Origin of the sequence: Streptomyces sp. NPDC058145 (genome assembly GCF_042884245.1) — a bacterium.
Classification (GTDB): Bacteria; Actinomycetota; Actinomycetes; order Streptomycetales; family Streptomycetaceae; genus Streptomyces.
Genome location: NZ_JBHVUH010000015.1, coordinates 57,672 through 115,342, shown reverse-complemented (window position 1 = coordinate 115,342; position 57,671 = coordinate 57,672). Strand labels below are relative to the sequence as shown.

Annotated in this window: 24 protein-coding genes and 1 pseudogene (2 of these 25 cut by a window edge); 12 read left to right on the top strand and 13 right to left on the bottom strand. The window is 74.5% G+C overall.

The genetic code is table 11. The features are described 5' to 3' along the window. Nucleotides 1–1,070, bottom strand: the beginning of a protein-coding gene (locus ACFVVO_RS30515; protein WP_390059205.1) for a SpoIIE family protein phosphatase. The gene continues 1,315 nt to the left of window position 1, outside the view; the window shows 1,070 of its 2,385 coding nt (coding positions 1–1,070); its start codon is at nt 1,068–1,070; the stop codon falls past the left edge of the window. Nucleotides 1,071–1,334: 264 nt separating this feature from the next. Between ACFVVO_RS30515 and ACFVVO_RS30510 the strand changes: the two genes are divergently transcribed. Both ACFVVO_RS30510 and ACFVVO_RS30505 read left to right on the top strand, forming a co-directional pair. Next, nucleotides 1,335–4,424, top strand: coding sequence for a glycoside hydrolase family 2 TIM barrel-domain containing protein (locus tag ACFVVO_RS30510; RefSeq protein WP_390059203.1), 3,090 nt, complete (start codon nt 1,335–1,337; stop codon nt 4,422–4,424). A 406-nt stretch (nt 4,425–4,830) separates the two neighbouring features. Continuing rightward, nucleotides 4,831–5,631 (top strand): annotated as a pseudogene (locus ACFVVO_RS30505) (glycoside hydrolase family 9 protein); the annotation flags it as partial. A gap of 22 nt (nt 5,632–5,653) precedes the next feature. Here the strand turns inward: ACFVVO_RS30505 and ACFVVO_RS30500 are convergent. Further along, on the bottom strand, nt 5,654–7,279 hold the full coding sequence (locus ACFVVO_RS30500) for a multicopper oxidase family protein (RefSeq protein ID WP_390059201.1): 1,626 nt from the start codon (nt 7,277–7,279) through the stop codon (nt 5,654–5,656). Between the two features lie 310 nt (nt 7,280–7,589). Here ACFVVO_RS30500 and ACFVVO_RS30495 point away from each other — a divergent pair, with 310 nt between their 5' ends. The 3 genes from ACFVVO_RS30495 to ACFVVO_RS30485 all read left to right on the top strand — a co-directional run bounded on the left by ACFVVO_RS30495 (nt 7,590) and on the right by ACFVVO_RS30485 (nt 10,435). Beyond that, a complete protein-coding gene (locus ACFVVO_RS30495; RefSeq protein ID WP_390059200.1) occupies nt 7,590–7,829 on the top strand; it encodes a hypothetical protein in 240 nt (79 codons plus the stop codon). A gap of 3 nt (nt 7,830–7,832) precedes the next feature. Beyond that, a complete protein-coding gene (locus ACFVVO_RS30490) occupies nt 7,833–8,210 on the top strand; it encodes a toxin Doc (RefSeq protein WP_390059198.1) in 378 nt (125 codons plus the stop codon). Between the two features lie 494 nt (nt 8,211–8,704). Then, the gene (locus ACFVVO_RS30485) at nt 8,705–10,435 is read left to right on the top strand and encodes an RICIN domain-containing protein (RefSeq protein ID WP_390059197.1); all 1,731 of its coding nucleotides are present in this window, start codon (nt 8,705–8,707) and stop codon (nt 10,433–10,435) included. A 45-nt stretch (nt 10,436–10,480) separates the two neighbouring features. Here ACFVVO_RS30485 and ACFVVO_RS30480 read toward each other — a convergent pair whose 3' ends face one another. After that, entirely contained in the window at nt 10,481–11,650 is a 1,170-nt protein-coding gene (locus tag ACFVVO_RS30480) for a lactate 2-monooxygenase (protein ID WP_390059195.1), read from the bottom strand. Between the two features lie 428 nt (nt 11,651–12,078). On the opposite strand from ACFVVO_RS30480, the gene ACFVVO_RS30475 reads away from it, so the two are divergent. Continuing rightward, complete coding sequence (locus ACFVVO_RS30475; protein ID WP_390059194.1) at nt 12,079–12,510, top strand: protease inhibitor; 432 nt, start codon at nt 12,079–12,081, stop codon at nt 12,508–12,510. Between the two features lie 232 nt (nt 12,511–12,742). Here ACFVVO_RS30475 and ACFVVO_RS30470 read toward each other — a convergent pair whose 3' ends face one another. The 4 genes from ACFVVO_RS30470 to ACFVVO_RS30455 all read right to left on the bottom strand — a co-directional run bounded on the left by ACFVVO_RS30470 (nt 12,743) and on the right by ACFVVO_RS30455 (nt 14,981). After that, nucleotides 12,743–12,940 carry a CDGSH iron-sulfur domain-containing protein gene (locus tag ACFVVO_RS30470; RefSeq protein WP_390059192.1) on the bottom strand — a complete coding sequence of 66 codons (198 nt, stop codon included), beginning with the start codon at nt 12,938–12,940 and terminating at the stop codon, nt 12,743–12,745. Then, on the bottom strand, nt 12,921–13,574 hold the full coding sequence (locus tag ACFVVO_RS30465) for a HemK2/MTQ2 family protein methyltransferase (RefSeq protein WP_390059190.1): 654 nt from the start codon (nt 13,572–13,574) through the stop codon (nt 12,921–12,923). The genes ACFVVO_RS30470 and ACFVVO_RS30465 overlap by 20 nt, the downstream gene beginning before the upstream one ends. Before the next feature lie 22 nt (nt 13,575–13,596). Then, nucleotides 13,597–14,610 (bottom strand): iron-containing redox enzyme family protein, encoded by a 1,014-nt coding sequence (locus tag ACFVVO_RS30460; protein ID WP_390059188.1) that lies wholly within the window; start codon nt 14,608–14,610, stop codon nt 13,597–13,599. Nucleotides 14,611–14,813: 203 nt separating this feature from the next. After that, a complete protein-coding gene (locus ACFVVO_RS30455; protein ID WP_390059187.1) occupies nt 14,814–14,981 on the bottom strand; it encodes a hypothetical protein in 168 nt (55 codons plus the stop codon). 178 nt (nt 14,982–15,159) lie between these two features. Here ACFVVO_RS30455 and ACFVVO_RS30450 point away from each other — a divergent pair, with 178 nt between their 5' ends. After that, entirely contained in the window at nt 15,160–15,687 is a 528-nt protein-coding gene (locus ACFVVO_RS30450) for an SRPBCC family protein (protein ID WP_390059186.1), read from the top strand. 26 nt (nt 15,688–15,713) lie between these two features. On the opposite strand, the gene ACFVVO_RS30445 is transcribed toward ACFVVO_RS30450, so the two are convergent. From ACFVVO_RS30445 to ACFVVO_RS30425, 5 genes are all read right to left on the bottom strand, one after another. After that, nucleotides 15,714–18,530, bottom strand: a complete 2,817-nt coding sequence (locus ACFVVO_RS30445) for an NHLP bacteriocin export ABC transporter permease/ATPase subunit (protein WP_390059184.1) — start codon at nt 18,528–18,530, stop codon at nt 15,714–15,716. A 1-nt stretch (nt 18,531) separates the two neighbouring features. Beyond that, nucleotides 18,532–20,754: an NHLP family bacteriocin export ABC transporter peptidase/permease/ATPase subunit gene (locus ACFVVO_RS30440; protein WP_390059183.1), complete on the bottom strand. Its 2,223-nt coding sequence runs from the start codon at nt 20,752–20,754 to the stop codon at nt 18,532–18,534. Next, nucleotides 20,751–21,557 (bottom strand): HlyD family efflux transporter periplasmic adaptor subunit, encoded by an 807-nt coding sequence (locus ACFVVO_RS30435; protein WP_390059181.1) that lies wholly within the window; start codon nt 21,555–21,557, stop codon nt 20,751–20,753. The genes ACFVVO_RS30440 and ACFVVO_RS30435 overlap by 4 nt, the downstream gene beginning before the upstream one ends. Before the next feature lie 134 nt (nt 21,558–21,691). Then, a complete protein-coding gene (locus ACFVVO_RS30430; protein ID WP_390059180.1) occupies nt 21,692–21,907 on the bottom strand; it encodes a type A2 lantipeptide in 216 nt (71 codons plus the stop codon). A 499-nt stretch (nt 21,908–22,406) separates the two neighbouring features. Continuing rightward, nucleotides 22,407–22,820, bottom strand: coding sequence for a PaaI family thioesterase (locus tag ACFVVO_RS30425; RefSeq protein WP_390059179.1), 414 nt, complete (start codon nt 22,818–22,820; stop codon nt 22,407–22,409). A gap of 197 nt (nt 22,821–23,017) precedes the next feature. Here ACFVVO_RS30425 and ACFVVO_RS30420 point away from each other — a divergent pair, with 197 nt between their 5' ends. Further along, the gene (locus ACFVVO_RS30420; RefSeq protein WP_390059356.1) at nt 23,018–24,481 is read left to right on the top strand and encodes a S1 family peptidase; all 1,464 of its coding nucleotides are present in this window, start codon (nt 23,018–23,020) and stop codon (nt 24,479–24,481) included. A 169-nt stretch (nt 24,482–24,650) separates the two neighbouring features. Here ACFVVO_RS30420 and ACFVVO_RS30415 read toward each other — a convergent pair whose 3' ends face one another. Next, nucleotides 24,651–26,726, bottom strand: coding sequence for a SpoIIE family protein phosphatase (locus ACFVVO_RS30415; protein ID WP_390059355.1), 2,076 nt, complete (start codon nt 26,724–26,726; stop codon nt 24,651–24,653). A gap of 1,503 nt (nt 26,727–28,229) precedes the next feature. On the opposite strand from ACFVVO_RS30415, the gene ACFVVO_RS30410 reads away from it, so the two are divergent. From ACFVVO_RS30410 to ACFVVO_RS30395, 4 genes are all read left to right on the top strand, one after another. After that, complete coding sequence (locus ACFVVO_RS30410) at nt 28,230–29,438, top strand: cytochrome P450 (RefSeq protein WP_390059177.1); 1,209 nt, start codon at nt 28,230–28,232, stop codon at nt 29,436–29,438. Between the two features lie 101 nt (nt 29,439–29,539). Beyond that, entirely contained in the window at nt 29,540–30,892 is a 1,353-nt protein-coding gene (locus ACFVVO_RS30405; RefSeq protein WP_390059175.1) for a serine hydrolase domain-containing protein, read from the top strand. Nucleotides 30,893–31,695: 803 nt separating this feature from the next. Beyond that, on the top strand, nt 31,696–50,637 hold the full coding sequence (locus ACFVVO_RS30400; RefSeq protein ID WP_390059174.1) for a non-ribosomal peptide synthase/polyketide synthase: 18,942 nt from the start codon (nt 31,696–31,698) through the stop codon (nt 50,635–50,637). Between the two features lie 13 nt (nt 50,638–50,650). Further along, nucleotides 50,651–57,671, top strand: the 5' end (the start) of a protein-coding gene (locus ACFVVO_RS30395) for a non-ribosomal peptide synthase/polyketide synthase (protein ID WP_390059172.1). Its footprint extends 13,010 nt past the window's final position; 7,021 of the gene's 20,031 nt are visible here — the first part of the coding sequence; the start codon lies at nt 50,651–50,653; the stop codon falls past the right edge of the window.

Here is a 57,671-nt window from a genome sequence, read left to right as displayed (position 1 = left end):
TCGCGCGCGGTGTGCCAGGTGTGCCACTTGCGCATGTTCCCGGCGGCCACGGAGGCGATGATCGTGCGTCCCGCGGTCAGTGCGTCGGCCTGCGGGGAGAAGTCCGGGTACAGCTCCGCCCGCCCCGGCCGGACCACCGCCTCCGGTACGCCGTTGAGCACGGACTGATGGGCGGTGCGGCGCAGCCGCAGGGGCGCCGTGACGCGCGCGGGGGGCTCGCCGTCGTACTGCTGCGGGTCCAGCAGATCGATGGTCACGAAGTCGGCGAGTACGGGTACGCACATGTCCGCCAGTTCCTGGGCCGTACGCGTGATGTTCAGCGTGGTGCCGATCCGCGCGCTCGCCTCGTTGACCAGTTGCAGTCGCTGGCGGGCCCGGTGGTTGTCGGTGACGTCGTGCGCGGCCAGGCACACGCCGACCACCCTGCCCCCCGCGTCGGTGATCGGCGCCATCCGGGTGAGCCAGGCCGTGATCCGGATGTCACCGCCGATGTGCCCCGTGTTCTCCATGTCCAGCGGCAGGCCGCTGGACAGCACCTGGAGCATGCCCCGTTCCAGGTCCTCCGTCGGCTGCTGCCCGCCGAGCTCCGTGATGCGCAGGCCCTTGACGTGCTCCTCGGGCAGCCCGATGAACTCGGACATGGCCTGATTGATGCGCCGCAGACGGAGCTGGTCGTCGTAGAGCGCGACCGCGCAGGGTGACTGGATGAGGCTCGCCCCGGCCAGCGTGTCGTCGTCCAGGGCGTGCGGCCGGTCGCCGGTCAGCGGGGAGACCACCAGCCAGTCGGCGTCGTGGCCGTCACCGGACGGCCGGCGGTGGGCGAGCAGCCACACGGGGACGGTGCGGCCGTCCCGGTGGCGCAGTTCCACCGTCCCGGTCCAGCGGGTCCCGAAGGGCGCCTCGGGCAGGCCCTTCCCGGCCAGCAGGCGGGCCGCGGGGCGGCCCACGACGGACTCCGGCGGGTGGCCGAGCAGGCGCCGCGCGCCCTCGTTCCACTCGACCAGTGTTCCGTCGTCGTCGATGACGGCCCGGGCCGTGGCCGCATCGTCGAACGGATAGACCCGGCTCATCGTCGCCGCTCCCAGCGCACACTCACAGTGAACAGGTGGTACCACGCGCGTTCCAGCGTAGTGCGTGGCGCACCTCCCGCGGGGACCGTGACTCCCGGCGGCCGGGTCGATCCGTCGAACAAGGTCAAGGGGGATTTTCGGCCGATGTGCCGGCTGGATCGGATGTGCGGTTCCCGGCCCTTGACGGCGGCATGCGCGGCGCCGTCAGAATCTGTTTGAACGCGATCGGTTGTGAGTACTTCTGGGTTTGAATGAGGGAGAGCGATGACGGTCACGCGCAGATCGGTTCTCGTGGCGGCCACCGCGGCGCCCACGGCCGGAGCGCTCTTGGGCGCCCGTACGGCACTGGCCGCCGACGCCTCCGGCGCGGCGGGGGGACGCCACACCGTTCCGCTCCGGGACGGCTGGCGTTTCGCGCCGGCCGACCCCGACGGCGGCGCCGAGGGGAGCGGGGCCTACGCCGGTGCGGCGGAGCCCGGCTACGACGATTCCGGCTGGCGCCAGGTCGCCGTACCGCACGACTGGAGCATCGAGCAGACACCCACCACGGAGCACGGCACCACCAGCGGCACCGGCTTCTTCCCGGGCGGTCTCGGCTGGTACAGGCTGGCCTTCACCCTGCCGCCCGCCTACGCCGGCCGGCGGATCTCGGTGGAGTTCGACGGCGTCTACATGGACTCGTACGTCTACTGCAACGGCACCGAGGCGGGCCGTCACCCGTACGGCTACACCGGCTTCGCCGTCGACCTCACCGACCTCGTGCACACCGACGGCAGGACCGGGAACGTCCTCGCGGTGAAGGTGCGCAACCAACTGCCCAGCAGTCGCTGGTACTCCGGCAGCGGCATCTACCGCGAGGCCCGGCTGGTGGTCACCGAGCCGGTGCACGTGGCCCGCTGGGGCACCCACGTCACCACCCCGGAGGTCACCGCGGGGCGGGCGCTGGTCCGGGTGGCGACGACGGTGGTGAACGAGTCCGGCACCGGCGCGGACGTCCAGGTGCTGTCCCGCGTCACCGGTCCCGACGGCCGCACGGTCGCCCGTACGTCGAGCACGGCCGCCGTCTCCGGCGAGGCCACCGAGACCCATGAACTGAGCGTCCCGAAGCCCCTGTTGTGGGACTTCGGCACCCCGCACCACCGCTACACCCTGCACACCGAACTCCGTGTCGGCGGCCGCACCACCGACACCCACCGCACCTCCTTCGGCATCCGCACCCACCGCTTCGACCCCGACGAGGGCTTCTCCCTCAACGGTGTCCACACCAAGATCAAGGGTGTCGACCTCCACCACGACCAGGGCGCCCTCGGCGCGGCGATCAGCATCGACGCGGTGCGCCGGCAGATGACCATCATGAAGTCGATGGGCGTCAACGCCTTCCGCACCTCGCACAACCCGCCCTCGCCGCAGATGATCCAGGTCTGCGAGGAACTGGGCATCGTGATGATGGTGGAGGCCTTCGACTGCTGGCGCACCGGCAAGACCAAGTACGACTACGGACGGTTCTTCGACGAGTGGTGCGAGAAGGACGCCACCGAGATGGTGCGCGCCGCCCGCAACTCGCCCGCCGTCGTGCTGTGGTCCATCGGCAACGAGATCCCCGACTCCACGTCCACCGCCGGACTCGCCATGGCCGACCGGATCATCGGCGCCATCAGGGCGGCCGACGACACCCGCCCGCTCGTCATCGGCTCGGACAAATACCGCCGGGTGCCGGCCAAGGGCTCGGCGGCCGACCTCATGCTCGCCAAGCTCGACGGACTGGGCCTGAACTACAACACCGCCCAGTCGGTGGACGCGCTGCACGCCGCCTATCCGCACCTGTTCCTCTTCGAGTCCGAGTCGTCCTCGGAGACCTCGACCAGGGGTACGTACCAGGAGCCGGAACACCTCAACACCGGTGAGAACCACACCCCGGGCAGGCGGGAGGTCTCCTCCTACGACAACAACCTCGCCTCCTGGACGATGAGCGGCGAGTACGGCCACAAGAAGGACCGGGACCGGAAGTGGTTCACGGGGCAGTTCCTGTGGTCCGGCATCGACTACATCGGCGAGCCGACGCCGTACGACGTCTTCCCGGTGAAGGCGTCCTTCTTCGGCGCGGTGGACACGGCCGGGTTCCCGAAGGACATGTACCACCTGTTCCGCAGCCAGTGGACGGACGAGCCGATGGTCCATCTGCTGCCGATGAGCTGGAACCACGAGGAGGGGGAGACGGTCGAGGTCTGGGCGTACGCGAACGTGCCCTTCGTGGAGCTGTTCCTCGACGGGAAGTCGCTCGGGACGCGGGAGTTCGACGTCAAGCGGACCACCGACGGCCGCGCCTACCTGGAGACGACGGAGGCCACCGGCGACGACAAGACCTTCACCGGCGGCCCCTGTCCCGGCAGCTACACCAGCCCCAACGGCAGCGCGGGCAAGCTCCACCTGACCTGGAAGGTGCCCTTCCGGCCGGGCGAGCTGAAGGCGGTGGCCCGCCGGGACGGCAGGATCGTCGCCACCGACGTGCTGCGCACCGCCGGTGATCCGCACGCCGTCCGCCTGACCGCCGACCGGAAGTCCATCGCCGCCGACGGCCGGTCGCTGGCCTTCGTGACCGCGGAGATCGTGGACGCGCACGGCGTGGTGGTGCCCGACGCCGGCCACCTCATCGCCTTCTCCGTCACCGGGGGCTCCCTGGCCGGTGTCGACAACGGCCGTGAGGAGAGCGCCGAGCGCTACCAGGCGAGCACCCGCACCGCCTTCCACGGCAAGGCCCTCGCCATCGTCCGCTCCGGCGGTGCGCCGGGCACGCTCGAGGTGACGGCGCGAGTGACCGGCCTGCGCGAGGGCGTGGTGAGCGTGCGCACCACCCCGGCCCGCTCGGCGGCCACCACACCGGTCACCCCCTTCGAGCCCGGCCATCCGGCGCCCGTCGACCTCCCGCACGCGGACGCCGGCTACTCCGGCCGCCCGGACACCCTGCCCGCCGCGATGCTGGACGGGGACCCGGCCACCGGCTGGTCCAACGCCTTCGCCAAGTCGGCCACGGCGCTGCTGCCCGCGTTCGGCGGGGCACGCCCCGCGGACTGGGTGTCGGTCGACTTCGGACGCCCCCGGAACCTCGACCGGGTGGCGGTCTCCTTCACGGTCGACGGCACGCACGCCCGGCCCGCCGAGGCGGGGGTGGAGGTGTGGGACGGCCGCGCGTACGTCCCGGTCACCGGGGCGACGACGGACTGGGCCACCGCCTCGGACACTCCGACGGTGATCACCTTCGACGCGGTGCGCGGATCGCGGCTGCGTCTCCGGCTCACCAGCGCGTATCCGGGCGAGGCCGGGGGAGCGGTGCGCATCAGCCGGCTCGACGTCTGAGAGGCCGGGGCGGTCCGGAGGGGGAGCCACGAAACGGCTTCCCCGTCCGGACCGTTGACGCGGTGTCATGTCGGGAACAAGCATGGTCGGCGTCCGCATCTGGGAGCGCTCCCATGAGAGGGGAGCGCGCCCCGCACCTCCCCCCGAGGAGCCCAGACGTGAAACGACCGAGAACCGCGACGCTGTCCCTCACCGCCCTGCTGGCGGCCATGCTCACCGCGTTACCGGCCGCCCCCGCCGGTGCCGACGAGACCGAACAGGTCAGGAACGGCGGCTTCGACACCACCAGCGAGCCGTGGTGGACGACGAGCAACACGAGCGCGGCCCTGTCCGACGGGCGGCTGTGCGCCGATGTCCCGGGCGGCACCGTCAACCGTTGGGACGCCGCCGTCGGGCAGAACGACATCGCGCCGCCTGGCGGGCCGCCCTCGCGCACCCGGGGACGTACCCGGACCCGAACGACGGAACCGGCGGCGGGGCCTACCCCGACGACGACGCGTCCGACGAGTTCTACTGGGCGGCCGCGGAGCTGTATCTCACCACCGGCGAGAAGGAGTTCGCGGACCATGTGCTGAAGTCGCCGGTCCACACCGCGGACGTCTTCGGCCCGCTCGGGTTCGACTGGGGCCGCACGGCCGCGGCCGGCCGGCTCGACCTGGCCACCGTGCCGAACCGGCTGCCCGGCCGGGACCGGGTGCGCCGGTCGGTGATCAGGGCCGCCGACACCTATCTGGCGACCGCCGCGTCCCAGCCCTACGGCCTGCCGTACGCCCCGGAAGGCAACGTCTACGACTGGGGCTCCAACGCCCAGGTACTGAACAACGCGCACGTCATCGCCACGGCCTACGACCTCACCGGCGCGGCGAAGTACCGGGACGGCGCGCTGGAGAGCATGGACTACCTGCTCGGCCGCAACGCGCTGAACATCTCCTACGTCACCGGCTACGGCGAAGTCGCCTCCCATCACCAGCACAGCCGCTGGTACGCCTGGGAACTCGACCCGAGGCTCCCGGACCCGCCGCACGGCACCCTCGCCGGCGGCCCCAACTCCGGCATCCAGGACCCCTACGCGCAGGACAGACTGACGGGCTGCACCGGTCAGTTCTGCTACATCGACGACATCCAGTCCTGGTCCACCAACGAGACGGCCGTCAACTGGAACGCGGCGCTGGCCTGGATGGCCTCGTTCACGGCGGACCAGGGGTAGGGAAGGGCACCCGGGCCCCGGGTCAGGTGTGGTAGCCGAGGATGGTCATCATGCCGCTCTCCGAGTGGTACTGGTTGTGGCAGTGCAGCATCCACAGCCCGGGGTTGTCCGCGTCGAAGTCCACGACCAGCTTGCGGTGCGGCAGCACGATGGCCGTGTCCTTGCGCGCCCCCGCGCCGTCGAGGCCGGCGACGGAGAAGGTGTGGCCGTGCAGATGCATGGGGTGCCACATGTCGGTGGCGTTGATGAGGGTGAGCCGCACCCGCTCACCGGCGCGCACCGGGTGGCGCTGACGGACGGAGTACGGCCGGTGGTCGAAGCCCCAGTCGTACTTCTCCATCGTGCCGGTGATCCTGATGCGCATCTCGCGGTCGGGATCGCGGTCGTCCAGGGCCACGGAGTCGTCCGGCCGCAGGCGCCGCGCCGGGACCACCTTCCGGTCGAGCCCGTCCGGGCGGACGGAGGCCGGGGGAACGGTCCGGCCCTTGTCGGTGCGCAGGACGGCGAGGGCCTGGCCCTTCTTGCCCTCGGCCAGGGCGACGAACGGGAAGACGCCGTCCTTGGCGGTGACGAGGACGTCGTAGCGCTCGGCCATGCCGAGGAGGAGCGCGTCGGTCTCGGTGTGCCGCACCGGGTAGCCGTCGGTGTGTGTGATGGTCATCGGGTGCCCGTCCAGCGCCACCCGGAAGGCGGTCTCGGAACCGGCGTTGATGATGCGCAGCCGGACGCGGTCGCCGGGCCGGCACCGGAACACCGAGGGGTGGCCGGCGGTGCGGCCGTTGACGAGGTAGAGGGGGTAGTCGACGCTGCCGGCGTCCCCGTGCAGCATGGGGCTGCGCGCGTGGTGCAGCATCCGGCTGGGCCCGCCGGCGGCCCGGGAGTGCGAGGCGTGCGGGGCCGCCGTCCCGCCGGAACGGGTCCGGGCCGGCTCGGGGCCCATGGCCATGCTCTCCATCCTCATGCCCTTGGGCATGAGCTGTTCGAGCACCCGGTCGGGGGTGGAGCCCTCGACGCCGTCGAGCCAGTCGTCCAGGACGATGACCCACTCCTTGTCGTAGGCGAGGGGCTCCCGGGGGTCGTCGACGATGAAGGGGGCGTACAGACCGCGGTCGGGCTGCATGCCGACGTGGGAGTGGAGCAGGAACGTGCCCGGATGGGAGACGGTGAAGCGGTAGGTGAAGTCGGTCCCGGGCGCGATGGCGTTCTGGGTCAGGCCCGGGACGCCGTCCATGTCACAGCGCATGCGCACGCCGTGCGAGTGCAGGGTGGTGGTGTCCGGCAGCCGGTTGGCGAGGGTGAGGCTGAGGACGTCACCGGCGGTGACGCGTACCAGCGGGCCGGGCACCTGCTCGTGGTACGCCCAGGTGCGCACCTGCCGCCCGCCCAGGTCCAGGGTGTTCTCGGCGGCCGTGAACCTGAGCATGCGCACCGGGCCGGAGCCGCGTCTGCGCTCGGCGGCACGCACCTCGGGACCCGACGGCTCGACATATCCCTTCGGCCCGGGCGGAACGAAGTCCCCCTGGACGGTCGCCGCGGCCGCGGGGCCGGAACGGGGGTGGGAGCCGGAGTCGGTGCAGGCAGCCAGCAGTCCCGCGCCGGCGGCAGCGAACGGGGCTTGGAGCAGGGTACGCCGCGAAGGTGTGTGCATAAATGAAATAAGACACGTTTTGATGTGATATGTGCGGGATCCCGGGCGGCGCGTCCGATGGAGTCGGTGCCCGTGGCCGCGAGTGCCCCCGCCCGTTTCCGCGCGCGCACGGCGGGCGCGCCGTGTTGCCCCGCCGGGGACGGCGGGCGAGAGTGGGGCCACCGGACTGCTTGGGGGTGTGGACCGTGTGCGTGGGCGTCGCGTCACCGGCGGAGAACGGACATGGCCCCGGAGTTCAGCAGGTACCGGGAGGAAGTCGCTCCGACCTGCTGATATTTACGGGTGAGTACCCGAGCGGTACCTTTGGTGCATGCCAGCTCTCAACGTGGAGTTCACTGACCGTGAACTGGAGGACCTGCGCCAGATCGCCAAGGAGCGCGGTACGTCGATGAAGGCGCTGGTGCGCGAGGCCGCCGCCGCCGACATCGCCCGCCACCGGGCGCTGCAGGAGGGCGCGGAGGCGTTCCGGAGCTTCTTCACCGCTCACGCCGAGGAGTTCGCGGCCGCGTTCCCCGATGACGAACCCCAGGCCAAGGGCGAGGCCGCCTGAGCGATGCCGCCCCTCATCCACATCGACGTCCCGTGGCTGCTCCAGCGGCACGAGGAGGTCCTGCCGGACCAGCCCACGGTCGACGACTTCTCCGCCCTGGTCGCCGCCGTCGCCCGGCACCGCGTCGACCCGCCCCGGCTCGGCGTGGACTCCGACCCCGCCTGGCGGGCCGCCGCCCTGCTGCACACCCTCGCCGTGCTCAAGCCGCTGCCCTCGGCCAACGCCCGCTTCGCCTGTGCGACCGCGGTGGCCTACATGTTCGTCAGCGGCGCCGGCATCGACGCGCCCTACGGCGCCCTCGTCGACCTCGCCCGCGACCTGATCTCCGGCAAGACGGACGTGTACGGGGCCGCGGACCGGCTGCGTTCCTGGCAGATCTGAGACGGCCCCGGCCGGCGGGGGAAGCCGCCGGGGCCGCCGGCCGGGGATGCCCGCACGGAACGGGGCCGCCGGCCGAGGGCAGGAGGAACGGGGCCGGCGGCCGCTTTCGCGGCGGAGAGCCGCCGTTCCGCCGCGCGGCCTTCCGAGGGGGCCGGACCCAGTCCACTACCCGGCCGTGCACCCCGGGAGGGTGCGTGGCCGGCCGGCGCGTGCACGGCGTTCACACGGGGCGCACGGAAAACGGAAAGGGGCGGGGGAGACCCGTCCCGGCGACACCCGAACGGCTTCGTTCCAAAGGCTGCCGATGTCGCACGAATGCCTTGTTCCGTGTGTGGAGGTTGTGCAAGGGTTGAAACACGGTGCGGGGGGTAACCGCCTGCATTCTCAAGGTAGTTGGGAACCGGGCCGGTCCGGCACCGGTGAATTCCCGCTCCCCGCGCGCGTATCCGGCGATCGGCAATCGACGCACCACACCCATCAAAGGATTCCGCTCAGTGTCCACCCCCCACCCCCCTCGCCCTCCCTATCCGCCGCCGGGCGGCGACCCCGGAGAATCCGACGAGTTCCTCGCCGCCCCGCTGCGAGCCGGTTCAGACGCGGAGGCCTCACGGTCCACCGCGCTGCTGATGGCCCGTCACTGGCCGGCCGCACACGACTACGCGGTCGTCTGTCTGGCCACGTCGGGCCCGCTCGCCCACATGGTCACCGGCGCCGCCTTCCACCGGACACTCGCCCGGCTCGCGCTGGGCGAGCCCGCCGAGGCCGTCCGGCCCCGCCTGCTCGTGGCGGTCCGGGACACGGTCCTGAACTGGGCCGGCACGGACCTGACGGCCGCCGTGCTGCCGGCCTTGCGAAAACCCGCCGGGGGCCGCGGTATGCGAACCGCGAAGACCCTGATACCGGAAAACCGGGCCCTGTCCGAACAGTCTTTCCAGAGCCTTCCGCGACTCGAACAGGCGTTGCTGTGGCACATCGAGGTCGAGGCCGAACCGATAAACGTCCCCGCCGCCCTGCTCGGTCTGGACACCGACAGCGCGGCGGCGGCACTCGAACAGGCCCGCGAGAAATTCCGGGAAGGCTGTGTCCGGGCCCACCGGGAACTCGCGCCGAGCACCGACTGCTGTCACTACAACCGCCTTCTGGACGTACCGATCCGCCGGGGCGGCGCCCTGCTGCCGGACGTCCAGCAGCACCTCACCGGCTGCCCGTACTGCCGGCACGCCGCCGAGCAACTGGGCCGGATCGAGGGCGGCCTCGGCGTACTGCTGGCCGAGGCGGTGCTCGGCTGGGGCGCCCGGCGGTACCTGGAGTCGCGCCCCGGCCGGTCCGGACCCGCCCGCGCCCGCGGCGCCTCCCCGGGCCCCGGCGGACGGAGACGCGGCGGTGGACAGCGCGGGCCGCTGGACGGGGTGCCGGCGCGGGCATCCGGCGGGCGCCGCAGACGCGGCAGGGCGTCCGGGCCGTTCGGCGCGCTCCTGATGCCCGCTGCCGGATGGCCGGCCAGGACGCTGCTGGTGGGGGTCGGGGTCGCCTCGGCCGTGCTGCTCGCGACCGTCGTCGCCCTCAGCGCCTGGCCCGACGGCGGCGACCACACCGACCCGGTCGCCTCCGACGCGGCCCCCAGCACCGGCGTCCGGCCCCCGACCGGGCCCGCCTCCTCACCCGGCACGGCGGGCCTGCCCGCGGCCGGCCGGCCCGCCCGGCTGCGCAACGCCGCCACCGACCTGTGCCTGGACGTCAGGGGCGAGGTCCGGGTGGGCGCGAGCGCGGTGCTCGCCGCCTGCTCCGCGGCGCCGGCACAGCAGTGGACGTACGAGGCCGACGGGCTGCTGCGCAGCGCGGCCGACTCCCGTCTGTGCCTGGACTCGCACGCCGACGCGGGCGTCGTGATCCTCGGCCGTTGCGCCGGCGCGGGGGAGTCGCGGGGCGACGACGTGCGCTACGACCTCACCGTGCGGGGCGAGTTGCTGCCCCGCTGGGACCGGACCCTCGCCCTCGCCCCGGCCGGGGACCGGGCGGGCGCCGATGTCGTCGTCAAGGTCCGTGACGACTCCACCGCCCAGCGCTGGCGTACCGACGCGCCGTCCGCGAGCCCGGGCTCCCTGTCGATCGCCGGCGGCGACGGGTCCCCGGGGCCCGGCGCGGTGCCGTCCGACGGGCGGACGACGGGGCTCGCGCGGCAGGCTCCGGCCCGGCCGGTCGCGCTGCGGGGGACGGGTACGTAGCGGAGCCGGCCTGTCCCGCCGCCGGCCGGCGGCGGGACAGGCCGGTCAGACGGCCGCCTCGACGAGGTCGTCCGGTGTGACCGTCGCGGGCGTGGCGTGGCCGGACAGGGCGAGGGTGAGGTCCAGTTCCGCCAGGACGCAGCGGATGACGTGCTCGACGCCCGCCTGCCCGTCCAGACCGAGGCCGTAGACGTACGGCCGGCCGAGCAGCACCGCCCGCGCGCCCAGGGCGAGCGCCTTGAACACGTCGTCGCCGGTGCGCACCCCGCTGTCGAACAGCACGCTCAGCCGGTCGCCCACCGCGTCCGCGATCCCGGGCAGCGCGTCGGCCGCCGCGATCGAACCCGCCACCTGCCGGCCGCCGTGGTTGGAGACCACCACGCCGTCCATCCCGGCGTCCGCGGCGAGCCGGGCGTCGTCCGGGTGCAGGACGCCCTTGAGGACGATCGGCCCGTCCCAGTGCTCGCGCAGGAAACCGAGGTCGGGCCAGGTGTGGCCCGCGTCCCCGAACAGACCGAGGAAGTGCAGCACCGCGGCGTTCGGGTCCTCGTGGACGGGCTTGGCCAGGCCCGCCTGGAAGGCCGGGTCGGTGAAGTAGTTGGCGGTGCCCACCCCGTGCAGGAACGGCAGGTACGCCTGGTCCAGATCGCGCGGGCGCCAGGCCAGCAGCGGGGTGTCCAGGGTGACGACGAGCACCGAGAACCCGGCGGCCTTGGCGCGGGTGAGGAAACTCCGCGTCACCTCACGGTCCTTGCCCCAGTACAGCTGGAACCAGCGCTCGGCGTCCCCCATGGCCTCCGCCACCCGCTCGAGGGGCGTACTGGACGCCGAGGACAGGACGAACGGCACGCCCTGCGCGGCGGCGGCCCGGGCGGCGGCAGACTCGGCGTCCGGGTGCATGATCGACAGCACGCCGACCGGGGCGAGGGCCAGCGGGGCCGGCAGGGTGCGGCCCAGCACCTCGGTCGTCAGGTCCCGCTCCTGGACGTCGCGCAGCATGCGCGGCACGATCCGGCGCCGGGCCAGGGCCGCCCGGTTGGCGCGGGCGGTGCCGCCGTCACCCGCGCTGCCCGCCACATACCCCACCGGACCCGGCCCGAGCCGGTGTTCGGCCAGCTCCTCCAGCCGGGTCAGATCGGTGGGCAGCCGCGGCACGGCACCCGTCATCCCGTTCAGGTAGATCTCGTACTGGAAGTCCGCCCAGTGCTTGGCCATCCGTCCCTCCCACCACTCGCCGCCACGTCAGCGCGTGCCGACGATACTCGCGGGTAGGCCAGGACGGCTCCACCGGGAACCCCTTGGCCGCGGCGGGGGCACGCGCGTCCCTGGACGCTCCATGAACGCGAGAAGCCGTGAAGAGGTCGTGAAGGGCCCGCCGTGGGGTGGGGGCGTTATGTTTCAGGCCGATTAACAAGAGGGTGCCTTTCGGCCATTCGGCCGGTCACCGCGATCAAGAACCGCTCAGTTGTGCGGTCGATGCGTTCAGTTTCCGTGACTTCACGCCACTGTTTCAACACGCAATGTTACCGAAAGCTGTGGGTGGGATGTGTGTTTCGCCGGCGGACTCGGCAGAGTGGCGCTCGCCGCTCCGGCGCCGACCGGGCCGGAGGGCACCCGTCTATTCGAGCGGAAGGATGCACACAATGCGGAACACCGCGCGCTGGGCAGCGATCCTCGGCCTCACGGCCGCCGTATGCGGACCCCTGACCGGGGCCGCCCTCGCTGCACCGGGCGCCGCCCCGTCGTCGCTCTACGCCCCCTCGGCGCTGGTGCTGACCACCGGCCACGGCGAGACCGCGGCCGCGGCCACCCCCGAGCGCGCCGTCACCCTGAACTGCGCCCCGACGGCTTCCGGCACCCACCCGGCGGCGATCGACGCCTGCGCCGAACTGCGCGGCGTCGGCGGCGACCTCTCGGCCCTGAAGAGCCGCGACGACGTGCGGTGCACCAAGCTCTACGACCCCGTCGTGGTCACGGTCCAGGGTGTCTGGCAGGGCAAGCGCGTCTCGTACGAGCGCACCTTCGGCAACTCCTGCGTGAAGGACGCCATGAGCAACAGCGTCTTCGCGTTCTAGGACCGGGATCGTACGGTCTCCGCGACGCCGGATCAGGCTCGCAACTGGGGAGTGCGGCCCCTGGAGCGGGGACCTGCGATCTCGCACCGGGACCGACGGGCGGAGTGGGGCCGCCCGCCGGATTCCCGGGCACACAGCCGCTCCCCGGAACAGGCCCGTGGGGGGCCTCTCCGGGGAGCGGCGAAAAACAACCGGTATCGAAAAGCAACCGGTTTCAACTGAAGATTGGACGTCAGGTCTTGCGCCGGTGACTCGTGTCGCACCAGGGGTAGCGGCGACTGCGCCGGCAGGTGCACAGGGCGACCCGGAAGCGGTCGGAGGAGACCGTGGTGCCGTCCTCCAGCTCGATCTCCACCGGGCCCTCCATCAGGAGCGGCCCGCTTCGCTGCATCCGGATGCGGCGGGGTCGTTCAGCAGGCTCGTTCGGCACGGATCACCACCAGCTCCTCCTTGTCGTCGGCGGCCGTGAGCAGACCGCTCCGGCGCAGCCAGGCCTCCCGGGAGCGCAGCACCGGACCGAACTCGATCCAGCGGCGCCGGACGACGGCGGCCTTCAGGTCCGCAGCGCGCAGCAGTTCCAGGGTGCGCTCGGGGCCGCTCAGCGCCGAGTGGACCAGCAGCAGTACCCCGCCGGGCCGCAGCAGCGCCGGCGCGTCCCGGCAGATCCGGTCCAGCAGCAGCCGCCCGTCGTGGCCCGCGTCCCAGGCCCGCGACCGGCCGTGCGGCTCGCGTCCGGTGCCGGGCGCCGGCACGTACGGCGGGTTGGCCAGGATGAGGTCGTACGTTCCGTCCGCGACCGGGCCGAAGAGGTTGCCGCGCCGTATCCGCACCGGCAGCCGGGTCAGCCACGCGTTCAGCCGCGCCGTCCACACCGCCCGCCGGGACACGTCCACGGCGGTCACCTCGGCGCCGCGCCGGGCGGCGGCCAGGGCCAGGGCACCGCTCCCGGTGCCCACGTCCAGCACTCGCGCACCCGGCGCGGGCGCCTCTTCGTCCAGTGCCTCGGCCAGCAAGGCCGTGTCGTCCTGTGGGGCGTACACGCCCGGGAGTACCCATGCTGTCACGTCGCCCCGGGTACCCCCGTCATCAGGATGTATGGGCCATTTCCTGGGCAAACGGAACACGGAGCGACGACCGTCCCGCACGCCACTCGCCGAGCAGCCGCCGCGCCAGCCGCCCCTCCAGGTACTCGGTGGCGTCGACGCCGAAGGCGATGTCACCGGCCAGCTCGGGCTCCTCCGCCAGCAGCCCGCCGATCACGTCGTGGCGGACGACCTGCTCGTGCACCGCGTCCGCCTCGACGTGCTCGTCGTAGAAGAACTCGGCGGCCGGCCCGGCACCCGTACGGCGCATCGCCTCGGCCAGCCGGCGGGAACCGGGCGAGGAGGTGATCTCCACGTCCGCGAAGTGGCCCACCAGGGCCCCGCGCAGCCGGCGGTGCAGCCCGAACAGCGACATCAGGTTGACGACGGCGAGCATCTCGGCGCAGGCCGCGTCCAGGTGGCGCCCGTACGCGGTGTCCAGGCCGAGGTCCGTCATCAGGTCGGCGAACAGCCGGGCGTGCACACGCTCGGCCCGGCCGCCGCCGAACTCGTCGAACTCCACCGCCGCCATCGCCGCCTTGGCCCGGCCCCACAGCCGGGGCAGCACCCAGGCGTGCGGGTCGGCCTCCTTCAGGTGGTACAGGGAACGCTGGGCCGCGTACTCGCGCAGGTGCCACAGCTCGCCCTCGTCGCACAGGAAGTGTGTGACGCCGGTGCCCTCGGCCGGTTCGACCAGGAGGGCGGCCAGCGCCTCGTCGAGGCTGTCGTGCACCGGCGTGTCGGCGCGCAGCGCGGACAGGAACCGGTCCTCGAGCGGGCCTCGCAGCGCGAGCAGCCCGGGATCCCACTCGAGCTCCGGGCGGACCCCGGCGAAGCCGCGGTAGTGCAGTTCGTAGCACAGGTACAGGGCGAGCTGGAGATCGTCGCCGTAGGGATCGGCGGCCGCGGCGCCGGAGGCACCGGGCACCGGTCCGGTGCCGCGCAGGTACGCGGTGACGGCGGCGGACAGGGGCCCGCGCGGCGCGGGCAGCTCGGGTCCTCGCAGGTGGTGGTTCATGGCAGTCGGGTACCCGGCCGTCATGAAAGCACCAGTGATCAACCGCACGCTCGAACGCTCGCCCGACGCCTCCCGCACCGGCCCGTGTCCGGGAGCGGCGCCTGGCGGCAGCTCGACGACAGACCGGCGACGAACCCGCACGCGGTCGCCCGCGCGCCGGCGGAGCACCCCGTGGGCGCTCCGCCGGGACGACGCGGCCCCGCTCAGTCCCCCTGCGACTGCTCCTGCGCCCCGGTGTTCGGGGTGATGGCGTCCGCCGCCTCGCCCCGGCTCTTCTTGTCCTCGCCGTGCTTCTCGGCCTCCTCGGTCTCGCGGAGCACCTCCTCCAGGGCCGTCTCGGGCCGCTTCCCCTGGTCGTTCCCGCCCGGCATGGCGTCTCCTTCCGTCGCTTCGTGCTGATCCACTACGGGTTACCCGCCGGTGCCGTCCCAAGCGCTCCGGCGCGAGCCCGGGGGAGCGGCGCTCGCGCACGGCGTCCGGACGCGCATGGAGGCGGGCGGGTAGCCTCGACGAGCCGAGGGGGGCCCGCACCGTGGAGGACCGATCACCATGCCCGTCGACCTCACCGGCACCTTCCTGACCCTGGACGACGGTCGCCCGGCCGTCCGGTTCCGCCGCACCTACGACCAGCCGGCGGACCGGGTCTGGCGGCTGGTGACCGACCCCGGCGAGCTCGCCGGCTGGTTCCCCTCGCGCGCCGAGATGGACCTGCGCCCCGGCGGCGCCATCCGGTTCAGCGGCGACCCGAACATGCCGGAGTCCACCGGCACGGTGCTCGCCGCCGAACCGCCCCGCCATCTCCGCTTCGAGTGGGGCGGCGACGAACTCCGCTTCGACCTCGAAGCGGAGGGCGGCCGGCGCACCCGGCTGACGCTCACCGACGTGCTCGCCGCCGAGAACGCCGCCGCGCGCAACGGCGCCGGCTGGGAGGTGTGCCTGGCCGCCCTGGACGCCAAGGCGCACGGCGAGCGCACCGCGGGGCCGCATACCGGGGCGGGCGCGGCCTGGCGGGAGTTCTACGACGGCTACGTCGCGGCCGAAGTGCCCTCGGGCGCGCCGGTGCCGGGCCTGGACTGACCGCTCGGCGCGGGTCGGTCCCGGGCCTACGCCAGCTGCCTGCGCACCAGTTCGTGCAGCCTGCCCCCGGTGTCGGCGAGCAGCTCGGCGGGCGGGCCCTGCTGAATCACCCGGCCGTCCTCCATCACGATCACCCGGTCCGCGTCCAGCACCGTCGACAGGCGGTGCGCGATGACGATGCGGGTCGCGTTCAGCTTGCGGGTGCTGTCGATGACCGTGCGCTGGGTGTCGTTGTCCAGGGCGCTGGTCGCCTCGTCGAAGAAGAGGATGCGCGGACGCCGGATCAGCGCCTGGGCGATCATCAGCCGCTGCCGCTGGCCACCGGAGATCGCGCCGTTGCCGGCCACGATCGTGTGCAGGCCCATCGGCATCCGCTGGATGTCCTCCGCGAGGCCCGCCAGCTCGGCGGCGGCCATCGCCTCCTCCGGCGTGTACGGCTCGGTGCCGCAGATGACGTCCAGGATGGAACCGGTGAACGGCTGCGCGTGCTGGAGGACCACACCGCACTGGCGGCGCACCGCCGACTGGTCCAGGGCCGCCAGGTCCTGGCCGTCGTACAGAACGCTGCCCGAGACCGGCCGGTCGAAGCCGATGAGCATCCGCAGCAGCGTGGACTTGCCGCAGCCGCTCGGGCCGACGATCGCCACGAACTCGCCCGGGCGGACGGCGAAGGACACGTCGTCGAGGACGAGCGGGCCGTCGTCGGCGTACCGGAACGACAGCCGGCGGGCCTCGACGGCGCCCGACAGCGGGCCCGGGCGGGTGCTCGCGGTGCGGACCTCGGGCGTGGCGTCCAGCACCGGCCTGATCTCCTCGAACAGCGGCAGCGCGGCCACCGCCGAGACGAAGGAACCGGTGAGCTGGGTGACCGAGGTGAGCACCATCGTCACCGAGGTGTTGAAGGTGAGGAACGCCGCCGCCGACATGGCGCCCCTCGCCGGTCCCGCCAGCAGCATGAACATCAGCAGGGTGCACACCGGCAGGTAGACCGCGCCCAGCACCGAGGTGAGGTTCTTGATCCGGCCCACCTTCTGCTGGAGCTCCCGGCTGTGCGCGAACTGGCGCGCCCAGGCGGCGTACGCGTAGTTCTCCGCCGCCGCCACCCGCAGCTTGGGTAGGCCGCGCAGGGTCTGGAAGGCCTGGTTGTTCAGCTTGTTGCCGACCACCACCAGGCGCCGCTGCCAGCGCACCTGCCACAGGCCGAGCCCCAGGAACACCACCGCGATGACGACGAGCATGCCGATCGCCGCCATGGCCATCGGCGCGCTGTACCAGAACAGCAGCCCCAGGTTCATCGCGCCGACCGTCACCGACTGCGCCACCACCGGGCCGGTCCCGGCCAGCAGTCGGCGGATCGCGCTGATGCCCATGGCGGCACTGGCGAGTTCGCCCGTGGAGCGCTGGGTGAAGAACCGGGTGGGCAGCCGCAGCAGCCGGTCCCAGACGGCCGGCTGCAGCGCCGACTCGATACGGCCCTCCATGCGCAGGATGGTCAGGTTCTCCAGCAGCGTGAACGCGGCCGACACCACCCCGCTCACCATCACGGCCAGGCACACCCGCACGATCAGGCCGGTCTGGGCCTTCGGCACGTACTCGCCGAGCACCTTGCCGGTGGCGATCGGCACCAGCGCGCCGATGGCGACCGTCACCAGCCCCGCCAGCATCAGATTGCCCAGGTCGCCGCGCGTGCCGCGCAGGCTGAACCGCAGCAGCCCGAGCGGACCGAGCCGCCGATCGGGCAGCGGCCGGTAGAACATCACCGCGCGCTGCTCGAACTCCTCGGCGTTCGCCCTCTCCACCGGCGTCTCGCGCCCGGTGCCCGGATGCACGGCCACATAGCCGCCGCGCCGCCACAGCAGTGCCACCGGCGCCCCGGACAGCGCCCGGTGCCCCACCAGCGGGCCCACGTTCTCCCGCCACCAGCGGCCGTCCAGACGGACCGCGCGGGTGCGCACCCGGGAGGCGAGCGCCACCCGCTCGACCGGGTCGAGGCGTTCGCTCTCGGTGCCGCTCTGCGCGGGTGCGGCCAGTTCGATACCGGCCGCCTCGGCGACCAGCTTGCAGGCCGCGTAGCTCGCGTCGGCGTCGGCGGCCGTCGCGGGACGGGCCGAGCGCCTGCCGATGGAGGCCAGCAGCGTCTGGTCGGCCTGGGCGCGGACCGCCTCACCGGCCTTGATGCCGGCCGCCGTACGTGTCTCGTGGGTGCGCTCGAGCTGCTCGATCCACCGGTCCAGCGCGGTCAGCAGCCGGTACTGCTGATCGACCATGCTCTGCCACAGGGCGGGGTCCATCAGCAGATCGGCAGCGGCCTCGGCGCCGTAGAGCGAGCCGTACTGCACGCTGCCCGGCGGCACCTGCATCCAGAACACGTCGTCGTCCGCGGGCGCGGCCGACCGCTCCTCGGCCATCGGCGCCTGGAAGAGGACGGACAGGCCACGGCCGACACCGAGGGCGAGGGCGTACTCCAGCGGGCTGGTCGTGGGCGGCACGTACTGCGGGTTGCCGTACTCGTCGTACGACCAGGTCTGGGTGTGGGCGGGCTGGTACAGCTCGCGCAGGTTGACGCGGTGCAGTACGCAGTCGCGCACCGGGCGGGCCACGAGCGTGTGCTGGGCCCCGGCGACCGGGCCGAGCAGCAGCGCGCCCGCCTCAAGACGGCCGAGATGATGCCAGTGGCCCTGCTGATCGGCGTCCACCGCGAACAGGTCGAGCGCGCCGGCCGCGACCAGCCACAGCACCTGCGGCCCTTCGAGGTCCACGCGGCTGAAACCGGCGCAGTCGACCCGCGTGCCCAGCGAACCGAGCGCCTCGAGGACGAGGTCGCCTTCGTGCACGGACGTCATCTCACCGCTCCCTGACCAGCGCGGCGTACGCGCCGCCGCGCGCCACCAGCTCCTCGTGCCGCCCGCGTTCCACGACGGTTCCGTGCTCCAGCACGACGATCTCGTCGCTGTCGCGGACCGTGCTCAGCCGGTGGGCGATCACCACGCAGGCGCAGCCGCGCCGGCGCAGGTTGTCCATCACGACCAGCTCGGTCTCCGCGTCCAGCGCGCTGGTCACCTCGTCCAGCACCAGAATGCTCGGCCGGCGCACCAGCGCCCGGGCGATCTCCAGGCGTTGCCGCTGCCCGCCGGAGAAGTTCCGGCCGTCCTGCTCGACCATGCTGTGGATCCCGCCGGGCCGGCGCGTCACCACGTCGTGGAGGGCCGCGTCCTTCAGCGCCTCGATCACCGCCTCGTCGGGGATCGACGGGTCCCACAGGGCCACGTTGTCGCGGATCGAGCCCTCGAACAGGAACACGTCCTGGTCGACGAAGGACACCGAGGCGGCGAGCGCGCCGCGCGGGATGTCCTCCAGCCGGCGGCCGTCGATGCGGATCACCCCGTCCCACGGTGTGTACAGGCCCGAGATCAGCCGTGACACCGTCGACTTGCCGCTGCCCGAGCCGCCGACCAGCGCCACCTGCCGGCCGGGGCCCACGGTCAGGTCGAACCCGGTCAGCAGCGGCTGGTCCAGCGGGCTGTAGCCGAAGGTGACGTTCTCCAGCTCGATGTGCCCGTGCAGCCGGCGGGTGGAGTCGCCCGAGCCGGGCCGCGCGTAGAGCGGGTCGGCCTGGAAGTTCTCCACGTCCTTCAGCCGGGCCACGTCGGCGGCGAAGTCCTGGATGCGGCCCGCCACGCCGTTGAGCCGGGTCAGCGGCGCGGTGAACCGGGTGACCAGCGCCTGGAAGGCGACCAGCAGACCGACCGAGATGTGCCCCTCGACGGCCCGCATCCCGCCGATCCAGAGGATCAGCGCGCTGTTGAGCGTGGCGAGCGTCGGCGCGACCACACCCAGCCAGGCGCTCGGCACGCCGAGCCGCTGCTGCTCCTCCAGCGTGGTGGCGTGCTGCCCGGCCCACTTGCGGAAGTAGCCGTCCTCGCCGCCGGTCGCCTTCATCGTCTCGATCAGCTGCAGCCCGGAGTACGAGGTGTTGGTGAGCCGGGCGGTGTCCGCGCGCAGTTTCGCCGTCCGGGTCGCCCGCAGCCGTACCACCAGCCGCATGGCCACCACGTTCAGCAGGGCCACGCCGATGCCGACGAACGTCAGTTGCGGGTCGTAGGTGTACAGCAGCACGGCGTACAGCACGACCACGATGGCGTCCACGCCCGCCGCCGCGAGGTCGCGGGCGAGGGTCTCGGCCACCTGGTCGTTGGACTGCAGCCGCTGCACCAGGTCGGCGGGGGAGCGCTGGGAGAAGAAGGTGACCGGCAGCCGCAGCAGATGGCGCAGGAAACGGGCGCTGGAGAGGGTGGAGGAGATGATCCGGCCGTGCAGCAGGTTGGCCTGCTGGAGCCAGGTCAGCACCAGTGTGAGCGCGACGCAGGTGGCCATCGAGGCGAACAGCACGCCGAGCAGCGAGGTCTGTCCGCCGATGAGGAACATGTCGATGTAGGTACGGCTGAGCGCGGGCACCGCCGCACCCACCGCCACCAGCAGCAGGCTGGCCAGCACGGCGGCCGGCAGGGTGCCCGCGGTGCCGCGCAGCCGGGCCGGCATCGCGCCGAGCACGCCCGGCCGGCGGCCGCCCCTGGTGAAGTCCTCGCCCGGCTCCATCACCAGCACGACACCGGTGAAGCTGCCGTCGAACTCCTCCATCGGCACGAACCGGCGGCCCTTGGCGGGGTCGTTGACGTACACCCCGCGGCGGCCGAAGCGGCGGCCCATGCCGTCGTAGACGACGTAGTGGTTGAACTCCCAGAAGAGGACGGCCGGCGCCTTCACCTCGGCGAGCGCGGCCAGGTCCATCTGCATGCCCTTGGCGGTCAGCCCGTAACCGCGGGCTGCCTTCAGCAGGTTGCTGGCGCGCGAGCCGTCGCGGGAGACACCGCAGGCGATGCGCAGCTCCTCCAGCGGGACGTGCCGGCCGTAGTGGCCGAGCACCATCGCGAGGGAGGCGGCGCCGCACTCGACGGCCTCCATCTGGAGCACGGTGGGCGTACGGACCGTGCCACCACGGGACTTGGGGACCGGCCTGCGGGCCGGGGCGGCCCGTCTGCGGCCGCGGGTTTCCTGGGCGGTGGTCACGGGAGCAGCCAATCGACGGGACGCTGGTCGGCCAGCTTGATCGAACCGGAGGCGAGGGTCATGGAGTCGAGCCGGTACGGCGGCCCCTCGGTGGACGACCAGCGGTAACCGCTCCTCGTCGACGCCGACTTGTCCAGTGCGACCAGCACCGCCACCGGGCGGCCCTTCCGGGTGAACTGCTCGCCGAGCTGGCTGTCGCCGAGGAACGCGGCGATCGACTGCGGGGACTGCGCGGCCCGGTCCACCGACTTCACATGTCCGCGCAGCACGCCGTACCGCTGTGTCGGTACGGAGGACACGGTCAGGTCGACCGGGGCGTGCGCCGGGATGGCGGCCGCGTTCTCGGCCGGCACGTACACGGTCGCGTACAGCGGGTCCGAGGCGTGGGCGATCTTCTCCACGGAGGCCACGTTGGCGCCGGTCTGCACGATCTGCCCGATGGTGGCGGCGAGCGCGGTGATCCGGCCCGCGGCGACGGTGCGCACCACCGTGTCGCCCTTGCCGGTGCGGACCTTGAGGACGGGCGCGCCGGCCGGCAGCCGCTCGCCCTGCTTGGCGAGCACGGCCGTGACCTGGCCGGCCACGGGGCTCTGCAGCAGGTAACTGCCCTGCCCGTGGGTCAGGACGGCCTGAGCGCCGACGGTGGAGGCGACCGAACCGGTCACCGCCCATACGGAGGCCGCCGCCATGACGACGACGGTGACGCCGAGCGCGAGCCAGCCCTGGGGGCGGGCCAGCCGCACCGGAAGGTCCAGCTCCTCCGGCGACTGGAGCTTGGCGAGGGCCTGTTGGCGGAACTGCACGGAACTTCCCTCACCCGAGGAGAGACATCGTTACGACAAGCGGGTGCCGCGGGAGGACCGTCGGTCCTGTGCGGGCACCCGAGAGTCCCGGAGCCGGGGGGCGGCTCCGGGACTTCGGTGACACCTAGGTGCGGTCAGAGACCGGCGACCAGGCCGGTGACCGGCGCGGTGTTCAGGCCGGTGACACCCTCGACGGTGCCGACGGCCGTGTCCGCCAGGCCGGCGACCGGGGCAACGCCGTTCACGGCACCGGTCACGGTGTTGAGGGCGTTCAGGGACAGACCGCCGGAGACGTTGTCCAGCTCGGCGTCCGAGATCTCGACGGTCGCAACCTGGGGGGTGGAGTTCATGGTGGAACTTCCCTTCGTATGGATATTCATAAGGGGGGAAGCGGCCCCCTCTGGGGACAGACGGACGGCCGCGACCGCGGGCTCCGGGCCTCCGTCTCCGGAAGCCCGGGCAATGCCCGCGGTGCGATGGATCAAAGCACGCCCGCAGGCCTGGCTTCCAATCAAACAGGCCTCTCACCTGGGCACTTGGCGCGCCAAGGGGCTCAACGGTGCAGGTGTGCGCACGCCATGTCGGCTACTCCTTCACATGCCGCAGGGCTTCGGCGCGGCCATGTCCCTGCCTGCCGGGTGGCGAATCCGGCACTCCGCGCCAAAGGCGTACCGCGGGGGCGCGCGGATGTGCAGAAACGAGGGCGGCGGTGACGTGCTTGGGCATTCCATGTGCAGATTCCCTGAAGCAGGGATTCCGGTACGTGAGCGGAACTGACCGTTACCGGTCGGTAGCCGAACGTGTCGGTCTCGAGGCGTGCGGGCCGTCGGCCCGGGAGCGCGCGGGCCCTCAGCCCAGAAGCGCGTAGACCGTGCTCGCGCGCGCCGCGAGCGCGCCCGACTCCGCGTCGCCCAGGGTGATGTCGGCGAACGCCATCCGCCGGCCCAGCTTGGTGAGCACCGCCTCGATCAGGACGTCCGAACCGGTCACCGCGCGCTGGAAGGACGTCGACTGCTGCACGGTCGTCATCGGCACGAAGCCGCCCCGCGCGGCCGACACCGCGATCACCGTGGCCGTGTCGGCCGCCGCCATCAACGCCTGCCCCGACAGCCCGCCGCCCTCCCGGGCCAGCCGCTCCGACCAGGGCAACCGCAGCACCGCGCGGTCCTCGCCCAAGGACTCCACCGCCAGCCCCAGTTCGAGGACCCAGGGGGCGAAGCGGGTGGCGAGGATCTTGTCGGCTTCGGCGATGGTCAGCGTCATACGGGCGATTGTTCCCGGGCCGGCACCGCGACACGCACGACGTGGCCGATTCACCGCCGTGGCACGGGAGTCGGCAAGCGGAATTGAACGCACCACGAGACCCGCCCGTACCTGTAGCCATCCAGGCGCCCCGAACGACTGCCCGACAGTGGCAGAACCCCCGTCCCAGGAGGTCGAGAAGTTTGAGTCACAAGCGAATGCCCAAGCGCAAGGCCGCGATAGCGGTGGGCGGTGTCGCGGCCCTCGGCGCGGCGGCCCTCCTGCTGCCCAACGCCAACGCGTCGCAGGACAAGGCCTCGGGCGCCGCCGGCACCGCCAGGACCCTGAAGGCCGCGGACGCCTCGGATCTCGCCGCGCGGCTGCAGAAGGCGCTCGGCGACGCCCTCGCCGGGTCCTACTACGACAGCTCCAAGCAGCAACTCGTCGTCAACGTGGTCGGCGGCGACAAGAACGTGATCGTCCAGGCGGAGAAGGCCGGCGCGGCCGTGCGCCAGGTCGACAACAGCACCGCCGAACTGGCGTCCGCCGCACGGACCCTGAAGAGCAGGGCCACCGTCCCGGGCACCGCCTGGGCCGTCGACCCGCGCACCAACAAGGTCGTGGTCACCGCCGACTCCACCGTCACCGGCGCCAAGTGGGACCGGGTCCAGTCGACCGTGAGCGGTCTCGGTTCCGGCATGGCCACCCTGAAGAGGTCCGCCGGCACCCTCAAAACCTTCGTCTCGGGCGGCGACGCCATCTTCTCCCAGGTGCAGGGCGGCAACGTGCGCTGTTCCCTCGGGTTCAACGTCACCGCCTCCGACGGCAGCCCCGCCTTCCTGACGGCCGGTCACTGCGGGGTGGCGGCCAAGCAGTGGTCCGACTCCCAGAACGGGCAGCCCATCGCCACCGTGGACCAGGCCACCTTCCCCGGGGAGGGCGACTTCTCGCTCGTCAAGTACGACGATCCGAACACCCAGGCGCCCAGCGAGGTCAACGCGGGCAACGGCCAGACCGTGCAGATCAACCAGGCGGCGGACGCCACGGTCGGCCAGACCGTGTTCCGGATGGGCTCCACCACCGGGCTGCACAACGGCCAGGTGACCGGACTCGACGCCACCGTCAACTTCCAGAGCGAGACCGACCCGAACGGCGTCGACACCGTCACCGGCCTCATCCAGACCAACGTCTGCGCCGAGGCGGGCGACAGCGGTGGCTCCCTGTTCACCCAGGACGGCGGCGCCGTCGGCCTCACCTCCGGCGGCAGCGGCGACTGCACCAGCGGCGGCGAGACCTTCTTCCAGCCGGTCACCGCGGCCCTGCAGGCCACCGGAGCCACCCTCGGCGACGGCGGCAACGGCGCGGGCGGCCAGGCGGGCGCGGGGGACCAGTCGGGCGCGGGCGCGGGCGACCAGGCCGGTGCCGGTGACCAGGCGGGTGCCGGCGACCAGGCGGGCGCGGGCGACCAGGCGGGTGCCGGTGACCAGGCGGGCGCGGGCGACCAGGCGGGTGCCGGTGACCAGGCGGGTGCCGGTGACCAGGCGGGCGGCGACCAGATCGGCGGCGGCGCGGACCCGTCGGCCACGGCGGGCGGCGGCCAGAGCGGCGCGGGCGAGGGCACCGGCGCCGGTGACCAGTCGGGCGCGGGCGACGGGTCGTCCTCCGTCACCGGGTCCCACTGACCCTCACCGGGTCCCATCGAGCCGTACCGGGACCACCGAGCCGCACCACGACTCCCTGACCGGCCCCCAGCGGCTCGGCCGGCCGGGGAGGGTCCGGCCCTCCGGCGGGAGGGCCGGACCGCGGCCGTCACAGCACCTGGGACTCGGCCGCCGGCACAGCGACCGCGGCTCAGCCGCGGTCGTGGGCCCTGAGCAGCAGCACCGCCACGTCGTCCACCCGTTCCTGCGCCGCCGCGCTGTGCCGCACCAGTTCGTCGGCCAGCTCCTCCAGCGGCCGGCCGCCCACCTCGCCGAGCAGTGCGCCCAGGTCGACCAGGGAGTCCTCGATGTCCACGCCGGGCGACTCCACCAGGCCGTCCGTGTACAGCGCGAGGACCGAGCCGGGCATCAGGGACACCTCGGTCGTCGGGTACGTGGCGGAGGCGTCGATGCCCAGCAGCGGGCCGCCGGCCAGGTCCAGCACCCGCACCCGGCCGTCCGGGCGCCTGAGCAGGGGCGGCGGATGCCCGGCACGGGCCATCACGGCCCGGCCCCGGGCCGGATCCAGGCGCAGGTACAGGCAGCTCGCGAACAGTTCGGCGCCGAGGTCGATGAGCAGCCGGTTGGTGCTGCTCATCACCTCCTCGGGCGGCTGCCCCACGGTGGTGTAGGCGCGTACCCCGGTGCGGATCTGCCCCATCAGCGCGGCCGCCGTCACGTTGTGGCCCTGTACGTCCCCGATCACCGCCGCCGCCTGCGGACCGGTCGGCACCAGGTCGTAGAAGTCGCCGCCGATCTCCATGCCCTGAGTGGCCGGCAGATACCGGGCGGCCGCCTCGATGCCGGGCAGCCTCGCCAGCGAGTGCGGCAGCAGGGACTCCTGGAGCCCCTGAGCCAGCCGGTGCTTGGCGTCGTACAGCATGGCGCGCTCCAGCGCCTGCGCGATGAGACCGCCGAGGCTCGTCAGGACGGCCCGCTCGTCGGCGGGGAAGACCCGCGGTTCCGCGTACGCCAGCACACAGGTGCCCACCGGCCGCCCGGACGCGATCAGCGGCAGGAAGGCCCAGGCCGCGTAACCGTCCGGGGTCCGCCGCCGGCTGGGATACAGCCGCTCCAACTGCTCCTGGGTCTCGAAGAACGCCGGCACGCCGTTGTTCAGGACCTGGGTGCCCGGGGTGCGCTCGCTCAGCGGCAGCCCGTCGAACCTCTCCACGACATGCGGGTCCGTGTACCCGCGGTGCCCCAGCACGTGCAGCCGCCCGCCCTGGGAGCCGAGGATCACCAGCGCCTGGCTGCCGACCGCCGGGGCCACCTCGTCGGCGACCATCTGCACCACGTCGTGCACCCCGACCGCCTCGGTCAGCGCCCCGGCCAGGCTGAGCACCTGAGAGATCGTCACCAGCCGGGACGGTCCCGGTCCCGGCTGCGGCGCCCCCCGGGTGATCTCCGCCACCGCCCGGGCCCGGGTGATCCGCACGCTCAGCCCGGTCGTGCTCGGGTACAGCCGGAACGACAGCCACTCGCCCGGCGGGCGCAGCGCCACGAACGACGCCACCTGCTGGCTGATCAGCGCGGCCCGGTAGCGGTCCTCGTACACCGGGTCGTTCAGCCACGGCACCGACACCCACGGCAGGGTGCCCAGCAGTTCGCTCGCGGGCCTGCCGAGCAGCTCGGCGGCCGCCGCGTTGACGAAGCCGACCCGGCCGTGCAGGTCCAGCGACACCAGCCCGTACGGCAGCCGGGCCACCATCCGCGCCGCCTCCATCGAGCCCAGCGTGCCCGCCACCCCCGACACCGGCGCCGCCAGCAGATCGGCCTCGGGGAGCAGCGTCGTGTTCTCCTCCGCGGCCCGGGCCAGCCGCAGCGCCAGCCGTTCGCAGCCCGCGGTCAGACGCTTCCGCTCCGGGTCGGACAGCTCCCGCTGATGCGTCCCGGGCCAGGTCACGAACACGGCGCCGAACACGGTGTCGGCCGTCGCCACCGGCGCCGCGGCCAGCGCGAAGGGGTACGGCAGCACCACCGAGATGCGCGGATAGCGGCGCGCCATCTCCTCCTCGCCGCTCACCCACACCAGCCTGCGCTCGCGCACCGCGTCCGCCACCGGGATCGGCGCGTGCAGCCCGACCCGCTCCCACGGCGCCGCGAACGCGCGGGGCATGCCCGCCATGACCGCCATCTCCAGCACCGGCTCGGAGCGACGCAGCAGGTAGACCGCGCCGGAGTGCGCGCGCAGGTCCTCCAGCATCGCGGCCAGCACGAGCGACATCAGCGGCCGGCCGGCCGCCGGCGCCGGCTCCGGGCCCTCGGACACGCCGACCACCTCCTCCTACGGCCGCGCGTCGCGCTTTCGGGGACAAGACTCCCTCGGGGCGGCGCCCCGCGCACGGCGAACGTTCATGAGGCCTCCGCTTCCTCCGGCACGGCGGATGCCTACGCATACCCCGTTCAGCCGTTTCCATGCGCCGGCGCGGACCGGGGCATGAGCCGGAACGGCGGGTCGTCGGGCCGTCGCGCCGGCCGCGTCGGCGGCGCCTCGGGGGCCGCTCCGGCCACCGCGCGCGCGAGCCGTGCGCCGGCCGCGGGCGCCGCGGTGCTTCCCGCCGTGCTGCCGTGTCCCGGTCGGCCCTTCGCTCGGTGTCCACGTGTCCGGTGGGGCCTTCTCGTCCCCCGGACCAGAACTCGTGCGACCGGTCGGTCCCTCCGACCGGGACCGGCCGGCTGTGTTCCGGCGTGTCGCGGTCGTCGGCCGGGACGCGCGGCTCGCCGGGAGAAGCACAGGCGATGTACCAGTGCGCCAAGTGCGCCCCCGTCGCGCCATGATGGCCGAATTTGTACGCAGGGCACGCTTTTCCGCCTCCTGAGCGGTCGAACGGGTGACGGCGGTGCGACGGAAGGCCGTGGGGCGTGCCGGCCCCCGGCGGCGGTCGGCACGGCGTGTCGCGATACCGCCGCGCCGACGGGCCCTGACGCGTTCGTCGGTCGTATCATCATCCCAGTTCAGGAAGGGTGTCGACCGGTCCGTCGGACGGCCGGGCGAGCGCCGTCCGGGCGTGGCCGACAGGCGGTCGGCGTGTCCGCCGGCACACCGGCGGCGTCCTTTTCCGACGCGTGCGGTTTACAGGTGCGGCGCCGGGGCACACGCGGTGCGACGTTCGACGGGCCCTGGTGCCCGGGGGGCGGCGCGAAGTGGCCGAGCAGTGACGCAAAAGCACCGGCAGAGTACGCTCCGTTCAACTTCAGGGGGTTGCTTGCTCGTGACTCGCCGTGAAGACTGTGGCCGAGTTTCATCGAAACGAAGGTGTCGCGCCGCGCGCATCATGCCAATCATCGGATGGCATGGGCTGCGACTGCGTATATTCACACCTCGTTTCGGACTGCCGGGGGTAGGAGCCTCGCTGTCCGTTCAGGAGCCGGGAGGGTCCCGCGTGATCGTTGCGCGGGAGGTATCGCCGAGGGGGATGGGTGATGTCGGGTTGGCGCGCCACACGACGAGGCTCGCTGCGCAGCCGGGGCCGGCCGTGCGGCCGCCGCGTCCTGCACCGCATGTGTCGAAGGCCATGAGCCGACCCCACGGGACCGACGCCGGCTGACCGTCCCGCCGCGTACGAAGAGGGGCGCGCGGCCACGCGCTGCTCTCGTCCGATGTCCGCACAACGGTGGCACAGCCGTGCCCCCGAACGCCTGAGGCCCCGGCCGCCCAGGTGCACCACGCCCCTGCGCGCGTGACTCCTCCATGCCCGCACGCGCCACCCGCAAGCAAGGAGACAAGGTGACCAGTAAGCAAGTGACGGGGGAACGCCTTCTCTTGGAGGAGTTACCCGACCGCTGGCGCGGCTTACGCGAGGCCGGACCCGTGCGGTACGACGAGACGCAGCGAGTCTGGCAGGTGCTGGACCACGAGAACGTAGCCGCCGTGCTCGCCGACCCGGCGACGTACTCCTCCGACCTCTCCGCCCTGGCCCCCACCCAGTCCGACTTCGAGACCTTCACCCGGGGCAACTTCGTCGGCATGGACCCGCCGGAGCACCGCAAGCTCCGCACCCTGGTGAGCCAGGCGTTCACCCCGCGGGTCGTGCAGGGCCTCGGCCCCCGCATCGAGGCCGTCTGCGACCGGCTGCTGGACGCCGTCGCCGACCGCGACCGGTTCGACCTGGTCGACGCGCTGGCCTATCCGCTGCCCATCATCGTGATCGCCGAACTGCTCGGCATCCCGGCCGAGGAACACCGGCTCTTCCAGGAGTGGGCGAGCATTCTGTTCGGCGGCGACCAGCTCGGCGAGGCGCCCGACATGGCCGACCTCGAGCGGGCGCTGGAAGCCATCGCCCCCACCGTGCGCGAGATGAACGGCTACATGCTGGAGCACATCCGCGCCCGCCGCGCCGACCCCGGTGACGACCTCACCAGCAGACTCATCGCCGCCGAGGTGGACGGTGTCCGTCTCGCCGACCAGGAGATGGTCGGCTTCGTGGCCCTGCTGCTGGTGGCCGGGCACATCACCACGACCGCGCTGCTGGGCAACGCGATCGTCACTTTCGACAGGCACCCCGGTACGGACGCCGCGCTGCGCGCCGACCCGGCCGGCGTCCCGGCCGCCGTCGAGGAGGTCCTGCGCTGGCTGCCGCCCTTCCCGGAGCTGGGCCGCCTGGTCACCCGGCCGGTGGTCCTCGGCGGTAACGAGATCCCGGCCGGCACGCTGCTGATGGCGCATCTGGGCGCCGCCAACCGGGACCCCGCCCGTTTCGCCGCACCCGACGTCTTCGACGTGACCCGGAGCCCGAATCCGCATCTGACCTTCGGGCACGGCATCCACTTCTGCTTCGGCGCGCCGCTGGCCCGGCTCGAGGCGCGGATCGCTCTTCACAAGTTGCATGAACGATTCCGCGCCCTGGTGATCCCCTCCTACGAGGACGTCGCCCACCAGAACCCGGCCGTCATCGTCGGCGTACGGCATCTGCCCGTCGAGGTCGGCAGACCGTAACCCCCGGCGCACGAGGCGCCCCCGGCCGGCCCCCACACCGCTCGTTCGGGCCGTACCGGCACACCAGCACATGAGACCCACTCAACGGGAGTCCCCTTCTCATGCCGTACACCATCCCCGCCGCTCCGACCGCTTCCCGGCCGTCGTCCCTGCTGCACCGGGAGTTACAGGCCCGCCTCGACGCCCTCGCCCGGATCCACCGGGTGCCCGGCGCCCAACTCGCCCTGGACACGGGCGGCGACGTCGTCACCGTGCACACCGGTACGGCCGACGTCACGACCGGCAGTCCCTTCACCGCGGACACCGCGGTCCCCCTGGGATCGCTCACCAAGCCCTACACCGCCGCGCTCGTCATGCTCCTGGCCGACGACGGCGACCTCGACCTGGACGCGCCCGCGGCCGAGTACCTCCCGGAACTGTGCGGCACACCCCAGGTGACGACCCGCCACCTGCTCAGCCACACCGCCGGGCTGCCCACCGGTCCCGACTCCGACACCGCCGCCGCGACCACCGCCGCGCGCTACCTCACGGCCGTCTGCACCGAGCGCGATCTGCTGTTCGTGCCGGGGACCGACTTCTCCTACTCCAACGCCGGCTACGTCGCCGCCGGACGGCTGGTGGAGACGGTGACCGGCATGCCGTGGCCCGAGGCCGTGCGGGCGCTGCTCCTCGAAGCCCTCGATGTCCTGCCCGCGTTCGTCGGCGACGCCGCGCCCGTCCGTCCGGTGGCCGCGGGACACGCCGTCAACACCGCCACCGGGCAGGCCGTCCCAGCCCGTCAAACCCTGGCACCGCTGGAGGCACCGGCCGGCGCGCTGCTCGCGAGCGCCCGGGATCTGGTCGCGTTCGGCAACGCGCTGACCGGCCGCTCCGACCTGCTGCCCCCCGCCGTAGTCAAGGAGATGCGCCGGCCCGAGACCGCCGCCCGTCCGGGCACGCTCGCCGACGGCTGGGGCACCGGGCTCGCCCTGTACCAGCGGGACGGCCGTGTCTGGTGCGGCCACGACGGAAACGCCCAGGGCACTTCCTGCCATCTGCGGGCCGACCCGGAGAGCGGCGTGGTGGTCGCCTTCACGGGCAACGCCGGGAGCGCCACCGCGCTCTGGCGCGACCTCGCCGAGGAACTGGGCCGGCTCGCCGGCATCCGGGTGCCCGCCGGAACGGACGTCGTGGACCGGGGCGGGGCCGTCGGCCTGCCCGACTGCGCGGGCACCTACCGCAACGGCACCACGACCTACCGAATAGAGCCCGGACCGGACGGCACGCCGGCCCTGTCGGTGGACGGGGACCTGCCCCTTCCGCTGGTCTGCTACGCCGACCTGTCCTGCGATCTGCGCGATCCGGCCACCGGGCGCCTCGAACCCGGAGGCCGGTTCCACCGGAATCCGGCCACCGGCCGGGTCGACCGGGTCCAGATCTCCGGACGCGCGGCACGCCGTACCGACGACGGCTGAGCCACGGTCGCCACCGGCACCCGGTTCCGGCGCGGCGGGTCCGGCCGTCGCGGACCGGCGCCGGTCGCGGGTCCGCCGGGCTTCGGCGGCCGCCGCCAGTGGTGCCGACACCGGCGGGCGGACGCGGCCGACGCCATCCGGCCGGACACCACCGCCGATCCGGCCGGTACTCCGTGGTCCTGTGGTGCCCCACCGGACAACGGAGGGGGCGCACCTGCCCGCTGGAGCGGCCGTGCTCGGCCCTTCCGGTGACGGGCCTGCCGCCCGAGCCCTGCGGGCGGGTCCGGGCGATACCGGCCGGCGGAGCCGGTGGCCGGTCGCCGGGCAGGTGGTTCGGCCGGTGGCCCGAGCGGTTCCGGTCGGGCCGGCGGTGGATGCGCCACCGGGCCCGGAGGATCGGCTGCCGGAGCCGGCGGGTCGGCCATCGGCGCGCGTGCGCCGGCCACCGGCTCGGCGGATTCGGTCGCCAGGCCGATGGTTCCGGGCGCCGGGCCCTCCGGTCCTCCCGCCGGACTCGGTGGTGGGCCGCTCGCCGGGTGGCCTGCTCACCGGATCCGGTGAGCCGGTCGCCGGCCCGGTCACTTGGACGCGCACCGGCGCCCCGCCCAATCCCTTGCCGTATCAGGTCGCCCACCTGCCCGCCCGCCCGTCCGCTCCCGCACCAGGTCACCGCACCGCAGTACCGCCCCACCGTCGCGCACACCGGCGTGTCACCTCCGATCCGGCGTACCGCCCCCGAGGCGGGGCCGGGGTTGTCCGTGTGGCCCGCGCCGCATCGTCCCGCTCCCCAAAGGACTTCACCCATGACGGACCTGCACGACAAGCCCGCACCGGCGTCCTCCCTGCCGCAGGCCGCTCCCGCCGCCGGCGCGCCGGTGAGCGCGGCGGATCCGGCGCATCCGACGCTCGGCGAGCTGTTCACCGCCTGGGTGGGCCGCACCCCGGACGCGCCGGCCCTCACCGACGGCCGGCGCACCTGGACCTACCGCGAACTGGCCACGCGCGCCGACCGGCTGGCCACACACCTCTTACAGCGGGGCGCGGGGCCCGACCAGGTCGTGGCCCTCGTCCTGCCGCGCTCCATGGAGCTGATCGCGGCCGAGCTGGCCGTCGCCCGGGCGGGCGGCGCCTTCCTGCCCGTGGACCCCGCCTACCCCGCCGAGCGCCGAGCCCTGATGCTCGCCGACGCCGGCCCCACGGTCACCCTGGACGATCCGCGCCGGGTCGCCGAGTTGCTCGGCACCGGTGAGCTGCCGGACACCGGGGACCCGGGACACGTCTGCGCGGACCACGCGGCCTACGTCATCTACACGTCCGGCTCCACCGGCACCCCCAAGGGCGTGACCGTCACCCACCGCGGCATCGGCGGCTTCGCCTCGGCCGCCGCAGAACGGTACGCGGTGGGTCCCGGCGACCGGGTGCTCCAGTTCTCCTCGCCGAGCTTCGACGCCTCCGTGCTGGAACTGTTCGTCTCCGTCCTGTCCGGTGCCACGCTCGTCGTACCGCCGCAGGGGCCCTGGCTGGGCGACGAACTCGCCGCGGTCCTGGACGAGCACCGCATCACCCACGCCCTCATCCCGCCCGCCGCGCTGGCCACCCTGCCCGACCCCGCCCAGGGCACCGCGCGCCACCTGCGCACGCTGATCGTGGGCGCCGAGGCCTGCTCGGCCGGGCTCGTCGACCGCTGGGCACCCGGCCGCCGCATGATCAACAGCTATGGTCCGACCGAGACCACGATCGTCGCCACCTGGACCGGGCCGCTCAGCGCCGGCCGTGGCACGCCGACGATCGGCGGGGCCCTGCCGCACACCCGGGTGTACGTGCTCGACGCCGCGATGCGGCCCGTACCGTCCGGCGCGGACGGCGAGTTGTTCGTGGGCGGCGACGCCGTGGCCCGCGGCTACCTGGGTCGCCCGGGCCTGACAGCCGCGCGCTTCGTCGCCGACCCGTTCGGCCCCTCCGGTGCCCGCCTGTACCGCACCGGGGACCGCGTCCGCCGGACCGCCGAGGGGGAGCTGGAGTTCCTGGGCCGGCTGGACCGGCAGGTGAAGATCCGCGGCTTCCGGATCGAGCCGGGCGAGATCGAGGCGGCGCTGCGCCGGGCCGGCGCCGACGCGGTCGGCGAGGTCGTGGTCGTGGTACGCGAGGACGAGCCGGGCCACCAGCGCCTCGTCGGCTACGTCACCCCGTCCGAACAGCCACCTGCCGCCGACCCGGCCGCCTCCGCCGACCCGACCGCCTCCACCGACCCCACACCCTTCGCCGACCCGGCCGCTCCCGCCCCGCTCCCGGCCCGCCCTCTCGATCCGGTCGCGCTGCGCGCCGCCGTGGCCGCGGTGCTGCCCGCGCACATGGTGCCCTCCGCCGTCGTGGTGCTGGACCGGATGCCGCTCACCCCGCAGCACAAGATCGACCGGCGGGCGCTGCCGGCTCCGGAGCGGGCGGTCCCGGCGGGACGGGTGGAGCCGCGGTCGGCCGAGGAGCGGGCGCTCGCCGCGATATGGGCGGATGTGCTGGGCGTTCACGAGGTCGGGGTCACCGACGACTTCTTCGACCTGGGCGGTGAGTCGATCCTCGCCGCCCGTGTCCTCGCCCGCGTCCGGGACGAACTGGGCGTCCGGCTGACCGTACGGGACGTCTTCACCGCGCGGACCGTCGCCGCTCTCTCCCCGCTGCTCGCCGACCCGTCGGCCGCCGTGGCGCCGGAGCCGATCCCGCCGGCCCCGCGCGAGGGCGGCCTGCCGCTGTCCAGCGCGCAGCGCCGGCTGTGGTACCTGGACGACCTCACCGCGGGCGGTACCGAGTACAACACCGGTGTGGTCCTGAGGCTGCGCGGCGCGCTGGACCCGGACGCGCTGCACCGCTCACTGCTCCGTCTCGCGGCCCGGCACGCCTCCCTGCGCACCACCTTCCCGACGGTCGACGGCCAGGCCGTCCAGCGCGTCGCGGCGGAGCCGGAGCTGCCCCTGCGGACCGCCGACGTCGCCGACGTACCGGACGCGCGCCGCGCCGAGGCCGCCGAGGCCCTGCTCACCGAGGAGCTGAGCCGCCCCTACGACCTGGCGGCCGGCCCGCTCACCCGGGCCCTGCTCGTCCGGCTCGCCACCGATGACCACCTGCTGCTCCTTGCCCAGCACCACATCGTCACCGACGGCTGGTCGGTGGGCATTCTCACCCGTGAACTCGCCGCCCTCCACCACGCGGAGACGACCGGCGAGCCCGACGCACTGCCGCTCCCCGCCCTGCAGTACCCGGACTACGCGGTGTGGGAACGGGCGCGGCGGGCCGGTGACTCGGACGCCGGCGACCTGGCCTACTGGAAGCGCCACCTGGCGGGCATCCAGCAACTGGAACTGCCCACGGACCGGCCGCGTCCCGCCGTACGCACCACCGCCGGCGCCGCCCACCGGCACACCCTGCCCGCGGAGTTGACGGACCGGCTGCGGCAGCTCGCCGCGGGCCGCGGCACCACGCTGTTCACCCTGTTCGCGGGCGCCGCGGCCCTGCTGTTCTCCCGCTACTCGGGGCAGCGGGACATCGCGTTCGGCACCGTCACCAACGGTCGCGGGCGGCGGGACCTGGAGGATGTTCCGGGCTTCTTCGCCAACACGGTCGTGCTCCGCGGCGAGGTGGACGAGCGGGCGACCGTGGACCGGTTCGTGGAGACCATGCGGACGACGGTGCTGGACGCCTTCGCCCACGACGGGGTGTCGTTCGACCGGGTGGTGGAGGAGCTGGCCCCGCCCCGCGACCCGAGCCGCACCCCGCTGGTCCAGGCGCTCGTCGTGCAGCAGACCGGGCTGCCCGTGCCGCCGCTGACCGGCGGTCTGCGTGTCGGCGAACATCCGCTGCCCCGCCCGGCCGCCCGCTTCGACCTGGTGCTGGAGTTCACGCCGGACGCGGACGGCGGCTGCGTGCTGACCGCCGAGTTCAACACGGACCTGTTCGACGCGGCGACCGTGGCCCGGATGACCGCCCATCTGCACCGGCTGCTGGAGGGCATGGCGGACGCCCCCGGCCGCACCCTGGCCGAACTGCCCATGCTCGCGGCCCAGGAACGGCGCACGCTGGTGGACAGCTGGAATCCGCCCGCCCGCCCGGCACGGGAGACCGGGTACGGCACGCTCCCCGGACTGCTGCACGCCCGGGCGGCCGACACCCCGGACCGTACCGCCGTCGTCTGCGGCCCGGTCCGGCTGGACTACGCCGAGGTCGCCCGGCGCGCCAACCGGCTGGCCCGGCTGCTCGTCACGCGTGGTGCCGGCCCGGAGACCCTGGTCGCGCTGTGCCTGCCGCGCTCCGCCGACCTCGTGCCCGTGCTGTGGGCGGTCCTCACCTCCGGCGCCGGTTATCTCCCCGTCGACCCGGCCTACCCCGCCGAGCGCGTCCGCCTCATGCTCGACGACGCCCGGCCCGCCCTCGTGATCGCCACCCGCGAGACCGCCGCCGCCCTGCCGCCGGAGTGCGCACCGCTGCTCCTGGAGGACTGCGCGGCACCGGACGCGGCCGACACCGGGCTGACCGACGCCGACCGGCTCCGGCCGCTGCTGCCGGACCATCCCGCGTACGTCATCTACACCTCGGGTTCCACCGGCCGCCCCAAGGGCGTGGTGGTCACCCACCGCACCGTCGCCGCGCTGGCGGAGTGGGCGCGGGAGCGGTTCGGCGCCGAGGGGCTGGCCCATGTGATCGCCTCCACCTCCCTCAACTTCGACGTCTCGGTCTTCGAACTGCTCTGCCCCCTGGTGGCCGGCGGCATCGTCGAGGTGGTCGCCGACCTGCCGGCCCTCGCCGACGGAGCCGGGCCCCGGCGGGCCGGCCTGCTCAGCGGGGTGCCGTCCGTCGTCTCCCGGCTGACCGCGGGCGGCACCGCACCCGTGACCGCCGACACCGTCGTCCTCGCCGGTGAGGCCCTGCCCCTGCAGACGGTCCACGATCTGCGGGCCGCCATGCCCGGTTGCCGCGTCGCCAACATCTACGGCCCTACCGAGGCCACCGTGTACGCCACCGCCTGGTTCGCCGGCGACCGGCTGCCGGAGCAGGCCCCGCCCATCGGCGGTCCGGTGGCGCTCACCCGCTGCTACGTCCTCGACGGCCGCCTGCGGCCCCAACCGGTGGGCGTCACCGGCGAGTTGTACCTCGGCGGCGGCGGCCTGGCGCGCGGCTACCTGAACCGCGCCGGACTCACCGCCGCCCGGTTCGTCGCCGACCCGTTCGGCGTGCCGGGGGAGCGCATGTACCGCACCGGCGACCTGGTGCGCCGGCGCCCCGACGGCGGGCTGGAGTACGTGGGCCGGATCGACCAGCAGGTCAAGGTCCGAGGCTTCCGTATCGAACTGGGCGAGGTGGAGGAGGCGCTGCGCGGCTGCGCGGGCGTCGCCGAGGCGGCGGCCGTCGCCGCCACCGACGCCGAAGGCCACCGGCGCCTCGTCGGCTACGTCGTCCCGGCCGCCGGCGAGCGGGCGGAACCCGAGGCCGTACGCCGGGAACTGGCCCGTACGCTGCCCGACTACATGGTCCCGTCGACCGTCGTCGTGCTGGACACCCTGCCGCTCAACCCCAACGGCAAGCTCGACCGCGGCCGGCTCCCCGATCCCGGCCCCGCCGTGCGCGCGGTACGGCACGTCGCGCCCCGCACGCCCACCGAGCGGACCCTCGCGGCGATCCTGGTCCAGGTGCTGCGCGTGGAGCGGGTCGGCGTCGACGACAACTTCTTCGAACTGGGCGGCGACTCGATCCTCAGCATCCAGGTGGTGGCGCGCGCCCGGCAGGAGGGTCTGCCGCTCACCTCGCGGGACGTCTACCGGCACCAGACGGTGGCCGCCCTCGCGCACTGCGCGGACGCCGCCGCGGGCCCGCGCGAGGCCGCCCCCGCACCGGAGGCGGCCAGCGGCACGGCACCACTCACGCCCATCCAGCGCTGGCTGTTCGGCACCGCCGGCGAACGCGCCGGCCACTTCTCGCAGGCGCTGTCCGTCCGGACGCCCGAGGACCTGGACCCGGCGGCGCTGGAAGAGGCCCTGAACGACCTGGTCGCCCACCACGACGCCCTGCGCTCCCGCTTCACCCCCGGCGACGCGGCCGACACGGCCGGCTGGTGCGTCGACGAGCGGGCGCCCCGCCTCCGCCTGGGCCGCCACACCGGCCCGGAGACGGACACCCCGCACTTCGGCCCGTTCGACCTCGCAAGGGGACCGCTGCTGCGGGCCGTGCTGCACGACTCCGGCTCCGGCCTGCCCGCCCTGCTCCACCTCGCCGTCCACCACCTCGTGGTCGACGGCGTCTCCTGGCGGGTGCTGCTGGAGGACCTGGACCGCGCCTACCGGGCCCGGCGCGCCGGCGAGGACGGCGCCGCGGCACTGCCCGCCAAGTCCTCGCCGCTGCGGCAGTGGGCCCGCAGGCTGAACGCCCACGCGGCGGACGGCGGCTTCGACGACGAGCGCGGCTACTGGGCCGAGGCGGTCCCCGGCCATGAGCCCGCCCTGCCCGCCGAGCCGACCGGCGGCCCCGGCACCTACGCCGCGCAGCGCTCGCTCTCCGTGCGCCTGAACCCAGAGGCGACCTCGGCCCTGCTGCGCACGCTGCCCGACACCTACCGCACCCAGGCCAACGACGTCCTGCTCAGCGCCCTCGGACGGGCGCTGTGCGGCTGGAGCGGCCGGGACCGGGTGGTGGTCGACGTCGAGGGACACGGCCGCGAGGAACTCTTCCCCGAGCTGGACATCAGCCGCACGGTCGGCTGGTTCACCACCCGGTACCCCGTCGCGCTCACCGTCCCCGAGGACGCCGGCTGGGACGCCGTACTGAAGCGGGTCAAGGAGCAGTTGCGCGCCGTACCGCGGCACGGCCTGGGCCACGACGCGCTGCGCCGGCTGGCCGCCCCCGGGTCGGCACCGCGCACCGCGGAGGCGCAGATCAGCTTCAACTACCTGGGCCGCATGGACACGTCGGAGGACCCCGACGGCCTCTACCGGGGCACCGTGCGCCCGCTGGAGCTGGACGCCGACCCCGCGGCCGAGCGTCCGCACGCCCTCGAGGTCGTCGGGCAACTCGTGGGCGACAGCCTGGAGTTCACCTGGTTCTACGCGGACCGGCCGGGCCAGGAGCACACGGTCGCGGACCTCGCCGGGCGCTTCGCCGACGCGCTCGCCGACCTGGCCCGGCACGCCGCCCGGCCCGGATCCGCCGGCCGTACCCCGTCCGACTTCCCGCTGGCCCGGCTCGACCAGGCCGCCGTGGACCGGATCACGGGCGCGGACCCGGCCGCGGTGGCCGACGTCCTGCCGCTCACGCCCACCCAGGCGGGCATGCTCTTCCACGGCCTGTCCCAGGACGACCGCGGTGTCTACGTCCAGCAGCTGACGTTCGTCCTGGACGGCGTGCCGGACCCGGCGGCCCTCGCCACCGCCTGGCAGCACGTGACCGACCGCGCCGAGGTGCTGCGCGGCCGGGTCGTCTGGCAGGACGTACCCGAACCGCTGCTGGTGGTGGAGCGCCACGCGGCCGTGCCCGTCACCCACCTGGACTGGCGCGACCTGACCGAGGACGAGCGCCGCGCCCGGCTGGACGACCTGCTGGCCCGGGACCGCGCCGAGGGCATCGACCTCGGGCGGGCCCCGCTGCAGCGGCTGCTGCTCGCCCGCGTCTCCGGCACCGCGGTGCGCGTGGTGTGGTCCTTCCACCACCTGCTGCTGGACGGCTGGAGCATGTTCCAGGTGCTCTCGGACGTCTTCGCCCACCACGCCGGGGCGGGCCCCGACGCCCTCCAGCACCGCCCGCCCTACCGGGACTACGTGGCCTGGTTGCGTCGGCGCGACCAGGAAGCGGCCGAACAGCACTGGCGGCGCCGCCTGTCCGGCCTGGCCGAGGCCACCGCGCTGCCCTACGACCGTGAGCCGCGCGAGGCCCACCGCGCCGAGTCCACGCACGCGGTCAACAGCACGCTGCCCGCCGCCACCACCCGGGCGCTGGAAGAGCTGGCCCGCACCTCCGGCCTCACCCTCAACACGCTGGTGCAGGGCGCCTGGGCGCTGCTGCTGGCCCGCCAGGCGGGCCGGGACGAGGTGGTGTTCGGCACCACCGTGTCCGGCCGGCCGCCCGAGCTGCCCGGCGCCGAGGCCATGACCGGCCTGTTCATCACCACCCTGCCCACCCGGGTCACCGTCCCCGGCGACGGCACCCTGACCGACTGGCTGCGTGCGCTCCAGCAGGACCAGAGCGAGGACCGGCGCTTCGACCACCTGCCGCTCACCCGTATGAAGACGTACACGCAACTCCCGGACCGGATCGGGCTGTTCGACAGCATCGTCGTCTTCGAGAACTACCCGGTGGACGACGACCTCGCCGCCGCCAACGGGCTGCGCCTTACCGGCCTGGAAGGCGTCGAGACCACCAACTACCCGCTGAGTCTGGTCGTTTACCCGGGGACGGAGCTGGCCCTGCGTCTCGGCTACGACCCCGAGCTGTTCGACGCCGGCTCCGCCGCCCGCATGGCCGAGTACCTGACCGTCCTGCTCACCCAGATGACCACCGGCTCCCGACGGCCGCCCACCCGGCTGCCGCTGCTCGGTCCGGACCGCAGCGAGCAGGTGCTGCACGCCTGGAACGACACGGCCACCGAGCTGCCCGGCACCACCGTCGCCGGCCTCTTCGCCGCACAGGTGGACCGCACTCCCGACGCCGTGGCCCTGGAAGCCGGGGACGAGCACCTCACCTACCGCGAACTGGACGCCCGCGCCGACCGGTTGGCCGCCCGGCTGGCCGGCCTCGGGGTACGGCCGGAACACCCGGTCGGTGTCCTCATGGACCGCTCCGCCGAGCTGATCGTCACCCAGCTGGCGCTCGTGCGCACCGGTGGCGTGTACGTGCCGCTGGACGGCAGGGCACCGGCGGAGCGGCTGCGGCGGATGCTGGCCGACGCCGGCGCCGGCCTGCTGCTGACCGACGCCGCCTGGGAGGGGACGGCCCGGGAGGTGCTGCCCGGCGACGGCGTCCTGCGCGTCGACGCCGGCTCCGGTGCCGACGGTCCGGCCCCCGCCCGCGCCGTCCACCCGGACAACGTCCAGTACCTGATGTTCACTTCGGGCTCCACCGGCATCCCCAAGGGTGTCGCGGTGCGCCAGCGCGACGTCGTCGCGCTCGCCCTGGACCGGGCCTTCGCCGGGCACGACCGGGTCCTCGTGCACTCGCCGCACGCCTTCGACGCCGCCACCTACGAGGTGTGGGTGCCGCTGCTGCGCGGCGGCACGGCCGTCCTCACCCCGCCCACCGACCTGGACGCCGTCCAGGTCCGGCGCGCGGTCACCGAGCAGCGGGTGAGCTGCCTGTTTCTGACCGCGGGCCTGTTCCGCCTGCTCGCGCAGGAGGACCCCGGCTGTCTGCGCGGCGCCCGCGAGGTGTGGACGGGCGGGGAGGCCGTGCCGGGCGCGGTCGTGCGCCGGGTCCTGGACGCCTGCCCCGGCCTGACCGTCGTGGACGTCTACGGCCCCACCGAGACCACCACCTTCGCCACCCGCCGGGTCTTCCGCTCCGGCGACCCGCTGCCCGCCGTGCTGCCCATCGGCCGCCCGCTCGACAACACCCGGGTGTACGTCCTGGACACCGCCCTCCAGCCCCAGCCTCCCGGCATCCTCGGCGAGTTGTACATCGCCGGCGCCGGCCTGGCCCGGGGTTACGCGGGCCGGCCCGGGGCCACCGCCGCCCGCTACCTCGCCGACCCCTACGGCCCGCCCGGCACCCGCATGTACCGCACCGGCGACCTCGTGCGCTGGAGCGACGACGGCGAGCTGCACTTCGTCGGCCGCGCGGACGACCAGATCAAGATCCGGGGCTTCCGCGTGGAACCCGCCGAGATCGAGGCCCGGCTCACCGACCACCCGGCCGTCGCCGAGGCCGTCGTCTCCCTGTACGAGCACGGCGGACGCAAGCGGCTGGCCGCCCACCTCGTGCCGGCCGGCGCCGCCACCGTGCCCTCCGCCGCCGCCACCGTGCCCTCCGCCGCCGAACTGCGCGCCCACCTGGCGGCCGGACTGCCCGACTACATGCTGCCCGCCGCGTTCGTCACCGTGCCGGAGCTGCCGCTGACGGCCAACGGCAAGGTCGACCGGCGCCGGCTGCCCGCCCCCGACTGGTCGGCGGGCGTCGAGCAGGCCCACCGCTCCCCGCGCACCGACACCGAGCGGATCCTCGCCGGGATCTGGGCCGAGCTGCTCGGCGTGGCCCGGGTCGGCGTGGACGACAACTTCTTCATGCTGGGCGGCGACTCCATCCTCAGCATCCAGGTGGTCTCCCGGGCCCGGGCCGCGGGACTCGCGCTCAGCCCCCGCGACCTCTTCCGGCACCCCACCGTGGCCGAACTGGCCGCCGCCACCGCCGGTGCCGCGCCCGCCGTCGCCGGCACCGAACCGGTCGGCGGAGCGACGGATCTCCTGCCGATCCAGCACTGGTTCCTGGACCCGCGCCCGGCACACCCCGCGTTCTTCAACCAGTCCGTCGTCATCGAGGCGGCCGGCGCCGTCGACCAGGACGCCCTGCGCGCCGCCCTCACCGCCCTGTGGACGCACCACGACGCCCTGCGCGCCCGGTTCGCCCTCGACGGCGACGGCACCTGGCGGCAGGACGTCGCCGCTGCCGACGCCCCGGTCCCCGAGCTGCTCCAGGTCCACGACCGGGCCGACGAGGAACGCGTCACCACGGCCGCGCACACCGGACTCCGGCTGGACACGGGCCCGTTGCTCGCCGCCCGCCTGTTCACCGCCGACGGCACCCGGCCCGCCCGGCTGCTGCTGGCCGCCCACCACCTGGTGGTCGACGGCGTGTCCTGGCGGATCCTGCTGGAGGACCTCGAGACCGCCTACCGGCAGGCCGCGTCCGGCGAACCCGTGACGCTGCCCGCCCGCACCACCTCCGTACGGGAGTGGGCCGGCCGGCTGCGCGACCACGACCGCTTCGCCGCCCAGCTCGCCCACTGGGAGCGCGCCGCCCGCGCCTGCGCCGGCCCGCTGCCCGTGGACTCCGACGGCGGCAACACCATGGCCGACGTCCGCGAGGTCACCGTCCGGCTGGACCGCGAACACACCGACGGCCTCCTGCGCCGCGTCCCCGGCGTCTACCGCACCCGGATCGACGACGTCCTGCTCACCGCGCTCGGCCGGGTCCTCGCCGACTGGGCCGGACGCGACACCGTCGCCGTCGGCCTGGAGGGGCACGGCCGCGAGGACCAGCTCTTCGAGGACGTCGACCTGTCCCGCACGGTCGGCTGGTTCACCTCCCTCCACCCGGTCGCCCTGACCGTCCCGGCGGGGGACTGGGGCACCGCCCTGAAGGCGGTCAAGGAGCAGTTGCGGGCCGTACCCGACCGCGGACTCGGCTACGGCGTGCTGCGCCACCTCGCCCGCGAGGAGCGGCTCACCGGCGCACCCGGGCCCGGCATCAGCTTCAACTACCTGGGCCGCTTCGACTGGTCCGCCGGCACCGGCGCCCTGATCGGGTCCGTGCCCGGCGGCCTGGGCGGCGCCGAGGCACCGGGCACCGAACGGCCGCACCTGCTGGACGTCGTGGCCCGCGTCGAGGACGACCGGCTGGAGATCACCTGGTACTACAGCGCCGGACGGCACCGCGCGGAGACCGTCACCGCGCTGGCCGACGGCATGCTGCGGGCGCTCGGCGACATCGTCGCGCACTGCGCCCTGCCGGACGCGGGCGGCCGTACCCCGTCCGACTTCCCGCTGGCCCGGCTGGACCAGGCCGCCGTGGACCGGATCGCCGGGGACGGCCGGGACGTCGCGGACGTCCACCCGCTGACCCCCATGCAGGCCGGCATGCTCTTCCACAGCCTGCTCGACGCCGACAGCCGCACCTACCTCAACCAGGTGCAGCTGGTGCTGTCCGGCGTCACCGACCCCCGCGCGCTCGCCGAGGCATGGCAGCACACCGCGGACGCCAACCCGGTGCTGCGCACCCATTTGGTGTGGCAGGAGACCCCCGAACCGCTCCAGGTCGTCCGGCGCCGGGCCACCGTGCCCGTCACCCACCACGACTGGTCCGGATGGTCCGCCGGACGCGCCACGCGCGAGCTGGACCGGCTGCTCGCCGAGGACCGCGAGGCGGGCATCGACCTCGGCACCGCGCCCCTGATGCGGCTGATGCTGATCCGGCTGGCACCGGACCGGGTCCGGCTGGTCTGGACGTTCCACCACGTGCTGCTCGACGGCTGGAGCGCGGCCCAGGTCTTCGACGAGGTCTGCGAGCGGTACGCGGCCCTGACGGCGGGGCGCCGCCCGCACCTGCCCGAGCGCCGGCCCTTCGCCGACTACCTGCGCTGGCTGGCCGGGCGGGACACCGGCCGCGCCGAGCGGTACTGGCGTGCCACCCTGGCCGGCTTCCCGGCGCCCACCGAACTGCCCCGCGACCGGCGGCCCGCCGAGGCCCACCGCGCCTCCTCCTCCGGGTCCGTGCGACTGACCCTCGGCGCGGACGTCTCGGCCCGGCTGCGGGAGACCGCCCAGCGGGCCGGGCTGACCCTCAACACGGTTCTCCAGGGCGCCTGGGCGCTGCTGCTGTCCCGCTACGGCGGCGGGGACGACGTGGTGTTCGGCACGACCGTCTCCGGCCGGCCCGCCGAACTGCCCGGCGTCACCTCGATGGTCGGCCTGTTCATCAACACCCTGCCCACCCGGGCCCGCGTCGACGGGCGGCGGCCGCTGCTGGACTGGCTGCGCGAACTGCAGGAAGCCCAGGCGGAGGCCCGGCGCCACGACTTCGTCTCACTGGCGCAGGTGCAGTCGTGGAGCGAGGTGCCCGGCGGCACCGGCCTGTTCGACTCCATCGTGGTCTTCGAGAACTACCCCTTCGACGAGGGATCCCTGGCCCGGCACGGCCTGGCCATGGAGCAGGAGCGGGACCTGGAGCCGACGAACTACCCGCTCAGCGTGATCGTCGCGCCCGGTGACACGCTCGCCGTGAACCTGGACTACGACCCGGCCGCCTTCGACGCCGACACGGTGGAGGCGCTCGGCGAGAGCCTGCGCACCCTGCTGACCGGCATGGCCGACGCGCCGGACCGCCGCCTGGCCGAGCTCCCGCTGCTCGACCCGGCCGAAGGGCGGGCGCTGCTGGCCCGGTTCGGCGGACCGGTGGCCGAGGCACCGCAGGGCACCCTCCCCGAGGCGTTCCGGCGGCAGGCCGAGCGCACCCCGGACGCCCCGGCCGTCCGCCACGCCGGCACCTGCCTCACCTACCGCGAACTCGACGCCCGCTCCAACAGGCTGGCCCGGCTGCTCATCGCCGCCGGCGCCGGACCCGAGCGTTTCGTCGCCCTCTGCCTGCCCCGCACCGCCGACCTGGTCGTGGCGCTCCTCGCGGTGCTCAAGAGCGGCGCCGCCTATCTGCCGGTCGACCCGCAGTACCCCGCCGAGCGCGTCGCGTTCCTCTTCGAGGACGTACGGCCCGACGCCGTGATCACCGCCGCGGAGACCGCGGGCCGGCTGCCCGAGGGTCCCTTCACCCGGATCCTCCTGGACGAAGGACCCGGCGGCGAGCCGGCGGACACCCCCGTCGGCGACGCCGAACGCCGCGGCGCCCTGCTGCCCGGACACCCCGCCTACGTCATCCATACCTCCGGCTCGACCGGCCGCCCCAAGGGCGTGGTCGTCAGCCACGCGTCCGTACTTGCCCTGACCGACTGGGCGGCGGCCGAGTTCACCGGGCGCGGACTTGAGCACGTGGTGGCGTCCACCTCGCTCAACTTCGACGTGTCGGTCTTCGAGATCTTCTCGCCGCTGCTGTCCGGCGGCTGCGTGGAGATCGTCCGCGACCTGCTGGCCCTCGCCGAGCGCCCCGGGCCCTGGCGGGCCGGACTGCTCAGCGCCGTGCCCTCGGCCCTGGACCGGCTGCTCGCCGAGGACGCCGTCCGCATCACCGCCGAGACCGTCGTCCTCGCGGGCGAGGGGCTGCCCGCCCGAACCGTGGACCGGGTCCGCGCGGCCGTCCCCGGCAGCCAGGTGCGCAACATCTACGGCCCCACCGAGGCCACCGTGTACGCCACCGCCTTCACCTGCGACCCGGCCGACCCCGACCGCGACCCGCCGATCGGCCGCCCGCTCGGCGGCGCCCGCGCCTACGTCCTGGACGAGCGGATGCGCCCGGTACCCGCCGGCGCGCCCGGCGAGCTGTTCCTCGCGGGGACCGGCGTCGCCCGCGGCTATCTGCGCCGCCCCGGCCTGACCGCCGGCCGCTTCCTGCCCGACCCGTTCGGCCCGCCCGGCAGTCGCATGTACCGCACCGGCGACCGGGTCCGCTGGACGGCCGACGGCGACCTCGTCTACCTCGGCCGCGGTGACGACCAGGTCAAGGTGCGCGGCTTCCGCATCGAACTCGGCGAGGTCGAGGCGGCGCTGGCCCGCCACCCGGCCGTGGCAGCGGCGGCGGCCCGGGTCGTCGAACACGCGGGCCACCGCCGCCTGATCGGCTACGTGGTGCCGCGCACGTCGGACGCGCCGGCGCCCGCCGACGACCACCCGACCGTCCCACCGGCCCGCGACGGCCATGCGGAGACTCATCCGGCCGGTCTGCCGACCCGCGACGGCCGTGCGGAGACTCACCCCGCCGTCCCGCCGGCCCGCGACGGCCGCGCGGAGAACCGCCCGGCCGGTCTTCCCGACACCGGTGAGCTGCGGGCCTTCCTCGCCCGCAGTCTCCCCGACCACCTGGTTCCCGCCCTCGTCGTGCCGTTGGAGCGGCTGCCGCTCGGGGCCACCGGCAAGCTCGACCGGCGGGCGCTGCCCGTGCCCGAGTGGGCCGCGCCGGCCGCCGGGACGGCCGTCCGGCCGCCGCGCACCGAGGCCGAGCAGACACTCGCCGCCATCTGGTGCGAGGTGCTGGGCGTGCCCGAAGTCGGCGCCGACGACAACTACTTCACGCTCGGCGGCGACTCCGTCCTCGGCATCCAGATCGTCTCCGCCGCCCGCCGGGCCGGACTCGCCCTGACACCCCGGCACCTGTTCACCCACCAGACCCTCGCCGAACTCGCCGCCGTGGCCGAGCGGATGCCCGATCCCACCGAGTCCGCCGTCATCGCCGAGCAGGGCCCGGTGACCGGTGACGCCCCCCTCACCCCCGTGCAGCACTGGCTCCTGGACACCCTCACCGGCGACCCCGCCCACTTCAGCCAGACGGTCTCCTTCGAGCTGGCCGCGGACCCCGACGAGGCGGTGCTGCGGGCCGCGCTGCGCGCCGTACTGGAGCATCACGACGCGCTGCGGACGCGGTTCGAGCCGGCCGGCACCGGAGGGTGGCGGCAGTACGGCACCGCACCCGGCGACCGTGACCCGCACCTGGAGGTGCACGACGGGGCGGCCCCGGACGAGGTGGCCGGTGCCCTGGGCGCCGGGTTCGACCTGGCCGGCGGGCCGCTGCTGCGGGCCGCGCTGTGCCGGCCGGGCGACGGCGGGCGGCCGGTGCTGCTGCTCGCCGCCCACCACCTGGTCGTGGACGCCGTGTCCTGGCGGCTGATCCTGGAGGACCTGGACACCGCCTACCACGCGCTGCGGGACGGCCGACGTCCCGCCTTCGCCCCGAAGAGCACATCGTTCGTCGCGTGGGCGCGGCGGCTCGCCGAGCACACCGAGGCGGGCGGCTTCGACGGCGAACTCGCCCACTGGCGAGGCCTCGACGCCGGCACCGCGCTGCCCACGGACCACCCCGGCGGCGCCAACACCGTCGCCGAAGAGGACAGCGTGACCGCGGGACTCGACGCCGAGGAGACACGCCGGCTGCTCCAGGACGTGCCGGACGCCTACCGCACCCGCGTCAACGACGTCCTGCTGTGCGCGCTGGGCCGGGTCCTGGCCCGCTGGACCGGGCGGGACCGGGTGGCGGTCACCCTGGAGGGCCACGGCCGCGAGGAACTGTTCGAGGACACCGACCTCGCCCGGACCGCCGGCTGGTTCACCGCCATGTACCCCGTGGCCCTGGACGTGCCGCGGGACGCGGACACCGGCGGCGTGCTGAAGGCCGTCAAGGAGAACCTGCGGGCCGTACCCCACGGCGGACTCGGCTACGGCGCGCTGCGCTTCCTGCACCCCACGGCCGGCCGCGAGCTGCCCGCCCTGCCGCCGATGTGCTTCAACTACCTCGGCCGGCAGGACCGCACCAGCACGCCGGGCGGCCTGCTGCACGCGCCGCACGACGGGCTCTCGGGCGGCATGGACACAGCCGCGGACCGGCCCTACCTCCTCGACGTACTCGGCCGGGTCACCGGCGAACGGCTGGAGTTCACCTGGTCCTACTCCCGTGAGGTGCACCGGCGCGAGACCGTCGCCCGGCTGGCGGCCGAGCTGACCGGGGAACTCCGCGCGATCGTCCGGCACTGCGCCGAACCGGGCGCCGGGGGCCGTACCCCGTCCGACTTCCCGCTCGCCCCGCTGGACCAGGCGGCCGTGGACCGGCTCGTCGGCGACGGGACGGACGTGACGGACGTCTATCCGCTCACCCCCACCCAGACCGGCATGGTGATGCACGGCCTGGACGACGCCGAACACGGCCTGTACGTCGAACAGATCACCTTCGTGGCGGACGGTGCCCGCGACCCGCGGACGCTGGCCGCCGCCTGGCAGCACGTCGTCGACCGCACGCCCGTGCTGCGCACCTCCGTCGCCCTGCGCGGTGTCCCCGTGCCGCTCCAGGTCGTCCACCGGGACGTGACCCTGCCGGTCACCGAACACGACTGGAGCGGGACCCCGGCGGACCGGCGCGACGCGGAGCTGGAGCGGCTGCTGGCCGAGGAGCGGGCCCGAGGCCTCGCCCTGGACCGCGCCCCGCTGCTGCGGCTCGCCCTGGTCCGGCTCGGGCCGGACGCGGTCCGCGTGGTGTGGACCTTCCACCACGTCGTGCTGGACGGCTGGAGCGTCTTCCACGTCCTGTCCGACGTCATGGCCGCACACGCCGCCCTGGTCCGCGGCGAGCGGCCCCGGCTGCCCGAGCGCAGGCCGTTCGCGGACTACGCCGCCTGGCTCGCCGCCCGCGACAACCACCAGGCCGAGGAGCACTGGCGCGGCGCCCTGGCCGGTCTCGGCGCCCCGACCCCGCTGCCGTACGACCGCAGGCCCGCCCCGGACGCCACGGCCCGCTCCGGCACCTGGCTGTCCCAGCGGCTCGGCGCCGAACAGACGCACCGGCTGCTGGAGTTCGCCCGGCGGCACCGTCTCACCCTCAACACGCTGGTGCAGGGTGCCTGGGCGCTGCTGCTGGCGCGGTGGAGCGGGGAGCGGGAGGTGTGCTTCGGCACCACCGTCTCCGGGCGGCCCGCCGGACTGCCCGGCGCCGACACCATCACCGGCCTGTTCATCACCACCCTGCCCGCCCGCACCGAGGTCGACGGCGGCGCCCGCTGCGACACCTGGCTGCGCGCGTTCCAGGAGGCCCGGGCCGAGGACCGCCGCCACGACCACCTGCCCCTCAGCACGCTGCACGCCCTCACCGGACTTCAGCCGGGCGCCGCCCTGTTCGACAGCCTGGTGGTCTTCGAGAACTACCCGGTCGGCGACGCCACCGCGGGCGCGCACGGGCTCGCCCTGCGGGACCTGGACGCCCGTGAAGCCACCAACTACCCCCTCACCGTGGTCGTCTCACCCGGCGACCGGCTGACCGTCGAACTCGGCTACGACCCCCGGTGCTTCGACCGGGCCAGTGCCGTCTCGCTGGCCGGGCAGCTGCTGCACACCCTGGACGTCCTGGCCGCCTCGGACGGCACCGCCCGCCTCGACGACCTCGACGTCCTGCCGCCGGAGCAACACCACCGGCTGCTGCACGGTCCGGCCCGCCCCGGACTCGGCCCGGTGCCCGCCGCCACCCTGCCCGCCCTGGTCGAGGCCGCCGCCGACCGGTGGCCGACCGCACCCGCGCTCGACGCGGCCGGCGCGCCACTGACCTTCGCGGAGACGGAGGACCGGGCCAACCGCCTCGCGCACCGGCTCATCGCCCGGGGCACCGGACCCGGCGACCTCGTCGCCCTGCTGCTGCCCCGCTCGGCGGACATGGTGCTGGCGCAGCTGGCGGTCACGAAGGCCGGCGCCGCGTTCCTGCCCGTCGACCCCGCCTACCCCGAGGAGCGGATCGCCCTGATGCTGCGCGACGCGGCCCCCGCCCTCACCCTCGACACCAAGGAGATCGCCGGCCTGCTCACCGCCCCGCCGGACGACGTGCCCCGACACCGGCCCACCGACGCGGACCGGTCCCGCCCGCTCGACCTGGACGACCCGGCCTACGTCATCTACACCTCCGGCTCCACCGGCACCCCCAAGGGCGTCGTCGTCACGCACCGCGGCCTCGCCGCCTTCTCCGCGGCCGAGGCCGCCCACTACCAAGTCGCCCCCGGCGACCGGGTACTGGCCTTCGCCACGCCCAGCTTCGACGCCTCCGTGTTGGAGCTGTGCATGTCCCTGCCGCACGGCGCCCGGCTCGTCGTACCCCGGCCGGGACCGCTGCTCGGTGCCGAACTCGCCGACGTCCTGCGGGCCGAGCGCATCACGCACACCCTGCTGCCGCCGGCCGCGCTCGCCACCCTGCCGGCCGACACCCCCGGCACCCTGCCGGACCTGAAGACGCTGATCGTGGGCGCCGACGCGTGCGGACCCGAACTCGTCGCCCGCTGGGCACCGCACCACCGCATGGTCAACTCCTACGGCCCCACGGAGGCCACCGTCGTCGCCACCTGGTCCGCCCCGCTGGCGGCGGACGGCGCCGCACCGCCCATCGGCCGCCCGCTGCCCGCCACCGGCACCTACGTCCTCGACGCCCGGCTGCGGCCGGTCCCCGACGGCGTCACCGGCGAACTGTGGCTCAGCGGACCGGCGTTGGCGCGCGGCTACCTCGGCCGGCCCGGACTGACCGCGGCCCGCTTCACCGCCGACCCGTTCGGACCGCCCGGCACCCGCATGTACCGCACCGGCGACCTGGTGCGCCGCGACAGCGCGGGCGAACTGCACTACCTCGGCCGCACCGACCACCAGCTGAAGCTGCGCGGCCACCGCATCGAGGCGGGCGAGGTCGAGGCGGCCCTGGTGCGCCATCCGGGCGTGCTCGACGCCGTGGTGACCGTACGCGAGGACGAACCCGGCCTGCCGCGCCTGGTCGCCCACCTGCTCGCGGTGCCCGGCGCCGAACCGCCCGCCCCCGCCGAGCTGCGGGCGCTGGCCGCCCGCTCGCTGCCCGGGTACATGGTGCCGTCCGCGTTCGTGGTGCTGGACCGCTTCCCGGTCACCGAGAACGGCAAGACCGACCGGGCCGCCCTGCCCGCCCCGGCCATGACCGAGGAACGGGACCGGCCCGAGTACGTGGCACCCCGCACCCCCACCGAGGAGGCGCTCGCGGTCATCTGGGAGGAGACCCTCGAGACGGCCGTGGGCGCCGAGGACGACTACTTCCTGCTCGGTGGCGACTCCCTTCGCGCCCTGCTCATCTCCTCCCGCGCCAACGACGCGTTCGGCGTCACGCTCACCCCCCGCGACGTCCTGGTCTCCCGCACCGTCGCCGCCCTGGCGGAACTGGTGGAGGAACAGGTCCTGAGCGAACTCGAACGAGCCGCGTACGGCGACGCCGACCCGGACGCCGCGTACGCGGCCGACGGCCGGGACGCCGCTCACGACGACGCCGATCCGGGCCCCGCGCACGACGCCGGTGGCCCGGACCCCGCGGACGGCCACGACACCGAAGACGCCGCGTCCGGCGGCCACGACCACGAACGGTGAGGATCCGACGATCATGACGTCTTCGACCCCTTCGCACCCCTCCGGCTCCCCGCGCCCCGGCCGCCCCTCCCTCCGGGACCGCGCCGAGGCCCTGCCCGACGAACTGCGGGACGCGCTGCGGCGGCGGCTCGCCGGCCGGGCCGGCGGTTCCGCCCCGGCCGCCCGCCCCGGCATCCCGCGCGCCGACCGGGACCGCCCGCTGCCGCTGTCGTTCGCGCAGCAGCGCCTGTGGTTCCTGGACCGGCTGCGGCCCGGCGACGCCCGCTACAACAGCGCGGTCGCGGTCCGCCTCACCGGCGCACCGGACCACGAGGCCCTGCGGGCGGCGCTGGTCGCCGTCGTGGCCCGGCACGAGGCCCTGCGCACCACCTTCGAGGAGACCGACGGCCGCCCGGTGCAGCGCGTGCGCCCGGCGGGCCCGGTACCGCTGCCGGTCCGCGACGCCGGCGACCTGGACGCGGACCTGCTGGCGGAGTACTCCCGGCCCTTCGACCTGCGGCACGGGCCCCTGCTGCGCGCCCTGCTGCTGCGCGAGTCCGCGGCCTCGCACGTCCTGCTGCTGACGGCCCATCACATCATCACGGACGGCTGGTCGATGGGCGTCGTCCTGGACGAGCTGTGCGCCGCCTACGACGCCCTCGCGCACGGCGCCGTACCGGAGCTGCCCCCGGTTGCCACGCAGTACCCGGACTTCGCGGTGTGGCAGCGCGCCCAGCTCTCGGGCGCCCGCCTCGAAGGCGAACTCGCCCACTGGAAGGGGAAGCTGGCCGGGTCGGTGGCACCCGAGCTGCCCCTGGACCGGCCGCGGCGCGGCGTGGAGGCGGGCGAGGGCGCCGTCCACACCTTCGCCGTACCGGCCCGCGTGGCCACGCGCCTGCGCGACCTCGCCAGGGAGCGGCACAGCACCCTGCACACCGCCCTGGTCGCCGCCGCCCAGGCGCTGCTGGCCCGCTGGTCCGGCCAGGACGACATCACCGTCGGCTCCCTCACGCCGGGCCGGCCCCGCACCGACCTCGAACGGACCGTCGGCTTCTTCGTCAACACCGTCGTGCTGCGTACCCCCGTGGACACCTCCGGGTCCTTCCGCGACCTGCTGGCAGGGGCGGCCGAGACGGTGGGCGACGCCTTCGCCCACGGCGACACGCCGTTCGAGCGGATCGTGGAGGCGGTGGGCGCGCCCCGCGAGGCCGGCCGCAACCCGCTGTTCGACGTGATGGTCCTGCTGCACCCCGACCCGCCCGCCGCCTCCGCCCCCCGCGGGCTCGCCACCACCCCGGTCACCGTGCCCCGGCAGGCGTCCACCTTCGACCTGAGCATCGAGTTCGTGCCGGACGGGGACGGCCTGACCGGCCTGCTGGAGTACCGCACAGACCTGTTCGACGCGGCCACGGCCGAGCGGATGGCCGGACAGCTCCTGCGCCTGCTGGAGGGCGCCTGCGACGCCCCGGACAGCCCGCTGGGCAGCCTGCCCCTGCTGTCCGACGAGGAGACCCGGCGGGTCGTCCACGACTGGAACCCCGCCCCCCTGCCGGTGGCCGACACCATGTACCCCGGGCTGTTCGAGCGCCGCGCGGCCCGGACCCCCGACGCCCTCGCCCTCGTCGCGGGCGGCGAAGAGCTGGACTACGGCACGCTCAACGCGCGCGCCAACCGGCTCGCCCACCACCTCGTCGCCCGGGGCGCCGGCCCCGAACGGCTGGTCGCGCTCCGGCTCCCGCGTACCGCCGACATGATCGTGGCGATCCTCGCGGTCTGGAAGTCCGGCGCGGGCTATCTCCCGCTGGACCCGGCCCTGCCGGAGGAGCGGGTGCGGTTCCTGCTGGACGACGCCCGCCCGGCCCTGGTGCTGGACGAGGCGGCCCTGCGCGCCGTGCCCGCGACCGCCCCGGACACCGACCCCACCGACGCCGACCGGCGCGCCCCGCTGGACCCGGACCACACCGCGTACGTCATCTACACCTCCGGCTCCACCGGCCGCCCCAAGGGCGTCGCCGTGTCCCACCGCGCGGCGGCCCACCTGCTGGCCGCCCACCGGGCCGGCTTCGTCGCCGAGGCGGGCGGCGGCCCGCTGCGGGTCGCGCTCACCGCCGCCTTCTCCTTCGACACCTCCCTCGAAGGCGTCCTGCTGATGGCCGACGGCCACCCGCTGCACCTGGTCGACGAGGTCACCCGGATGGACCCGGCCGCCCTGGTCGAGTACGTCGTCGCACACCGCGTCGACTTCCTCGACGTCACCCCGTCCTACCTGCGCCAGCTGCTGCCCGCCGGCCTGCTCACCGATCCCCGGCACCGCCCCCGGGTCCTCATGCTCGGCGGCGAGGCGGTCGGGACGGCGCTCTGGCGTGAGCTGGCCGCCCACCCGGACGTGGCGGCCCACAACTTCTACGGCCCCACCGAGTGCACGGTCGACGCGCTGTCCTGCCGCATCGACGGCGGGGACCGCCCCCTGGTGGGCCGCCCCCTGCCCGGGGTGCGGGCGTACGTGCTGGACGACCGGCTCCAGCCGGTGCCGCCCGGTGTCGGCGGCGAGCTCCACCTCGCGGGCGCGCAGCTCGCCCGGGGCTACGCCGGCCGGCCGGGCCTGACCGCGGCCCGGTTCCTGCCCGACCCGTTCGGCGGCCCGGGGGAGCGGATGTACCGCACCGGCGACCTGGCCCGCTGGACCGCCGACGGCCGCCTCGACTACCTCGGGCGCGCCGACGACCAGGTCAAGGTGCGCGGCCACCGCATCGAGCCCGGCGAGATCGAGGCCGCGCTGCTCGCGGTGCCCGGCGTCGCCGCCGCCGCGGTCGTCGCCGTGCCCGACCCGCACGGCCACACCCGCCTCGCCGCCTACGTCGTCCCGGCGCCCGGCGCGCCCCGGCCCGTCTCCGCCGACCTGCGGGCGGCCCTGCGCGAGGTGCTGCCCGACGCCCTGGTGCCGTCCTCGTTCACCTCGCTGGACGCGCTGCCGCTGACCACCAGCGGCAAGCTGGACCGCCGCGCCCTGCCGGCCCCGGAGAACACCGCCGAGGAGCGCGAGTTCGTCGCCCCGCGCACCCCCGGCGAGGAGACCCTCGCCGGTATCTGGGCCGAGGTCCTCGGGGTGACCCGGGTGGGTGTCACGGACAACTTCTTCGAGCTGGGCGGCGACTCGATCCTGAGCATCCAGGCCGTCTCCCGCGCCCGCGCCGCCGGCCTGGGCATCGGATCGCAGGACGTCTTCCGGCACCAGACGGTCGCCGACCTGGCCGCCGCCGCGTCCCGGCGTACGGCCGCCGTGCCCGCGTCGCCCCGGCGCCCGCACGAGGACGGACCCGCCCCGCTCACCCCCGTGCAGGAGTGGTTCTTCGCCACGCACGGACCGCTGCGGCACTTCAGCATGTCGATGCTCCTCGACCTGCCGTACGACCTCGACGAGCGGGCCCTGGACCGGGCGCTGGACGCCGTGGTGGCCCGCCACCCGGCCCTGCGCACCCGCTTCACCCGCACCGACGGCACCTGGGTGCAGCACCCCGGCACCGGCCCGGCCACCGGACTCCTGACCCGCCACGACCCCGGGACCCCGCCCGCCGAGGCCGCGGAGGCCGCCCGCGCCGCCCTGGACCCGGGCACCGGGGTACTGCTGCGGGCGGCCCTGCTGACCGGCGGGGAACGTCCGCGGCTGTTCCTCACCGCCCACCACCTGGCGGTCGACAGCGTCTCCTGGCGGGTGCTGCTCGCCGACCTGGAACAGGCCTACCGGCGGGCGGCGGCGGGCGAGGACCCCCGGCCGGAACCCGAGCGCACCCCGTTCGCCGACTGGGCGCACACCCTGGCCGACCGGGTCCGGGCCGGCGACCTCGACGACGACCTGGTCCACTGGACCGAGGAAGCCGCGCTGCCGCGCACCCCGCTCCCCGTCGACCTGCCCGGCACCCCGCTCGCCGGGTCCGTGCGCACGGTCCGCACCCGGGTGGACCGGGAGACCACCGAGGCCCTGCTGCGCCGCGTACCGGGCGTGTATCGCACCCAGGTCAACGACGTGCTGCTGAGCGCGCTGGGCCGGGTGCTGGCCGACTGGACCGGCGCCGACCGGGTGACCGTCGCCCTGGAGGGACACGGCCGGGAGGAGGACCTGGCCGAGGGCGCCGATCTGTCCCGCACGGTCGGCTGGTTCACCACCCAGTACCCGGTCACCCTGGCCCCGGCGGGCCCGGACGACTGGGGCACCACCCTCAAGTCCGTCAAGGAACGGCTGCGGGCCGTGCCCCGCCGCGGCCTGGGCTACCAGGCGCTGGGCCACCTCGGCTCGCCCCGGCCCGAGGCCCGCGCCCTCGGCGAACGGCCGCTCCCGCAGGTGTGCTTCACCTACCACGGCCAGTGGGAGGCGCCCGCCGGAGGCGACTTCGCGCCGGTCGCCGACGTACCCGGCCGGGACATGGACCCCGGCGCGCCGCTGGACCACCTGCTCGACGTGTCCGCCCTGGTGGCCGACGGCGAGCTGGAGATCACCTGGCACTACAGCGACCAGGTGCACCGGGAGGGCACCGTCCGGGACCTGGCCGAGGGCATGGGGCGGGCGCTCGCCGCCATCGCCGCGCACTGCGCCCGTCCCGGCGCGGGCGGCCGTACCCCCTCCGACTTCCCGCTGGCCCGCCTGGACCAGGCCGGCGTGGACCGCCTCGCCGGCGACGGCCGGGACGTCGAGGATCTGCTGCCGCTCACCCCGCTCCAGGAGGGCATGCTCTTCCACCGGCTGGTCGGCGGCCCCGACGACGTGTACGTGGACCAGGCCGCGCTGCTGCTGGACGGGGTGACCGACCCCGGCGCCCTCGCCCTGGCCTGGCAGCGGGTGACCGACCGCACCCCCGCCCTGCGTACCTCGGTGGTGTGGGAGGGCGTACCGGTGCCCCTCCAGGTCGTACACCGTCGGGTCGACGTTCCGATCACCCATCTGGACTGGCGGGAGCCGGGGGAGGCGGAGCGGGCCGAGCGGCTGGCGCGGCTGCGCGCCGACGACCTCGCACGCGGGCTCGACCTCGGCACGGCACCCCTGATGCGGCTCACCCTCGTCCGGCTGCCCGACGCCCGGATGCACCTGCTGTGGACCTCCCACCACCTGATCCTGGACGGCTGGAGCCTGGCCCAGGTGCTCACCGAGGTGTTCGAGGAGTACGCGGCCCTCACCACCGGCGCCGCACCCCGGCCCCCGGCGCGCCGGCCGTTCGGCGACTATGTGCGCTGGCTGGCCGACCAGGACTCCGCGGCCGCGCACGCGCACTGGCGGACCGTCCTCGACGGGTTCGCCACGCCCACCCCGCTGCCCGTAGACCGCCTCCGGCGCCCGGGGCACGAGACCCGCTCCGCGGGCGTGCACACGGCCGCGCTGTCCGACGAGGTCTCCGCCCGGCTGGCCCGCACCGCCCGGACGGCCGGACTCACCCTCGGCACCGTGGTGCAGGGCGCCTGGGCGCTGCTGCTGTCCCGTTACAGCGCCGAGCGGGACGTGCTGTTCGGGACCACCGTCTCCGGGCGCCCCGACGACCTGCCCGGCGGCGAGTCGATGGTGGGCATGTTCATCAACACCCTGCCCACCCGCGTGCGCGTGGACGGCGGCCGTAGCGCCGTCGCGTGGCTCAGGGAACTCCAGGAGGAACAGGCCGAGGCGCGGCGGTTCGCGGCGGTGTCCCTCGCCGAACTGACCTCGCTCAGCGACGTGCCCGCCGGCAGCGCGCTCTTCGACAGCATGGTGGCCTTCGAGAACTACCCCTTCGACGAGGCGCGTTCGGCCACCACCGGGATACGCCTCGCGGACGTCTCCTCGCGGGACGCCACCAACTACCCGCTGGTGCTTCGGGCCTACCAGGGCGAGCGGTTCGGCTTCGACCTCGCCTACGACCCCGAGCTGTTCGACGCCACGACCGTACGCGACCTCGCCGGCCGGCTGTGCCTGCTGCTCACCGAGCTGGCCGACGAGCCCGGCCGGCCCGTGCGCGACCTGGCCTGGACCACCGCCGGGGAACGGCGTCGGATGCTGGCCGACTGGAACGGCACCGAGGAAGGACGGCCCGCCGACACCCTGGACGCCCTCTTCGCCGCCCAGGCCGCCCGCACCCCCGACGCCGTGGCCGTCACCTGCGGCGACGAGCGGCTCGACTACGCCACCCTGGAGGCGCGGGCGGGCCGCCTCGCCCACCGGCTCGCCGAACTCGGCGCCGGACCCGAGAGGTTCGTGGCCCTCGCGCTGCCCCGCTCCACCGACCTCGTCGTGGCTGTCCTCGCCGTCCTCAGAACCGGCGCCGCCTACCTGCCCATCGACCCGAAGCTGCCCGCGGAGCGCGTCCGGCACCTGCTCGCCGACGCCGGACCGGTGGCACTCGTCACCACCCGGCAGGGCGCGGCCGGCCCGGACGTCCCCCGCCTGCTGCTGGACGACCCGGACGTGCGCGCCGACCTGGCCCGCCGGCCGGCCGCCGGCCCGGCCCGCCGCGCGCTGCCCGAGAGCCCCGCCTACGCCATCTACACCTCCGGCTCCACCGGCCGACCCAAGGGCGTCGTCGTCCCGCACGCCAACGTGGTCCGCCTGTTCAGCCGCACCCGGCACTGGTTCGGCTTCGGGCCCGACGACGTGTGGACCATGTTCCACTCCTACGCCTTCGACTTCTCGGTGTGGGAACTGTGGGGCCCGCTGCTGCACGGCGGCCGGCTCGTGATCGTCCCCGAGGACACCGCCCGCTCCCCGGAGGACTTCCTGCGCCTGCTCGCCGACGAGCAGGTCACCGTCCTCAACCAGACCCCGTCCGCGTTCCAGCCGCTGATCCGCGCGGACGACCGACTCCGCGACGTCGGCGCGCGGCTGGCCCTGCGCACGGTGATCTTCGGTGGCGAGGCCCTCGACGTCGGCCGGCTCGCCGACTGGTACGCCCGCCACCCCGACACCGCGCCCCGCCTGGTGAACATGTACGGCATCACCGAGACCACCGTGCACGTCACCTACGCCGCCCTCGACCGCTCCACCGCCCGGGCCGACACCGCGAGCCCCATCGGCACCGGCATCCCCGACCTGCGGCTCT

Coding starts and splice junctions, on each gene's coding strand:
- ACFVVO_RS30445 (WP_390059184.1), bottom strand. CDS start 18,530: ATGACGTCCGTGCACGAAGGCGACCTCGTCCTCGAGGCGCTCGGTTCG.
- ACFVVO_RS30455 (WP_390059187.1), bottom strand. CDS start 14,981: ATGCCGGGCGGGAACGACCAGGGGAAGCGGCCCGAGACGGCCCTGGAG.
- ACFVVO_RS30430 (WP_390059180.1), bottom strand. CDS start 21,907: ATGAACTCCACCCCCCAGGTTGCGACCGTCGAGATCTCGGACGCCGAG.
- ACFVVO_RS30425 (WP_390059179.1), bottom strand. CDS start 22,820: ATGACGCTGACCATCGCCGAAGCCGACAAGATCCTCGCCACCCGCTTC.
- ACFVVO_RS30450 (WP_390059186.1), top strand. CDS start 15,160: ATGCCCGTCGACCTCACCGGCACCTTCCTGACCCTGGACGACGGTCGC.
- ACFVVO_RS30480 (WP_390059195.1), bottom strand. CDS start 11,650: ATGGCCAAGCACTGGGCGGACTTCCAGTACGAGATCTACCTGAACGGG.
- ACFVVO_RS30490 (WP_390059198.1), top strand. CDS start 7,833: ATGCCGCCCCTCATCCACATCGACGTCCCGTGGCTGCTCCAGCGGCAC.
- ACFVVO_RS30400 (WP_390059174.1), top strand. CDS start 31,696: ATGACGGACCTGCACGACAAGCCCGCACCGGCGTCCTCCCTGCCGCAG.
- ACFVVO_RS30460 (WP_390059188.1), bottom strand. CDS start 14,610: ATGAACCACCACCTGCGAGGACCCGAGCTGCCCGCGCCGCGCGGGCCC.
- ACFVVO_RS30415 (WP_390059355.1), bottom strand. CDS start 26,726: ATGTCGCTCGTGCTGGCCGCGATGCTGGAGGACCTGCGCGCGCACTCC.
- ACFVVO_RS30495 (WP_390059200.1), top strand. CDS start 7,590: ATGCCAGCTCTCAACGTGGAGTTCACTGACCGTGAACTGGAGGACCTG.
- ACFVVO_RS30420 (WP_390059356.1), top strand. CDS start 23,018: ATGCCCAAGCGCAAGGCCGCGATAGCGGTGGGCGGTGTCGCGGCCCTC.
- ACFVVO_RS30475 (WP_390059194.1), top strand. CDS start 12,079: ATGCGGAACACCGCGCGCTGGGCAGCGATCCTCGGCCTCACGGCCGCC.
- ACFVVO_RS30500 (WP_390059201.1), bottom strand. CDS start 7,279: ATGCACACACCTTCGCGGCGTACCCTGCTCCAAGCCCCGTTCGCTGCC.
- ACFVVO_RS30510 (WP_390059203.1), top strand. CDS start 1,335: ATGACGGTCACGCGCAGATCGGTTCTCGTGGCGGCCACCGCGGCGCCC.
- ACFVVO_RS30405 (WP_390059175.1), top strand. CDS start 29,540: ATGCCGTACACCATCCCCGCCGCTCCGACCGCTTCCCGGCCGTCGTCC.